The organism is Polyangium sp. y55x31 (assembly GCF_029946505.1).
Taxonomy (GTDB): Bacteria; Myxococcota_A; Polyangia; order Polyangiales; family Polyangiaceae; genus Polyangium.
This window is the reverse complement of record NZ_JARZHG010000008.1, coordinates 114,506-171,714: the sequence shown is the minus strand read 5'-3', so window position 1 is coordinate 171,714 and position 57,209 is coordinate 114,506. Positions and strand designations below refer to the sequence as shown.

Below are 57,209 nucleotides of genomic sequence, written 5' to 3'. Positions count from 1 at the left end.
GGCGCCCGTGCCGGGCGTGCTCGAGGAGATCCTCGCCGCCGCGCCGAAGTCGACGGCTCTGCCGACGGGGCCCGACGGAGGGACGCTCGTCGGTACGGAGACGGGCGTCCGCGACGAGACGCGCGTCGAGGCGGAAGGCCCGGGCGGCAGCTTCGACGCATCCGCGTCGCGCCTCGCCAAACGAATCCAGATCCATGAAGGCAGCCCCGACGTGCACGAGGGAATCCCTTCGTCGGCCGTCGAGCGCGCGGCGCGGGCACAGCTCTATTACCCGCTCGTCACGCGTTGCCGCGGCGCTGATGGCAAGATCCTACCGCCCGACACGATCGTGCTTCGTTTCAAAATCGACGTGGACGGCTACATCGTGCCCTCGTCGATCAGCGCGAGCGGCACCGAGGCGCGCTACGAGGCCGCGGCAAACTGCATGCAACGCGAGCTCTCGGCCGCGGCGTTCCGGGCGCCCGCGGCCGCGCGGGGCGTGGCCACCTGGGTGAACGCGACGGTCCCGTCTGTCGATTGACGCTTTGTCGCGGAACTTGCTCCCACGTCGGGGCGCTCGCGGTTCGGCTTGCACGACCGGCGCGCCGAGCCCAGCCTGGCTCGATGCCTCGCGGCGGAGGCAAGGGAGGGGAGCGCGGAATGCGGTCCATGTTCGTGGGCCGCATTGCTTGTCCATTCGGCTTGCGTGGTCTTTTCGAGCCTTTGCTTCCGTCCGTGAATTACGGGGATGGAGTATAAGGGCCGAGCGCCGCCGCGATGTGCTGAGGGTACGAGGGGTGAGCGGAGACCGACGGTGGACCTGAGCGACCAGTCCCAGACCCTGGTGATCATCGGCAACGGGATGGTCGGCTGGAAGCTCTGCCAGCGAATGGTGGAGTACGGGTACAGCGCGAACGACGAGCTCCGCATCGTCGTGTTCGGCGAGGAAGCGCATCCGGCCTACGATCGCGTCCATCTCACGGAGTACTTCGCCGGCCGCCCGCTCTCGACGTTCTCGCTCTCGCCCGAGGGCTGGTACGAGCAAAACGGGATCGAGCTCTTCCTCGGCGACCCGATCGTCGAGGTCGATCGCGAGCAGAGCGTGGTGCGCTCGCGCTCGGGCCTGCGCGTCGAGTACAACCGCCTCGTCTTCGCCACCGGGTCGCGCCCGTTCGTCCCGCCGATCGAGGGCGCCGACCTGCCGGGCGTCTTCGTCTACCGCACGCTCGACGACGTCGCCGACATCGAGGAGTACGCCTGCGATTTCGCGCCGATGAAGAGCGCCGCCGTGATCGGCGGGGGCCTGCTCGGGCTGGAGGCGGCGAAGGCGGTCTACGACCTCGAGCTCGACGTGCACGTCGTCGAGGTGTCGTCCTACCTCATGCCGCGGCAGCTCGACGCCGACGGCGGCGCGGTCCTGCGCGACAAGGTCGAGCGGATGGGCGTGAAGGTCCGATGCGGCAAGAAGCTCGTCCGCATCGAGGAGGTCGCGCTCGATCCGCCCGGCGGCGCCTACGGATCCGTCGGCTCGTACCGAACGGGGGCCCTGCGCGCCGTCGACACGGGCGACGCCGTCGGCCCCTCGATGGGCCTGCGCCTGCACTTCGACGACGGCGAGACGCTCATCGTGGGCATGGTGATCTTCGCGGCCGGCGTGCGCCCGCGCGGCGAGCTCGCGAAAGCGGCGGGCCTGCAGATGGCCGGCGACGGCGGGATCGTGGTCGACGATGGGCTGCAGGCCATCGACCGCAAGACGCGCATGCCCGACGAGCAGATCTTCGCCGTCGGCGAGTGCGCGTCGCACCGGGGGACGAGCTACGGCCTCGTTTTGCCGGGCTACCAGATGGTCGACGTGCTCGCGGCGAACCTGCTCGGCGCCGAGCGCAAGTTCGAGGGCGCCGACACCTCGGCGAAGCTCAAGCTGATGGGCGTGACCGTCGCGGCGCTCGGCGAGCACGACGGCGATCAGCGGCTCGGCGGCAACGCGCTCGTGTTCAACGGCGGCGGCGTCTACCGCAAGCTCGTGATCCGCGATGGACGGCTCATCGGCGCGGTGACCGTGGGCGAGTGGGAGAACCTCGACCGCATCCGCGAGCTGCTCAAGTCGCCGCTGCCGCTCTCGTTCTGGGACATGCGCAGGTTCCGCGGCACGGGCAACCTGTGGCCGAAGTCCGAGTCCTCGCCCGTCACGGAGTGGCCGAACGAGGCGATCGTCTGCGGCTGCGTGCGGGTGACGCGCGGCGCGCTCGCGCTGGCCATCGAGGGCGGGTGTCAGACGGTCGAGGCGCTCGGGACGAAGACGGGCGCGGGCACGCTCTGCGGCTCGTGCAAGCCGCTGCTCGCGGAGCTCCTCGGCCAGGACGGACCCGTGAGCGTCTTCGAGCCGATGCCCCCGTCGTGGCGCGAGGGGCCGCGCAGCCGTCGCGGCGACGGCGGGCCCCGCTCGCGGCGCGGGGAGGGGCCGCGCAGCCGTCGCGGCGGCGAGCTCTCGCCCTCGTCGCGGCTCGAATCGTCGAAACGCACGAGCGTCCTACCGCCCTCGTCGCTCGCCACGGTGTCGTCGTCGTCGTTCGACAGCGACGCGCCGCGCTCGCGCCGCGACGGCAATCCGTCGTCGCTCGAGACCCTCGCGGGGATCGAGATCGCGCCGCCCTCGGTCCGCGAGATCGCGCCGGCCTCGCATCGCTTCTCGATCACCATCACCGATCGGCCGCCCGAGCTCCCGGGCGCGCAGGGCCTCGGCCGCCTCCGCGCGCCGCCCGTCGCCGTCGTGTCCGTCGAAGACGACGCGGACATCGAGCCGGCGCCGATGTCCGTACGGGGCCGGATGATCCACGCGCCGACCGAGGACGACGGCGACGCGGGCCCCGTGTCGGTACGCAGCGCGACCCTCTCCGAGCGTGTCGCCGTGGACCTGCCGCCGCCGAGCACGCTCCGCTCGTCGATCCCGCCGCCTTCGTCGGTGGAGCCGATCCTCGCGTCGAACCTCGGCGCCGCTTCCTTCGTGGCGCCCGAGGTGCCGGAGGAAGCGCCCGTCGCGCGTCGCGGCGTCGCGCTCGCTTCGGAGACGCCGCCGGCCGGCACCGCGATCGCGCCGCGCGCGGAAGCCACGCTCGTGGAGACCCCGGCGCGCGAGCCCGCGAAGACGCCGCCGACGGGCACCGAGATCGCGCCGCGCTCGGCGCGCCTCTCGCTCGACCCGGCCCCGCGGGACGACGCCGCGCCGACGCCGCCCACGGGCATGCCCGTCGTCCCGCGATCGGTGCGTTCCTTGGAGGTCCAAGCGCCTGCCTCGGTCCGCGCGTCTTCGCTCACGCCGCCTTCGGGCATCGCGATCACGCCGCGCACTCCGCGCCGCACAGAGGCCCCGCCGGCGGGCATCGCGCTCATCGGGCTCGGCGGCGAGGCGCTCCCGCCTGCGCTCCCCGAGACCCCCGCGACGGGCCTCGTCCTCGGCCTGGCCGCGCGCGTCACCGCCGAGGGCCCGATCCGCAGGTCGACCCCGCCTGCGGGCTCGGTGCGCGTCGCCTCCCTCGTGCCGCCGTCCTCTTCCTCTTCCCGCGCGATCCCGCCCTCGTCCGCGCCGCCGGCCTCATCGCGCCCGATCTCCAGCGGGGCCATCTCCAGCGGGGCCATCTCCAGCGGCGTCATCCTCCCGCCCTCGGACGTGGCCATCATCACGGCCGACGAGCCCCTGCCGAGGCTCGCCCCCTTGCCCATCATCGAGTCGACCCTCTTCTCGGCCTCGGAAGCGCCGCCGCCTTCCTCGGCGCGTCGGCTCTCGGCGATGGAGGGGCTCATCGACATGGAGGAGCGCAAGGAGAGCTCCTCGACCCGCTACTCGCGCATCTCCCTCCTCGCGAGCGTCGACGAGGGCGAGATCGCCGACGTCCTCACGCCGAGCGTCACGCCGGGCGTCGCCTCCGTGGATCGGGCGCCGATGTCCCGGCGGAGCTGGGTGCCTCCGAAGCGCCTCAGCATCCCGCCGGGCGCGCTCCAGACCCCCTCGGTGCCGCCCGTGCGGCCCTCGATCCAGGCTCCGATCCAGGCTCCGCCGGAGCGCGGTCGCAAGATTCTCCTCGTTGCGTCGGTCGTCGCTTTATCCTGGGTCCTGGTGCTGGTCCTCGCCCCCTCGCTCACCCCCTCGCGTTCCGTCCGGACGGGTGTCCTCCTGGACGCGCTCCTGCGTCCGGGGATCGCCAAGCAGGTGAGCGGATATGCCCTCGTCGGGCTCGCGGTGGCGAGCCTCGGCGTGTCGCTGCGCAAGCGCTGGAAGCGGTTCCGGTCCGCGGACGTGCCCGTCTGGCGCACGGTCCACGCGGTCCTCGGCGCGGCGACCATGCTCCTGTTTTTCCTGCACACGGGCCTCTCCGTGGGGACCCGGATCAACCTCATCCTGGCGATCGACTTCCTTGCCGTGGTGATCCTCGGGGCGCTCGCGGGGGGCGTCTTCGCCGTGAGCTCTCGGTGGAGCCCCCTCGCGGCGCGGGACCGTCGTTTGCGGGCTTCCTTCGTTCACCTCCTCCTGACCTGGCCGCTGCCGATCCTCGTCGCCCTCCATGTACTTGCCGTGTACTACTACTGAGAGGCGGGCCTCCCGATGAGCACGCGTACCTCGATTTTGGCCTGGCTCCTGCTCACGGGGCTCGTGGGCGGCTTCGGGGCCTTCCGGTTCACCTCGCGGGACCAGACGCTCTATTTGCCCGATCAGACGTCGCACGGGCATCATCAAATCGAAATGGCGTGTGCGTCCTGCCATACCCCGTTCGGCGGCGTGAAAGACGACGCTTGCACGAATTGCCATGGCGAGCAGCGCACCGCGGCCGACTCGCATCCGGCCTCGAAGTTCAACGACCCGCGCAACGCCGGCAACCTCGAAAAGATCGACGCGCGCCGCTGCGTCACCTGCCACGTCGAGCACTGGCCCGAGGGCACGCACCGCGAGGGCCACACGATGCCCGTGGATTTCTGCGTCACGTGCCACGCCGACGTCGGCACCGAGCGGCCGAGCCACGCGGGGATGTCGTTCAACACGTGCAGCGACGCGGGCTGCCACAACTACCACGACAACCGCGCGCTCTGGGAAGACTACCTGAAGAAGCACATCGGCGAGCCCGTCATGCTCGCGTCGGCGAAGGTCTTGCCGCGTGGGGTCGCGATGGTCGCGAAGGGCCCGAAGTCGCTCGCGGCGAAGGATCAGGACGCGCCGCGCACGGTCGCGTTCTCGGCGGCGCTCGTCTCCGAGTGGGAGGAGTCGGCGCACGCGCGCGCGGGCATCAACTGCTCCGGTTGTCACAACGGAACGCAGGGCGCCGCCTGGGTGAACAAACCGCCGCTCACGCTCTGCGCGGGCTGCCATGCCGAACAAAACAAGGGGTTTGGCCTGGGGAAGCACGGAATGCGCGTCGCCGCGGGCCTCGGCCCGATGAGCCCGGGCCTCGCGCGCTTGCCCATGCGGGCCGAGGCCAAGGACCTCGAGGTCGGCTGTGAGAGCTGTCACGGCGGGCACTCGGTGAACGCCCGCAAGGCGGCCGTGGACTCTTGCCTTGGATGCCACGACGACGAACACAGCCGGTCGTACCAGCGGTCGCCGCACTTCAAGCTGTGGGAGGCCGAGATAAACCGCACGGCTCCGCCCGGGACGGGTGTATCGTGTGCAACGTGCCACATGCCACGGGAGAAGTCGTCGAGCAGCGCTGCTGTCGTGGTGCAGCACAATCAGAACGACAATCTGAGGCCGAGCGAGAAGATGGTCCGCAACGTCTGCGCGAGCTGCCACGGCGTGGGCTTCTCGCTCGACGCGGTCGCGGACCCGGAGCTCGTCCGGCACAACTTCGCCGGTCGCCCGAAGAAACACGTGGCGAGCGTGGACATGGTCGAGAAGCGCGCAGCGCAGGGGAAGCGCTGAGCAAGGAGAAGACGACGTGAAGATGGGACACTCGAAGGCGGGCGCGATGCTGTGCGGCGTCGTGGCCCTCGCCGGCGTGACGGCGTTCGGCTGCGGTAACCAGGGTGGTGGCGGCGGCGCGGCGGGCGGCATCCAGCCCCAGCAGATGGCGGACGCGCTCTACGCCGTCATCTCGGCCGATCGCGCGACCTACGCGAGCCAGGTCGTCGATCGCCTCGTGAAGGAGAACGCGATCAAGGCGACCGAGCGGTTCAAGGAGGAGAAGACGCTCCCGCTCCCGGCGCAGATGCTGCGCATGGGGTCCGAGCACGCGCAGAAGTCGAACTCGAGCTTCTCCTACGCGCTCCTCTCGCAGTGGCCGATCAACCAGCAGAACAAGGCGAAGACGGAGGCCGAGAAGACGGGCCTCAAGTTCGTCGCGGACAACCCGGGCAAGAACTACTACACGGAGGAGAAAATCGCGGACAAGACCTATTTCACCGCGGTTTATCCCGACAAGGCCGTCGCCGCCGCGTGCGCGAATTGCCACAACGAGCACGCCGACAGCCCGCGCAAGGACTTCAAGGAAGGCGAAATCATGGGTGGTGTCGTGATTCGCATTCCCCTGAACAAGTAACGCCTCGGTCGGGGGGGCCGAGCGGGGGGTTTTACTTGTCGGTTTGCGCCGGCGCCGGCGACGAAGGCGCGGCAGGCGCGGGGGAGGGCGTCGCCTCGGGGGATTGCGGCGCGTCGGGGGACGCAGACGTATCCGCGGGCGGCGGCGGAGGCGCGGGCAGGGCCTTGGGCGGCTCGGCGAAGAAGGGGTCGGGCGCGGACGCGAGCCGGAGGAGCGTGGGCGTCTTCGTGGAGACCTCGGCCGTGTAGGCCTCGGCGCCCTCGGTGGTCTCGCCGGCGTTCAGCGTGGTGGTCACGCGGTAGAGGCCCGGGCGCGGGAACGTTCCGCGCGGGCAAACCTCGTGGAGCAGGATCGTGAACGACGTCGAGGCGCCCGGCTTCAAGGTCCGGAACGCGTCGCGCGGCAGCCCGCGCGGCGGATCGCCGAGGCAACTCTTCGTGTGCCCGTAAGGCCCGTCGACGCGGAACGAGAACATCCACGGACGGAGCGCCACGAAGATCGGCCGGAGCCCCGCGTTTTTCGCGGTCACCGTCAGCGACACCCCGTTCGGCGCGGCGACGTCCTTGAACGAGTCGGCCGTGATTTCGAGCCTCCCGGCGCGCTCGTCGACGATCGGCGCGGGCGCGGCCGGCTTGCCGTCCGCAGGCTTCGTCCCGTTCGTGTTCCCGTTCGCGGCCTGCGGCGGCGGCGGAGGCGGCGGCGGCAGGCTCTCGCCGAGCACGATCGCGGGCGCGAGGATCTGCGGCTGGGGCGCGACCGTCGGCTCGCGCTCGGTGCTCTCGGCGGCGAAGGGCGGCTCGGGCGGCTTCTTCGTGGCCTTCTTCGGCGGATCCCAGCCGAGGCGCGCGTGCAAGGTGACGCCCGGCCGGAGCGCGTCCGCGGCCTTGCCGAAGCAGAAGAGCCGCGGATCGAAGGGCTCGACGTACGACTGCCCCGGCCCGAGCAGGAGCGCGCGGCTCTCGGGGAAGCTCGACGGCTTGAGCGCCTTCGGCAGCTCGCACGTGACGGGCTTCTTCTCGCCTTCGATCTCGATCTCGAACCGGAGCAGCCGCACGTCGGCAGGCACGCGCAAGGGGACCGCTCCCTCGTTGTCGATCCGCATCGTCCACGGCCCCGTCATCGTCGGCGCGACGATCCACAGGCGCGCTTGCGCGGGTGGGAGCGGCGGCGGCTCGGGCGCCTTCTGGGCCTTCGCGGGTAAGGCCTTCGGCGCCGCGTGGGCGCTCGGCGAGACGAGGCTCGAGAGGCAGAACAGCGAGGCGAGGAGGGAAGCGCGCGAGGATCGCATCAACGGGAGCTCCGGCGTCGGTCGAGAGGCGGCTTTCCGCTTTCCTTCCGAGGGCGTCAACCTTAGCGTACAAATGAGCGCCCGCATGCGAGGTCTGTACGCCATCGTGGACACCGCCGCGCTCGACCGGCGCGGAATCGACGTCGTCGCTTTCGCCGAGGCGGTGCTCGAAGCCCGCCCCGCTGCGATCCAGCTCCGCGACAAAACCTCGGGCGTGCGGCGCACGCTCGCGCTGCTCGCCGAGCTCACGAAGCTCGCCGCGCGCGCCTCCGTCCCGCTCTACGCGAACGATCGGCCCGACCTCGCGCTGCTCACGGGCTGCCCGGGGATCCATGTAGGTCAAACGGATCTGCCCGTGCCGCTCGTGCGCGCGCTCGCGGCGCGGGCGGGAGCGTCGTTCGTGGTGGGCCTCTCGACGTACGACGAGGCCGAGATCGACGCCGCCGTCGCCGAAGGCGCAGACTACCTCGGCATCGGGCCGGTCTTTGGGACACAAAACAAAGACGACGCCGAGCCGCCGATCGGCCTGCCGCGCCTCGCGGCCCTCGCGAAACACGCGCGCTCGCTCGGGTATGCACGTCCGCTCGTGGCGATCGGCGGCATCACGCTGGAGAACGCGGCCGCGGTGGGCGCGGTCGTCGACGCCGCGGCGGTCATCGGCGCGCTCCTGCCGATCGCGAGCGGGGACGCGGGGCTCGCCGAGGCGACGGGTCGGGCGCGTACGCTGCACGAGGCGATCGTCCGCGCGACGCCCCGAACGGAGGACGCATGAGCCTCGTCGCCATCGCCGTCACGGCCGCCGTGGCCGCGTCCCTCGGCTACCTCGCGAGCCGGCGCCGCGAGAGCGCGCGCGAGCTCGACGCTCCGGACGCGACGAAGGCCCTCGACGACAAGAAAAAGCCTCGCGCGCTCAAGCCACCCGCGCCCGCCGATCCGCTCGCGGGGCTCGCGTTCGCGCTCGGCGACGTCGTCTCCGCGGAGGGCGACGAGCGCTGGCTCGCGGGCGCGATCGTCGCGCGGGAGCAGGCGCTCGCCGCGGTGATCTTCGTGGCGCCCGAGGGCCTCGCGCACCACGCCGTGGCGCTCTTCCCGGCGGAGGCGCGCGCCGTCCTTTGGCTCAGCCCGGCTGCCGTGGACACGCCGCCCGAGCCGCCCGGGACGCTGGAGATCCGGGGCATGGCGATGCAGCGCCGGAGCCGCTTGCCCGTGACGTTCGAGCGCCTCGGCCAGGGCGCGCCCACGGTCGGCCCGTCGGGCATCCTCGCCATGTACGAGGCCGGCGGCCGCGAGGTCGCGATCGTGGTCACGAGCGAAGGCAAGGCGCTCGCGTGGGCCGGTCGTCGTCTCGATGAAGGCGAGTACGACCGCATGGGCCGCGGCGACGACTAGTCAGGGCATCGCATCGCGCAGCTCGGACACGAGCTGGATGATCGACAGGTTCGGCGAAGCGTTGCGCTCGAGGTAGCCGATCGTGCGGAGCACGAACTCGTAGCGCCGGGCGTCGATCACGGACGCGCGCGGATCTGTCGCGGCACGACCACGCGCCGAGCGGGCGAGGGCTGCGCCGAGGGCGCGCAGGTCATCGCGCAGCCGCTCCTTGTCCTTCGTGTCGAGCGCTTCCGCGAGCGCCACGGCCGGCCCGAGGTCCGGCGCCGCCACGGCCGAGAGCATCGACGTGACGAACTCGTCGCGCGCCGCCGTGCGCTCGGCGTCGGCGAGATCGAGCGCCGCGGCTGCGCTGCCTGCGGCGAGCTCGATCGCGAGATCCTGCTGCCCCGCCGGCATCCCCTTCGCCTCCAGGATCTTGTGCAGCATGGCGTCCGAGAGCGGCCCGAAGCGGATCTTCAGCGTGCGCGATCGGATCGTGTCGAGCATGCGATCCGGCCGCGACGTGAGCAGCACGAAGTGCGTCCCTTGCCGCGGCTCTTCCAGCGTCTTGAGGAGCGCGTTCGCGGCTTGCACCGTGATCTCCTCGGCCCTTCGGATGATGAAGATCCGCGCGCGGCCCTCGTGGGGCGCGTAGGAGGCGTGGGGCAGCACGATGCGGCGCACCTGCTCCACCGAGATCCCTTGCACCTCCTCGGAGCTCTTGCCGAGCGTCGCCGGCGGGTAGAGACCACGCTCGACGAGGATCACGTCCGGGTGTTTCGGCACCTCGGGCCGCTCGGCTCCGAGCGTCACCGCGCGCTGGCAGGCGTCGCATCGCCCGCAGCCGAGCTTGTCGCCGCCGGTGCAGACGAGCGCCTGCGCCAGCGCGAAGGCGGCCATCTCCTTGCCCACGCCGTCGGGCCCCTCGAAGCGGTAGGCGTGGTGGACGCGCCCGCTCTCGAGGGCCCGCACGAGGGTCCGGACGGCCTCGTCCTGGCCGAGGATGCGCGAAAACGGCACGCGCGACTGCCTAGCACGGAGCCCTGCCGCGTTGAAGTGCGCGCTGTGCGGCGCGCGTGAATGTGGAAGGACCACCAAACAACCAAGATCCACCGATCATGAGGATTCCGAAGGGAGGAGTCATGCGCTGCTCGTCTCGTGCTGCCTTGCTTGGCGCGCTCGTGGTTCTCGCGGGGGGCGTCTCGCCTCGCCGCGCCGAAGCCGACACCTGGCCGGTCTCGCGCCACGACGCCGCGCGCACCGGCGCCTCGACGGGATCCGTGCCGGTGATCGAGCCCGTCGTCACGTGGCGCGCGTACATGGGCGGCCGCCCGACGGGCCGCGTCGCGCGCTTCGGCCTCGGGAATTCCTCGCAATTCGTCGTGGCCGTCGGCGGGCGCTTCGTCGCCAAGCACGGCGTCTCGCAGGCGACGCTCTGGAAGAGCGACATCCTCGGCCTCGGCGCGGTCGAGGCCTTCACCGATCTCGACGGTGATGGCAAGAGCGAGGTCGTGGTCCGCACCGAGACGCGCGCGCACGTCCTCGACGGCGCGACGGGTCAGGTCCTCTGGAGCTCGCCGCTCGGCGAGTTCCGCGCGCCCGCGGCCGTCCGCGTGACCGATCTCGACGGCAATGGTTTGCCCGACGTCTACATCGACGAATGCACGGCTTGCGCGACGCCCGGCACCATGACGGCCGGCGCTTTCTCGTTCGCCGGCGGGTTTGGCGCGGCGAACGCGCTCTGGATGCGCCCGGCGAACGTGTCGCCGCCGCCCTCGCACACCGGCTCGGACACGATCGTCGACCTCGACGACGACGGTTTGCCCGAGATCGTGCTCACCTCGCCGTCCGAGATCGTGATCGTGAGCGGCAAGGACGGCCAGACCGTGACGACGCTCGGGCTCCCGGGCGGCGCCGAGGACAAACCTTTCTCGCAGGCGTACGCGCTCGCGGCCGAGATCGACGGTTTGCCCGGCAAGGAGCTCGTCGTCGTGCAGCCGCACGGCCAGGTCGCGGCGAAGGTCGGTCCGCCGGGGATCACGGTGTTCAAGTTCGATCCGCAGACGAAGGCCGGATCGCTGCTCTTCCAGCGAAAGACCGCCGGATACGACGCTGAAATGGTCGCGCTCGCCGACGTCGCCAAGGACCTCGACGGCGACGGGATCGACGAGCTCGTCTTCTCGCACCGCGCGTCCTCCGCGTCCCCGTTCACCACGGAGATCCTGAAGGGCGCGGCGGGCACGACCGCCGCCGTGCTCCCGGGCGCGCGCTTCGAAGGCGCGGCCGATCTCGACGCGACGGCCGGCGCGGAGCTCGTCACCGCGGCCGCTGCGGGCCTTTCCGTCCACCGTTTCAACGGCAATGCCCTCACGGCCCTGGCCGGCCCGCTCGCCGACGTCCGCGCCCATTCGATGCCCGACCCGGCTCGCTGGCAAAGGGGCCCGCTCGATCACCGCCTCGCCGTGCTCCCGCGGCCCGGACAAACCCAGGCGCTGCTCGTCGGCAGGCCCAAATCCGAGCTGCCCTACGCTTCCCTGGAGAATCCGCACACGTTCCGGGACATCCAGGCCTTCGCGTTCGATGCCTCGGGCCCGAAGAAGGTCGGCGAGCATGTCCCGCTCGTCGGCGACGTCACCGGCGTCTTCGGGGCTGATTTCTCCACGCGGCCCTATCCGCAGGTCGCCGTCGGCACGACCGCGGGCACGATTGTCGTGCTGGGACAAACCTTGCAAGGGACGAACGGCATCGTGTTCTGGGGCGGCAAGGCCACGGGCGCGCTCGTCGGCGGCGGCTTGCAGCCGAGCGGGGGCGCGGTGGGCGGCCCGCTCGTCGGGAGCGACGACCTCGGGCCGTTCGTGGTCCTTCCGGGCTCGCCGCTCGGCCTCTACATCGGCGACGCGCGTTCCGCCTCGCTCATCGTCCCCCCGCTGCCGCGTTTCATCCAGCCCGGCATGGTCGCCGCGAGCATCGTGGACCTCGATTCGCTCGGAAAGGCCGTGGTCGGCGTGGAGGGCACGGCCCTCGTGGCGCGGCGCTCGCAGGACGGCACGTCGCTCGGCGCCGTCGACCTTGGCCCGGGCGCGCCCCACGGCACGCCCTTGCCGCTCCGCGTGCAGGGCGAAAGCGTCCCGTTCATCGGCCTCGACTGGCGCATCGAGGGCGTGCAGATCGTCCAGTCCGCGGTCGATTTCACCACCGGCAGCCTCGTTTGGCAGGGCGAACCCTTGCCCTTCGGCGGCTTCTTCGGATCGAGCGTCGGCGACCTCGACGGCGACGGCACGGACGCGTGGTACTCGATGAACGACGGCCTGAACGCGCGTGACGCCGCGACGGGCCAGGTCACCACGACGCCGGGCAATTACATGTGGTATTCGCTCCCCATGCTCGCCTCGTTCCAGGGCGGGCCCGAGCCCGAGCTTTTGCTCCAGGCGGGCGCGTCCTCGCCGCGGCTCCTCCAGGCGGACCTCGGCACCGCGTGGCAATCCGAGTGCCCCGAGCAGGTCAATGGAATGGCCGGCGCGCGCGCTGTTTGCGGCAATGCCGCGCGGTTCGTCACGCCCGCCGTCCTCTCGCCCACGCTGCGCGCCTTCGACGGCGCGACCGGCGCGCTCCTCGGCGCCCGCACGCTCGCCGGCGGCAGCATCTTCCCGACCGTGGACGCGGCCATCGCCGCGGGCAAACGCCCCGGCGTGCTCTCGAATGCGACCTCCATCGCCTCCCTCGGCCCGGGCGGCCCTGCCATTCTCGCGGGCTCGACGGACGGATACCTGTATGCCCTCGACGCCTGCACGCTCGATCTTCGCTGGTCGAAGTTCCTCGGCGGCTCGGTCGCCGAGCCCGTCGTGGGCGACACCGACGGCGACGGCGCGGACGAGATCATGGTGGGCGTCGCGGACGGCTACATCCACCACATCGACGTCCCCGGCTGCCTCGCGCCAAGCTGGGTCTCGTTTGGCGAGACGGACGACGGCCCGTCCGAGGCGCCCCACGTCGTCAAGCCCGGCGACGCGATCAAGGTCGCGTTCGCGCCGGTCGCCGAGGCGAAGAGCTACGAATACGCGCTCGTCGGCCCGGATGACCAGGCCCTCTGGTCCCCGGCGTATCGGCCCGCCTCGGAAAGTTCGATTTCGATCGATCTCGAGGGCGTGCTCGCCGATCGCCCGTACCGCGTGGCCGTGCGCGCGATCGGCCCGAACGGCGCGAGCCCGGACGTCTTTTCGAGGCCCGTCGTCGTCGAGGACGGCAATGCCCCGACGATCGACGTCGCGACGACGGCCAACGGCACGGCCATGGACGTCGGGTTCAAAGCGACGGACGACCTCGCGCTCGACCATTGGCTCGTTCGGATGGACGAGGCGGGCGCGCCGGAGGATACGTCCCTCGTCGCCGGGGAAGGCCTCTTCGACGGCCCTGCGGGCGAGGCTGCGCTTTCGATCACGCCGCCGCCCACGCTTTTCGGCAAGAAGATCGTCGTGCGCGTTTCGGTGCTCGACTCCGCGGGCAACCCGGCGCTGGCCGCGATCAACGCGTCCGTTGATGACAAAGGCCACTTCACGCAGATCGATCCGCCCGTGATCGTGAACCCGGATCCGCCGGCCCAGCCCTCTCCGTCCGAGCCCACCACGTTCGGCGGCTGCGGCGCTTCGGGCCGGACGCCCGGCGCATCCGCCCTCGTGGTGGCGCTCGGGCTCGGCCTCGGCGGTCTCGTCCGTCGCGCGCGTCGCGCCTCGAACGAGCGCCGCTGACGGGCCCATCCTCGCATCCGTGCGCCCCGCCCCTGCGCAGGCGCTTCCCATCCGAATTCGTGGAACAGCGAGAGTCGAAAGGGATGCGGGGACAATGCTCCCCGCCCATTCCACGAGACTCCCGCGTCGGCCGAGCCCGCCGTGTGGCACGACGATGGCAGTGCCTCGTTCGCATGAACCGGATCTCGAACGCTCTCTCGACCGGGTTTTCCGCGGCTCTCGCGGTTTCGGCGCTGGTCCTCCCGGTGAACGAGGCGAACGCCTTTCCCTGGTCTGGATTCGAGTGGACCTTGAAGGACAGCGGCGACACGCCGGTCGGCCCGGGCCCGAACCCGTTCTCGGGGGCCAACGTGTTCGTCGACGAGCAAAACCGCCTGCACATGCTCATCGAGGACGAGGACGGCGACGGCGTGTGGTCATGCGCCGAAATCATCTCCACGCGCGCCGTCGGCTTCGGCACGTACACGATGACCCTGGACACGCCGATCCGGCAAGTCCACAACCAGGCGGTCCTCGGTTTCTTCACCTGGAGCGACCAGGGCAGCACGAATACGGAGATCGACGTGGAGATCGCGCGGTTCCGCGGCACGGCCGCGAACGATCCGAGGCTCGTGCATTCGGTGCAGCCGCGCAGCTCGCATTACGCGGTCCCCACCACCTGGGCCGGCGCGTCGCTCCACCAGTTCGTCTGGACGAACACACGCGTCAATTTCACGAGCCGCCCCCTCGCCGGCGCGGCGAATCCCATCACCTCCCGCATCAACAATCCGCCGCGGCCGCTTTCCACGACGAACCTCCGCATCAACTTCTGGCTGCGCGCCGGCACGGCGCCTGCCGGGGCCACGAGCCCGCTCGAGGTCATCATCCGGAGCGTGACCTACACCCCGTCCTGACGTCCCCGGCCTCGATTGTGAAGAAGTTCGTGCCTGCCCGGCGTGCGTTGACAGCCGGCGCGGGGAGCCGCAAGCTCCTGTCACGGCGCGAGGCATGAGGCCCGCGCTCGAAACACCCGCCGGGCGCGCTGAGCCCCGGCGAGGAGGAATGAACATGCATCCTGCATTCGTGGCGTGGTGGCGCGCGGGCCGAGGCGGCTCGTGTGGCCCCGAGGGTTGGTCCGGCGATCGTCGTGCGTGGTTCGGGGGCGGCTGCGGCCCCGGGAGAGGCGGCCGCCATGGGCACGGCGGCGGCCATGGACACGGCGGCGGCGACGACCTGCCCGGCGGCTCCGACTTCGACGGAGCGGGCGGCGGCAACTTCGGCGTGCGCCGGCCGCTGCGATTCCTGGCCCATCGGCTGGAGCTCGACGACGGGCAAATCGCGGAGCTCGCGACGATCCTGGACGAGCTGAAAATCGAGCGGGCGCAAGCCGCGGTGGATCATCGGCGCTCGACGAGCGCGTTCGCCGACGCGGTCCTCGGCGACAAGATCGATGATACGCGGCTCGATGAGATCCGCGCGGATCGGGTGAAGAGCGCCGAGCGGCTGCAGGCGTCGGTGGTGCGCGCGATCGGGCGCATTCACGCGATCCTGTCGGCCGAGCAGCGGAAGAAGCTCGCCTATCTCCTGCGAACGGGCGCCCTCGCGATCTGATGTTGCCCCGTGTGGGGGGCTCCGGCCCCCCACACGCCTTGTCATGACACGCGCGGCGCTGGTAAAGGGTTTTCATGAGCAAACCCGTCATCGCCGTCGTCGGCGCGGGCCCCGGCGTGGGCCTCGCCGTGGCTCGCCGATTCACCCGTGAAGGCTTCACCGCGGCCCTGATCGCGCGCCGCCCCGAAGCCCTCGACGAATACGTCTCCGAGCTTCGGCGCGCGGGCGCCGAGGCCCATGGATTCGCCGCAGACGCCGCGGACGAGGGCTCGCTCCGGAACGCCTTCGCCACCCTCAAAGAGCGCCTCGGCGCGCCCTCGGTCCTCGTTTACAACGCCGCGGTCCTGAAGCAGGGCCGGCCGTCCGAGCTCGCCGTCGAGGACCTCCTCTCCGACTTCCGCATCAATGTCGGCGGCGCCATCGTGGCCGCGCAGGCCGTCCTGCCCGACATGCGCGCCCAAAAGAAGGGCACGATTCTCCTCACGGGCGGCGGCCTCGCGCTCACGCCGTTCCCCGCGTATGCCTCCCTCGCCATCGGCAAGGCCGCCATTCGCAACCTCACGTTCAGCCTCGGCGCGGAGGTCGAGCCCGACGGGATCCAGGTCGCCACGGTGACGATCTGCGGCTTCGTCAAGCCCGGCACCCATTTCGATCCCGACCGCATCGCCGATGCCTACTGGACCCTGCACACGCAGGAGCCCGGCAAGCGCGAACGCGAGATCGTTTACAGGTAAAGCTTCCCCGGCGAGCGGCTCAACGGCCGAGATATCGCGTCTCGCCCACGTCGAGGATCCAGAGTTTGTCCTCGGCGCCGCCTTCGGCCTGCCACGCCGCGCGCGCCCGCTCGGGCGGCTCGCCGATCGGCTCGTCCGTCAGCTTGAACGTCCCCCAATGCATGGCCACGAAATGCTTTGCCCCGAGCATTTTCGCGGCCGACGCCGCCTCCTCGGGCCCCATGTGCTGCGGTTCCATGAACCAGCGCGGCTCGTACGCGCCGATCGGGAGCATCGCCCAGTCGATCGGCCCCGCCCGCCGGCCAATCTCCTCGAACGTGTCCCAGTACGCGGTATCGCCCGAATGATACGCCGCGCCCTCGGGCCCGCGGATCACGTATCCACCCCAGAGCGCGTCATTCCGATCCCAGGGAAAATGCATCGACCAGTGCCGCGCCGGCACGAGCGTGATTTCGAGCGAATCGATCCCCGTCGTCTCCCACCAGTCGAGCTCCACGATCTTCGCCGAGGCGCCCGCCGCCTTCAAAAAGCGCGCATTGCCGAGCGGCGCCACGTACGTCGGCCGATCGCCGAGCCTTTCGATGCTCCACGGATCGAGGTGATCCCGGTGGTTGTGCGTGATCACGACGATGTCGATCGGCGGCAACGCCTGCCACGCGATCCCCGGCGCGACGAGCCGCTTGATCGGGCCGATCCGCTCGCCGAGGACCGGATCGAAGAGGATGTTCTTCTTGCCGAGCGTGAGCAGAAAGCTCGCGTGCCCGATCCAGCAGAGGCTCGGCTCGGGGCTCTTCACGAGGTCCGCGTCGTGCGGGCGGGTCGGCGTGACGAACCCGCCCGGATCCTTGATCTTCTTGCCTTTCAGCGGATCGAGGACCCGCCAGCGGAAGAGGTCGGCCGGGCCGCGGCGAGGCTGGGTGGCGAGGTGATCGAATCGACCCACGGGACCTCCTCTTTCTCGTTTCGCGTTAGCTCACGATACGCAGGCTCTTGCCGACGAGGACCTCGTTGTGGCTGCCGACGCGGTAGCCGGCGAGGTCGAGCGTGACGTACTTGAAGCCGTGCTCCTTGCCCGCCGCGACGATGGCGTCGCGGATCTCCGGCTCGGCCGCGCGCCCGAGCTCGGCGAGCGCGAGCTCGATCCGCGCGAGCTCGCCGTGGTAGCGCACGCGCACCTGCCGGAAGCCGAGCCGCTTCAGCGAGGCCTCGAAGCCGCCGATCTGCGAGAGCCGCTCGCGCGTGACGCTCGTGCCGTACGGGATGCGGCTCGACAGGCAGGCGGCCGCGGGCTTGTCCCAGATGGGCAGCCCCATCGTCGCCGCGCCCGCCCGGACGTCGGCCTTCGTGAAGCCGAGCTCGACGAGCGGGCTCACCACGCCGGCGAGCCGCGCCGCTTCGAGCCCCGGCCGGTAATCGCCGAGATCGTCGACGTTCGTCCCGTTCAGGATCGCGGCGAGGCCCCACTCGACCCGCTTCTGCGCGGCGATGCGATAAAGCTCGCTCTTGCAGTGGAAGCAGCGGTCGGGGTTGTTCGCGACGTAGCCGGGATCCTCGATCTCGTTCGACGTGACCAGCCGATGATCGGCGCCGATCGAGCGGGCGACCGCGATGGCGTCCTCGTGTTCGCCCGGCGCGAGGCTCGGCGAGACGGCCGTCATCCCGACGGCGCGAGGCCCGAGGGCTGCGTGGGCGGCCGCGAGCACGAACGCGCTGTCGACGCCGCCGGAGTAACAGACGAGGACCGATCCGAGCTCGATGAGCTTCGCGCGCAGGCGAGCGAGCTTGTCCTCGATGGCAGGTGCTTCGGCCATGGGCTGAGGATGTAACACGCCGTCAGTCCCCGGGAGGGGAGGCGGCCTGCTTTTCGTCGGTCTTCTCCGGGGCTGCGGCGGGCGCGGGCTCGTTCGCCTTTCCGCCGTCCGCCTTCGTCTCCTCGGGTTTGGCCTCGCCCGAGGGCGTCTTCGGTGTGTACTCGAACACCTGCAGGTTTGGTTCGAGCAGCTTGAAGATGCCCTTCTGCACGTCGTCGCCCATCTGGCCGGTGATCACTGCGATCCAGTGCGGGTGCGTGTTCGCGGCCTGTTCGAGGCGGTTCCACATGCGGGGCCGGAGGCTCACGCGCGCGCCGCGCTTGCCGAAGTCGACCTGAAACTCCTTCCAGCCGTTCTTGTCCGTGGTGACCTCGGTGGGGAGTCGGTTGATCTTGATGGTGACCTCGAGCTTGCCGACGAGCGCCATACGAGCCTCCACGCCCAAGGGACGGTGCCCAAATCGGAGCCGGAACACAAGTCGGGCTCGTCTCGCACCGAGTTACTTGCGGGAGAAGGCCGGAATGGGTGACGCTTGGGGCCTCTCATGAACCGCACCTCGCTTGGAAGGTCCGTCGCGCTCGCCGCGACGCTGGGGGCGATCGCCGCGCTCGTCGGCTGCTCGGACAACCGCCTGCCGCCCGTGCCCGTGCCGAAGGCGGAGCAGAAGAGCCAGCTTCCGCGCTGGTACCCCGAGAAGGCCTGGACCGCGAAGGAAGGCCAGAGCCAGATCTACATCGAGGGCAAGGTCGTCTTCGAGACGGGCAGCGCCACGATCCGCAAGTTCGGCGAGAGCGAGAAGGTGCTGAAGACGCTGCTCGCGTTCATCAACGAGCACCCCGAGGTCACGCGGCTGCGGATCGAGGGGCATACGGACGACATGGGCGCCGACGACAAGAACGCGGAGCTCAGCGCCCGGCGCGCGCTCAGCGTGTGCAACTGGCTCGTCGACAACGGCATAAGTCACCTGCGGCTGCTCGCCGTGGGCTTCGGCGAGACGAAGCCGATCGCGCCGAACGAGCTTGAAATGGGCCGCGCCGAGAACCGCCGCACCGAGTTCCACGTCGCCGAGGTCGACGGCAAGCCTTTCCTCGGCAAGGACCCGACGGCGGGCGGCATGGTGCTCGACGTGCCGAGCCTCGAAGAGCGCAAGGCCGAGGAAGAGGCGCGCAAGAAGCCGGTCATCGCCGTCGTGCCCACCCTGAACTTCAAGCCCACGGGCAACGAAGTGAAGAAGGTCGAGGGCAAGCAGATCTCGCTCGACCCGACGCAGAAGAAGCCCGAGCAGAAGAAGTAGATCGGGCTCGGCGCCTAGGGCCCGAGGTGCCGCGTGGCCGGGTTCGGCGTGCGGTACTGATCGAGCATCGCGAGCGTCTCGTGCAGCGACTGCCAGTAGTCGAGCACGTTGCCCTTGGGCGTCGCGTATTCGAGGAAGAGGTTGTCGTCGGTGGAGACGATCGGCTTGCCTTCCGTCTCGGCGACGAACCGATCGAGCTCCTCGCCGGATGCCACGAGCTCGTCGAGCAGGCCTGGCAGCGTGCCTTTGCCGAGCGTCTCGCGGATCGCGGGCACGGTGGCCAGGCGATCGAGCTCGGCGCGTGAGGCGACGAGGGGCCGCGCGCTCGCCACGAGGATGCCCTGCGAGCCGCCGACGAAGAGCGCGACGTGTGGGAAGACGACGCGCAGCGTGCGCACGATGGCGGCGAGCTCGCGCCTGCGGATGTGGTGGAGCTGCACCCACTGCTGGAGGATGCCGCCGTCGGCGAGGCGCGCTCGTACGAGCTCGTAGAATTCGCGGCTGTAGAGGCTCGCGGCGCCCGCGAACCACACGCTCGTGAGCTCCATCGTGACGAGGTCGTATCCGCCGGGCGAGACGAGCAGGTGGTTCCGGCCGTCTTCGAGCGAGAGCACGGTGCGCGGATCGTCGAGCGAGTTTCGCGCCGGTCCCGAGAAATACTTCCGCGACGCGTCCACGATGGCGGGCGAGATCTCGGCGACCTCGATGCGCTCCCACGGATAGGCGGCGATCGTGCCGAGCGTCGTGCCCGTGCCGAGGCCGATGACGAGCACGCGCTTCTCCGTGCCGCGGAGGAACATCGAGGGGAAGTGCGCGAACCTTCGCTGCGCGGCCATCTCGGGGCCGTTGTCGCCCTGGAATTTGCCGTTCGTGTAGAGCGTGAGCACCTCCGCGCGCCGCGCCACCGTGGTCACGCCGCCGTGCACGTCCTCGCGCACCATCTCGATGCGATCGGGCGGCGGGCCCGCGGAGAAGTACACGTTCGCGCCGTTCGTCATGCGCGCCATGTCCCAGCGCGGGAGCACGAGCGCGATGACGATCGCGGCGGCGGGTAGGCCGAAGCGCGACACGGCCGAGCCCTTCTCGCCGGCGGCCACGCGTGACGCGAGCACCGAGGCGATCGCGAGAGCCGCGACCACGCCGAGGAGCGTGCCCTGCGAGCCGAGCGCCGGGAGGATGAAGTATCCCGTGATGATCGAGCCGAAGATCGTGCCGACCGTGTTCACCACGGTCAGACGACCGACACGCGCGCCGACGTCGGGCATCGAGGCGACGCGGTGGAGCAGGAGCGGAAACGTCGTGCCGAGGAAGACCGTTGGGACTGCAAGGATCAGGAGCGCGGCGAGGGCGCGGACGAGCTCGCGGCCGGCCCAGGAGTGCACGTGTTTGCCTGCGAAGAGGAAGAGCCGCGGGAGCTCGGCCCAGAGCGGCATCGTGACCGCGAGCGAGATCGCGGCGGCGCCGAGGCCGAGGGCGAGCGCGCGAGCGCCGCGCTTTTCGGCGAGGGCAGGGGAGCGCGCCGCGCCGATCGCCAGGCACACGAGGAAGACCGCGAGCATCAGGCCGAATGCGTACGCGCTGTTGCCGATGAGCAGCGCGAGCAGGTGCGTCTCGACGACCTCGGCCGCGAACACGATGAAGCCCGAGGCGAACGCGAACGCGAGCGCCGTTCCTTCGTGGTACGGACCGTGATCCTGGGCGGTGGGCGCCGGGGTTTTCGGGGTCTCGTCGGTTGCCTCGTTCGTCCCTTTTGCCGCGGGCGCCGGGCTCTCCGCGGGCGCGCGCCGGCCCGCGACGATCGCGGTCAGGCCGATCGTCACGTTCGCGAGCGCCGCAGCCCAGATCGTGCCGCGCACGCCGAGCGCGGGCAGGACGAGGTACGCGCTCGTCAGCGCGCCGATCGCGCCGCCGGCCGTGTTGATGGCGTAGAGAAGCGACAGCCTGCGCCGGCTGCGCTCGCCGACCTCGCCGGCGACGACGCGCGACAGGATCGGCAGCGTCGCGCCCATCGCCACGGTCGGAACGATGACCACGAGCGCGGTCAGCGCGCCGCGCGCCGCCGTGAGGATCGCGAGCGAGCCCGGCGCCTTCTGCGCGACGTGGACGTACGCCTTGGTGAGGGCTTCGAGCGCGGCGGGCGAGGCGGCGACGACGAGGCCGACGATGATCTCCAGCACCCCGTAGGCCACGAGCGGGCGGGCGATGCGTGCGGCGCGCTTGCCGCCGAGGTGCGCGCCGAGCGCCATGCCTCCCATGAATGCGGCGAGCACCGTGCTCACGGCGTACGCGGTCGCGCCGAAGACGTAGCCGAGCAGCTTGCCGAACGCGACCTCGTAGAGGAGCCCGGTCGAGCCGGAGACGAGGAAGAGCGTCACGACGAGGGAAAACCGAGGTCGCACGCCGCGGACGATAGTCGAAGGGGCCGAGATCGCACGGCGCGAAAAAGGCCATCGGCGCTGATCCCGGCGCGCGTGGCCCGCGGTATCCTCGGAGCCTGATGCGTGGCCCTGTGATGAAGATCGAGGACATCGCCGTTCGTTACGGCGATTGCTGGTCCATCCGTTCGGCCACGATCACCCTCGAACCCGGCGTGATCCACGCGATCCTCGGGGAAAACGGGGCGGGCAAGTCGACGCTGCTCAAGGCGGCGATCGGGGTCGCCCCGCGCGTGGCGGGCACGGTGCGGATCGAGGGAGGCGCGGGCACCATTGGAATGGTGCACCAGCACTTCATGCTGGTCTCCGCGTTCACGGCGCTCGAGAACCTCGTCCTCGGAAACGAGCCCACGGGCTCGTTCGGGCGTCTCGACCTTGCGAAGGCGCGACGCGAGGCCGAGGCGCTCATGGAAAAGACGGGGCTTCGGGTGAACCTCGACGCGCGCACCTCGGATCTCGCGGTGGGCGAGCGGCAGCGGCTGGAGATCCTGCGCGTGCTCTACCGCGGCGCGCGCGCGATCCTGCTCGACGAGCCGACCGCGGTGCTCTCGCCGCTCGAAGCGGAGGAGCTCTACACGACGCTCGGCGCGCTCGCCGAGGAAGGCGCGACGATCGCGGTCGTCACGCACCGCATGGACGAGGTCATCCGCTTCGCCGGCCACGTGACGATCATGCGGCGCGGCAGGACCGTGCTCTCGCGGCCGATCGCAGCGGAGGAGCGCAGCGATCCGAAGCGGCTGGAGGACGTGCTCACGCGAGCGATCATGGGCGGAGAGCCGCCGCCCGAGACGAGCCCGCCCGCGCTCGCGGAGGATGCGAAGGTCGAGCTCTCGATCGAGGACCTCGTGCTCGTCGACGCCGGGGGCGAACGTGTGCTCGACGGCCTCAACCTCACGGTGAAAAAGGGCGAAATCGTGGGGATCGCGGGCATCGAGGGCAACGGGCAGCGTGAGCTCGTGCGCGCCGTCGCGGGCCTCGAGCCCGGCGTCGCGGGATCGATCGTCCTCGGCGGGGCGCGCTTGCCAGCCGTTCGATCCACGGAGGATCTTCGCAAGCGGCGCCGCGCGATCGCCGTGGTCCACGAGGATCGTCACGCGGAGGGGCTCATGCTCGACGCGTCCGTGGGCGACAACCTCGTGCTCGGCGAGCTCGGCGAGATCGAGGGCCCGAGCGCGGAAGCTGCGCTGATTTCACGGCGGATCGAGCGGTTCGGCGTGATCCCGCCCGAGCCGGCGCGTCGTGCCGGGGACCTCTCCGGCGGCAACCAGCAGAAGGTCGTCGTGGCGCGCGCGCTCGATCGTATCGAGGCGAGCCCCGAGCGTGCGCTCGTCGTCCTCGGACAACCGACCCGCGGCGTCGACGTCGGCGCGGCGGCGACGATCCACGGCGCGATCGTCAAGGCCGCGGAAAAGGGCCTCGCCGTGCTCGTGGTGAGCGCGGACCTCGGCGAGCTCCGGCGCCTCTCGCATCGCATCCTCGTCATCCACCGCGGCCGCATCGTGGCCGAGCTCCCGCCCACGACCTCCGACGACGTCATCGGCCGGGCCATGCTCGGCATGGAGGACGCGTGAACGACAAACGCGCCCGCGCCCTGCTCCCGATCGTCCTCGCGATCGCGGGGGGCATCCTGCTCTTCAACTTGATCGCGTTCGCCTTCGGACAGGCGCCGGCCTCGGCGCTGCGCCTCGCGTTCGAGGGCACGTGGGGCACGCCGTACGGCCTCGGGCAGGTCCTCTTCAAGGCCACGCCGCTGCTCTTCACGGGCCTCGCGTTCGAGGTCGCGCTCCGCGCGGGCCTGTTCAACATCGGCGCCGAGGGACAACTCGCGCTCGCGAGCCTCGTGGGCGCGCTCGTCGCAGCGAAGCTACCCGCCTCGCTGCCCATGCCGATCGCCCTGCCGATCGTGCTCGCCTCCGCTGCCGCGGTCGGCGCGCTCGTCGCGTTCATCCCGGCGATCCTGCGCGCGCGCCGCGGCGTACACGAGATCATCACGGCGATCATGGTGAACCGCATCGTGGACGCGATCCTCCCGTGGACGTTCTCCACGGTACTCGGCTCCACCTCGCTCCGCACTGCGGACATCGCCCCCGGCGCCGCGCTCCCGCGCCTCGATCGTGTCGTCCCCTCGTTCGCGGGCAGCGCCGCGAGCTTCGCCTTTCCTCTCGCCGTCGTGATCGTCTTCGCCGCGATGTCGGCGCTCGATCGCACCAGGCCGGGTCGCGAGATCCGCTGGGTCGGCCTCCGCCCCGAGGCTTGCCGCGCCGAGGGCATCGACGTCGAGCGGCGCATGCTCCTCGCGATGCTCCTCTCCGGCGCGCTCGCCGCGCTCGCCGTCTCCTCCACGGCGCTCGGGTACAAGGGCTACTATGAGCTCGGCCTCGGCGCGGGCGCGGGGTGGAGCGGCATCGCGGTCGCGATGCTCGGCCGCGGCAAGGCGATCGGCATCGTGCTCGCCGCGATCTTCCTCGGCACGCTGGAGCAAGCCGGCCTCGCGGTGAACGCGCGTGTCCCGAAGGAGGCGATGGACGTCCTCGAAGCGACGCTCATCGTCCTCGTCGCCGTCGCGAGCCGCGTCGCCTCCAGAACCACGGGTGTCGTGCAGAGCGCCGACCCCGAGCCCGAACCTCCCTGCGACAAACCCGCCCCCACGCCTGCCTCCGAGGAGGCCCGCTCGTGAGCTCGATCTTCTCCCTCACCATGCTCGCCGAGTCGATCCGCATCGCCGTGCCTTATGCGTGCGCGGCGATCGGCGGCGTGTGGGCCGAGCGCGCGGGCGTCATCCAGATCGGCCTCGAAGGCATCCTGCTCACGGGCGCGTTCACCGCGGTCGCCGTCACGCACGCCACGCACAGCCCCACGCTCGGCCTCGTCGCGGCGATCGGCGCGGGCATCACGCTCTCGCTCGGCCACGGCCAGCTCACCGAGCGCGCCCGTGTCCACGCCGTCATCAGCGGCATCGCCTTGAACCTGCTCGCGCTCGCCGCGACCCGCATGGGCCTGCGCGCCCTCTACGACAGCGCCTCGAACTCGCCTGGCATCGAGGCGTTCCGGTTCGGCCCCACGGGCGCGACGGGCGGCGCGATGCTCCTGCGTGTCCTCGCCGATCCGGTCTTCTTCTGCGCCCTCGCCGCCGTCGCCGCGACCCCGTTCGTCCTACGAAACACCCGCTTCGGCTTGCGCGTCCGTGCCGCGGGGGAAAACCCCGTCGCGGCCGCGAGCGTGGGCATCTCCGTCACGCGTGTCCGCCTCGCCGCGCTCGCCGTCTCCGGCGCGATCTGCGCGCTCGGCGGCGCGCACCTCGCGTATGACCAGCAGCGCTTCGAGTCCGGCATGTCCGCGGGGCGCGGCTTCATCGCGCTCGCGGCCGTCGTCGTCTCGGGCTGGCGCGCGGGCCGCGCCGCGCTCGCGTGCCTCGTGTTCGGCGTGCTCGAAGCGCTGCAGATCGTGCTGCAGGACGAGGTCCGCAAGACGGCCATCGGTGATCTGATCCAGACGTTGCCCTACGTCGCGACGTTGCTCGTGCTCGCGCTCGCGCCGCGCCGCGCGGGCGCGCCGGAGGGGCTCGGCAAGCACGCGGCGCCGTGAACGAGCCTCAAGAAGGCCGCTTCACCACGTCGACAAAACTCTCCACCGTCCGCCCATCCGCCACCCCGATCACCCGTGTCTCCCGCGACGGCCCCGTCGCTCGCACCACCTCGTCGAGCGGCACGCCCCACGCGCGCGCCAGCGCCTCCAGCACCGCGCCTGCCAGCGTCTGCAACACCGCGCGCCATGGCTCGCTCCGCGGCGCTTCCTCGCTCGGCCACAACGTCGGATCACGCGCGTCGTCGAGGATCGCCGGCAAGTGCATCCGCACCACCAGCACGTTCGGCGCGAGCGTGATCTTCGACCGCCACCACGGACCACGCCCGCTCTGGTGATCCCGCACGAGGAGCACCTCGTTCGGCACCGCGTCCCATGCCGCGATCGCCTGCTCCGACAGCCATCCCTTTGCGCCCTCCGCGATCGGCAGCGCCCCCAGCCGACCGCCGCACGCACGCACGACCTGCGCGCACACCATCTGCTCTGCCGGCTCCTTCACGAGCGCCGGCAAGAGCGCGGCTTGCTCCGACGCCCACCGCGCGAGCTCCTGCCGCTCCACCACCGGCACCACCGTTGCTTGCCGCGTCGCACCGGGTCGACCCACGAGCACCCCCGAGATCCCGCGCATCGAGCACGCGCGCAGGCCCCCCACGGCCACCACGCCCGCGTACGTCGGGTGAATGCAGGCGCGGCCCACTGTGTCGCCCGACGAGGTCACGAGTGGCCTGAGGTTCTGCGCCATCTCCGGGATCTCGCGGGGCCAGAGCCTTTCGAACGGCTCGGGCTCCGGGCTCCACGTCCGACCGAGCAGCTCGTAGCCGTCGATCGTCATCCAGTCCGACGCCGGCACCACGCGCGTCCGCTTGCCGTGCGCGTCCTCCACGTCGAGGTGCACGTCGAGCGCGGGGCAGAGCCATGCGCAGAGCTCCTCCAGCGTCCAGCAGCGATCGTGCCCTCGCCGATAGAAGATCCCGTTCGGCGCGTCCGGCGGCGCGCGCAGCCACACCCGCACGCGTGTCCCCGCGTCGCTCATCACCTCGCCTTCGCCGGCCGCGCGCAGGATCGGGCGCGTCGTCCCGCCCGCGTAGAGCTCGAGCACGCTCGTCTCCTTGCGCCCCCGCTCCGACGTGCGTGTCGTGACCCGGGCCCTTTGACCCCAAAGGAACACGGCGAAGGGCCCGAGCCCACCGCCGCCGCGGCGGAAGCCCTTCGCCAGGAGCCCCGGCGGATCACGGCGCAGGAGCAGCGACGACCAGTATTCGCTCGCCGTGTCCCGCAGCGGCGCCGAAAGCACCTCTGCGGCCATCCCCGTGCCCGTGTCCTCGATCTCGAGCCAGTGCCCTTCCTCGTCCTCGCCGAGCCGCACCGTGATCGTGCCCCAGTCGCTCGGCCACTCCTCCAGCATGCGCCGCGCGCGCACCGCGCTCGCCGCGTTTTGCACGAGCTCGCGCAGCGGCATCGACGCGTCGCTCTCGTCGAGCCGCGTCGCCCCGAGCCGCTCCACGAGCGACGGGATGTCCGTCACGTGCACGCGCGTGTCCACCGGCGTCCATCCCTCGACGGGAAGGAAATCCGCGAGCCGGCTCGGATCCTCGACGCCCGCCACGCCACGCGCCGCGAGCCTCGGACGACCTGCCTCCGCGAGCAACGTGTCCACGATCCGGAGCTCGCGATCCACCGCGACGAGCGTGTCCATCCCGAGCCAGAACGCGGGCGCTTCCTCCACCGTGAAGGGACTGTCCGCGAGGAAGATGAGCCGGCTGTTCGCCACGTACGGCTCGCGCAGTTTTTCCTGGAGAACCCAGTGCTCCCGCCGCGCCCCCGCGGGCCTCCGCGCCGCGCGCCAGAAGTGCGGCGCGCGCGAAAAATCGATCCGCGACACGTCCGCGATGCGGAGCAGGCACGCGAGCTTGAACGCGTCCACCGTCCAGCCCGAGGGCATCCCGGCAAGCGGCGCGATCGTCTCGTGGAAATGCTCCGGCAGCTCCGTCGCGAGCCACAGGTGGCTCCGCGCGATACGCCCGATCGTCGGCCCGTACGCCTGTCTGAGCTCCGCCGGCTCGACCAGGTGATGCTCCTGCCCGCGCGCGTCCCCGTACGGCGCGAGCGCGAGCCGCTCCGCGTGCCGCGCGTAGAGCGTGCGGAGCGTCTCCGTGATCGCCTCTTGCTCGATGTCGGCCGGCGGCTGCTGGACCTCCGCCGTCGTCGGCGCGCGCCCGAGCTTGCGCACCAGCATGCCCACGACCGCGTCGAGCCACGTGCGCTCGCCCTTCAGCGCGTCCGTCCCTTCGTGCATCGTCGCCAGCGCGAGCGCGAGGTCGTGCACCACGAGCGACGACGCGAGCACGAACGCCTCGGGCGGCGTGAGCGGGAAGCTCGGCCCCGCCACCGCGTCCGCGCTGATCCACAGATCGTCGGTGTGCAAAAGATCCGAGATGCTCGGCTCGTCGGTGCGCGCCTCGACCATCTCGTTCGCGATGGCCGTGGCGCGCCCGCGGATGCGCGAGAGCGCGTCGCGCAAGGTCCCGCGCGGACCTTTGGCGTCGTCGGCGTCGCGGGGCGCGAGCGTGCTTTCCCAGAGCGTGGTCGTCTCGAGGTGCGCCATCGCTCCGAGCGTATTCCGACTCTGCCCGCGAGGGGGAGGGGGATCGCCCGTGATTACGGCGCGGGCGAGCGCGGCTCCTGCGTGGCGGCCTTCTCCGGCGCTTCCCGCGGGAATCGCTCCTTGTGCGTCGCGAGCATCCGTTCGGCGATCGCGACCACGTCGCCTACGTCCTTGCCGTATCCATCGGCGCGGATCTCCTCGGCGAACGAGGGCGTCGTCACGGCGCCGCCGATCATCACCACGTGCGGCAGCCCCTGGCCTCTCACGGCGTCGATGACGTCCTTCATGCGCATCATCGTCGTCGTCATGAGCGCGGACAGACCGATGATCTGCGCCTTGTGCTCGCGCGCGGCGGCAAGGATGTCCTCGAGCGGCACGTTGCGGCCGAGATCGTGCACGTCGAAGCCGAAGTTGCGGAGCATCAGCCCCACGATGTTCTTGCCGATGTCGTGGATGTCGCCCTTCACCGTGGCGAGGATGACCGTGCCCTTCTTCTCGACGTTGCCCGAGGCTTCGAGCAGCGGCATCAGCACGGCGACGCCGGCCTTCATCGCGTCGGCGCTGGCGATGAGGTGCGGGATGAACTTCTTGCCCGAGCCGAACAGATCACCGAGGTGCCGGATCGCCGGCGTGAGCACGTTCAGGAAGATGTCGAAGGGATCGAGCCCCTCGGCGAGCCCGCGCTTCACGAGCCCGGGCACGCCGTCCTTGTCGCCCTCGACGACCGCGTCCCAGAGCAGATCACGCGTGCTCTTCGCCTTGCTCCCGCCGGCCTCGCCTTTCGGCTCGTCGCCGCCCGGCGTTGCCACGTTGAGGAGCTGGCCCGCCTTCGCCGCGTCGAGCATCGCCTGATCACGCTTGCGCTGCGCTTCGAGCGGCACGGCCATGTCGATGTAGCGCCGGCAGCCCGCGTCCCGTCCTGCGAACAGGCTCGCCGCGGCCACGGTCTCCTTCAGCAGCGGATCGACCGCGTTGCAGATCGCGCTGTCGAGCCCCGCCGCGATCGCCTGCGCGAGGAACGTGTTGTGCACGGTCTTCCGGAGCGGGATGCCGAACGAGACGTTCGACAACCCCAGCGTCGTCGCGCACCCGAGCTCGTTCGTGATGATGCGGATCGTCTCGATCGTCTGCGCCGCCGCGACGGGCGCCGCGCTCACCGGGATCGAGATGCAGTCGAAGACCACCCACTCCTTGGGGATCCCGTACTCCTCGCACATCCGCAGGATCTTCTCGGCGTTGCGCACCCGATCGATCGCGCGCTCGGGGATCTCGCTCTCGGCGCACATGCCGATCACCGCGCAGCCGTAGCGCTTGATGATCGGGAGCAAAAACTCCGCCTTCTCGCGCACCGGATCGACGCTGTTCACGAGCGGCCGGCCCGGGAACGCCCGGATGCCGCGTTCGAGCGCCTGCACGTTCGCCGAGTCCACGACGAGCGGCAGATCCGACACGTTTTGCACCGCGAGCACGGCCTTCTCCAGCATCGCCGCCTCGTCCACGAGCGGAACGCCGACGTTCACGTCGAGCGCCATCGCTCCGCCCTCGGCCTGCGCTCGCGCGTCTTGCACGATGAGATCCGTCCGGCCCTCGCGGATCGCCTGCGAAAACACCTTCCGCCCCGTCGGGTTGATCCGCTCGCCGATCGTCACGAACGGCGCGCCCTTGCCGATCCGGAGGCTCCGGCTCCGCGACGTGATCCACGTCCCCGGCAGGCGGCTCGTCGCGGCGTGGGGCTTGTGGCCGACCTCGGTGGCGATCATGCGGATGTACTCGGGCGTCGTGCCGCAGCAGCCGCCCACGATCGCCGCCCCGCGATCCACGAACTGCCGCGCGAACGGCGCCATCTGATCGGCCGTCTGCGGGAAGACCGTGCGGCCGTGCCGCATCACCGGCAGGCCCGCGTTCGGCTGCACCGAGAGCGGCAGCGACGTCGCGCGCGCCATGCGCCCCACGACCTCCAGCATGTCCTCCGGGCCGACCGAGCAGTTCACGCCGATCACGTCGGCGCCGCAGGCCTCGAGCACGATCGCCGCCGTCTCCGGATCCGTGCCCGTGTCCGTCAATCCGCGCACCGTGTACGTCATGTGCGCGATCACCGGGACTGTCCGCGACACGTCGCGCACGCCGATGAGCGCCGCCTTCATCTCGACGAGATCGAACATCGTCTCGATCGCGATCACGTCGACGCCCGCGTCCACGAGCGCCCGTGCTTGCTCCGCGAAGATCTCGACCGCCTCTTCGAACGGCAGCTCTCCGCCCGGCTGCAGCGTCGTCCCGCTCGGGCCGATGTCGCCCGCGACGAGCGTGCGTTTGTCTCCGATCGCGCGCCGCGCGTTTTGCACGGCCGCTGCGTTGATCTCGCGCACGCGATCCGACGCGCCGTACTCGCCGAGCCGGAGCCGCGAGGCCCCGAACGTGTTCGTCAGGACGATGTCCGCCCCGGCGTTCACGTACTCGCGGTGCACGGCGACGATCGCGTCCGGCTCCTCCACGTTCCAGAGGTCCGGCGCGTATCCATCGGGAAGCCCGCGCGCCTGCAAGAACGCGCCCATCGAGCCATCGAGGATCAGCACCTCGCTCCGCAGCCGCCTCGCGAATTCCTGACGATTCACGCGGTCTCCTTAGCTCGATTTCGAGCCGGTGACGACCGGATCCCCCTCGTTTTCCAGCGCTCCCCCGTCCTCCCGCGGCACGAACGCCACCACCGTCGTCACGGATTTCCGGGGCCAGAGGCTCATCGCCTCGTTGGCCGTCACGCCGATCCGCGAAGCCTCCACGAACTGGCAAAGCGCGCCTTGCGCCTCGATCGGATAACCCACGTACCCCGGCCGATACCGAGCCGACCGCGCGAGCCCGGCCCGCGCGAGATCCGACGCGATCCGCGCCTCCACGACCCGCGACGCTCGGTCCACGAAGAACGTCCCGAGCGCGTCGAGGAACCACGCCTCGGCCGGCTCGCCGCGCCGCGCGAGCTCATCCAGTGCCTCGTCCCATCGCTCCCCGAGCGTGACCGCCAGGAACGCGACCTCCCGCGCGCCTGCGAACCGCTTCGCGAGCGCGGACGAACGCAGGAGCCCCGGCGGCGCCCCGCACGTCACGACCTCGTCCTCGCGGATCTCCAAGGCCTCCGCCGTTCGAAACACCCCTTCGAACGAGGCCATCCCGAGCGCGCGATCGAGCGCGAGCCGGATCGCCTCCCGCACCCCGCGCTCCTCGATGTCGGTGATCCGCGTCGCGTGCGGCACCCGCAGGGCGCGCAGCACCGCGCGCTCGTCCGGCACCGGGAGCCCGCTTCGCACCGTGATCACGCCGCGACGTAGCAGCCGCATGGCCTTTTGTTCCGTAGCGTCATCTACCACTGGCAAGTGCGTGGGAGGTTGCCTATCTTAGGGAGCGTCTGGGAGCCGGCCTCAGCGCGGCCTCTGCGACGCAACAACCGGCGTCCATGGCTCCTCGGACGAGGCGACGAGGAGGACTATGTCTATCAGCATCACGCAAAAGGCGGCCGAGAAGGTTGTCGAGATTGCGACGGCCGAGGACCTCATGGGGCAGGGCCTGCGTCTGCGTGTCATCGGCGGCGGTTGCGCCGGCTTCTCCTACGATCTCTACTTCGAGGACAAGCCGACCGACCTCGACGAGACCTTCGAGGACAAGGGCATCAAGCTCTACGTGGATCCCCTGAGCTATCAGTACCTCGAAGGCACGGAGATCGATTACGTGGAAGGTCTCCACGGCTCGGGTTTCAAGTTCTCGAACCCGAACGTGAAGAGCACCTGCGGCTGCGGCTCTTCGTTCTCCGCCTAGCACGCCCGATCGCCCGCCCGAGGCGCTCTCCCCGCGCCTCGCCGCTCGCTCTCTCGCGGACGGCAAGAGGCGCGAAAATCCCTTCAAATCCGGTTTTCTGCGTTCTTCGGTCCCTCGGGGAACGCGTCCGCGCGGCCGTTCCGGTCGCACAGCGTGCAGCCACGCCGCACCCAGGGTCCTTTCTCTCTGGGGCCATGTCACCCCGTGAGCCAGGGGCGTGCCACACGCGGGCCATCTTCGAACGAATCGCGGGCGGCGTGAGTCATGCAGGGAGTCGGTCCGTCGGGGCCGACGTCCTCGAAGGCCCCTCGAAACGGCGTCCACGGCGGGTAGGCCCGAGCGACTACGCGGTGCGTCCCACGGGAACCGCACCTTTCATGAGAATGAGGGAAGACGTGCAGACCTCTCGAGACCAAAGCAGCGCGGTTTCTCGGTATATCGCGCATGTACGTCAAATTCCGGAGCTCTCGCGCGAGGAGGAGGTCGAGCTCGCCCGTGCTTTCCGGGATCGGGGAGACGAGCGCGCGGCCGCCCGGCTGGCACTCGCCAACCTGCGGCATGTCGTATCCATCGCGATCAGCTATCGGCGTTATGGCATTCCTCTCGCCGATCTCATCGCCGAGGGGAACTTCGGGATCGTACACGCGATCCGCAAGTACGACCCGGATCGCGGCAATCGGTTCGTCACGTATGCGGCATACTGGATCCGTGCGTACATCCTGAACCACGTGATCCATTCGTGGAGCCTCGTCGGCGTCGGATCCGGCCCGCTCCGGTCGAAGATGTTCTTCCGTCTCCGCCGCGAGCGCGCGCGCATCGCAGGGCTCGTGGGCGAGGGCGAAGCAGGAGACAAGCTGCTCGCCGAGAAGTTCGGCGCGCCCGCAGAAAAGGTGGTCGAGATGGCCCGCCGGCTCGAAGCCCGGGACGTCTCGCTCGATACGAAGGTCTTCGAGGACGGAGCACGCTCGCTCGTCGATACGCTCGTCGCCGAGGACCAGGATCAAGAGGAGCGATTCTCGCGCGCCGAGGAGGGAGCGCTGCTGCGCGAGCGGCTCGAGCAGGCGGTGCAGAACCTCGATCCACGTGAGCGATACATCGTGGAGACGCGCATGATGGCCGATCCGGAGGAGGAGCTCTCGCTCGCCGAGATTGGCAGGCGCCTCGGCGTTTCGCGCGAGCGCGCGCGGCAGCTCGAGGCCCGCGCCAAGCGCAAGCTGCGCGATAGGCTGCATCCGCTCGCGGCGTGAGTCGCGGCAGCGGCAGCGGCAGCGGCAGCAGCAGCAGCAGCAGCAGCGGCAGCAGCAGCGGCAGCGGCAGCGGCAGCAGCAGCAGCGGCAGCAGCAGCGGCAGCAGCGGCAGCAGCGGCAGCGGCAGCTGAAGCAGAAGCTGAAGCTGCCGCTGAAGCAGAAGCTGAAGCTGCCGCTGAAGCTGCCGCTGAAGCTGAAGCCGAAGCTTTGTCCTTTCCTCTCGCCCGGGGAAGTCGATTGTGCCCGCGTGCTCGGAAGGCGAAAGGCCAAGCCGTGCTCGCCGTGCTCGCCGTGCTCGCTTCGCTGCGCGCGGCTGCGCGCGGCTCCGCGCGGTGCGAGGCTTCGCCTCGCAGCCTTTCGCCTTCCTCCGCGCGCGGGCCGGGGTCCGGGGTCCCCGGTCGGGGATACGGAGGAAATGATGGCGCTCAGGATTTATGGCGTGACGATCGAGTTGCTCAGGATGCTGCGGCCCTTGATGCAGCGGATCGGTGCGAAGGATCCAAACCTGGAAGATCAGCTTCGGCGCGCGGCGACAAGTATTCCGTTGAACCTGAGCGAGGGCGCATATTCACAGGGAAGGAACGAGCGGGCTCGGTGGCATACGGCCATGGGGTCGGCTGCAGAGGTCCGCGCGTGCCTTGATGTGGCAGAAGCGCTCGGGTACGTGGATGAGGTGGACGAGGGGCTGCGCAAAAAGCTGGAGCAAATCATCGCTACCCTGCACCTGCTCACGCGACGGTAATGGTTCGGGCGGGCCGTCCTCCCCCAGGACGGCCCGCCTGAACGGCCTGGCTCTCAGCGCCCATTGCACCGCCCATCGCGCCATTGGCGGCCGATCGTGGGTTCTCCCGGGACGAACCAATTCCGCATTTGGGGGATTGTCTTCCCCCCCGACTCCGACCACCGACCGGTTGCCGACAAGCACGGCGAGCATGCCTTCGACCTCTCGGCACCGCGTTCACGGTCCACCCATCAAACTTCGCCTGGCCGCCCCGCCCCTTCAGCGCCCCCGCGCGCCCTCCTTCGCCGCCGCCCCGAGGTGCTCCTTGGCCTCGACGAGCGCCGCGATCGCGAACTCACGCTGGCCACGCGCCGCGAGCGCCCCGCCGCTGTACAAACGGCGCGGCAAGAAGAAGGCCGACGAGCCGAACGGTGGTGGGCCGCAGGGCAGCTAGCCCTACGCGAGGATCGTCGTGTCGGCGAACTGCGACGCGGATGCGAGCGCGTCGTGTTGCGCGCGGTCCAGCCCGTTTTCCGAGAGCGACAACAACGCGAGGTGGGTGAGGTGGGAGGCCGCCGCGAGGGCGCGTACGCCGTCGTCCCCGAGCCGGGTGCGCGACAGGTCGAGCACCACGAGGCCCGCGAGATGTGGCGCCTCGGCGAGGAGACGGACCCCCTCGTCGCCCAGGTCGTTCCCTGCGAGCTCGAGCGTCGAGAGCTGCGTCAGGTGCGTCGCCGACGCGAGCGCCTGCGCGCTCTCCTCGCTGAGCTGGTTGTACTGCAGACCGAGCTTCTGTAGCGAAGCGAGCTGCGTTGCAGCGAGAAGCGCTCGCGCGCCCTCGTCGTGGAGCTCGTTGTCTGTGAGATCGAGCTCCGTGAGCCGCGCGAGGTGTCGCGCCTCGGCGAGGGCCTGCGCGCCGTCGGGCCCAAGGGCGTTGACGCGCAGGATGAGCTGCTCCAATCGCGCCAAGTGGCTCGCGCGCGCGAGGGCACGCACACCATCGGGTCCCACCTCATTGCACGCAAGATTGAGTCGGGTCAGCGCGGCAAAGGTCGGCGCGGAGACGATCGCGCGCGTACCCTCGGAGCCGAGCTGCGTGCCGCCGAGCTCGAGCACCCGCAGGTGTTCGAGCTGCGTGGCCTCCGCGAGCGCCTTGCCGCCAGCGCTCCCCAGCGAATTGCCGTTGAGCCCGAGGTGACGGAGCTGCGCAAAGGACCGCTCCGCGGCGACGGCGCGAACGCCCTCGGCGTCGATGGCGTTATCGCCGAGGTCGAGGCGTCGAAGCGACGCGAACTGCGGTGCGCTCGCCAGCGCGCGCAGCCCTTCCGAGCGGATGCCGCAGTACCAGAGCTTCAATTCTTCGAGGCGGCTCCGCGGCGTGGCCTGCGCGAGCGCCAGCGCGCCTTCCGGTCCGAACTTGTTCAGCGATAGATCCAGATGCCGCAGCGATGCGAGATCCGGGGACGCTGCGAGCGCACGCACGCCCTCGCTCGTCATCTTCACGTCGGTCAGAGACAGCGCTTCGAGCTGCGTCAGACCGTCTGCGGCTGCGATGGCGCGCACGCCGTCGTCGCCGAAGGGATTGTTGTCGAGCGTGAGGGACCGAAGCCGCGCGCGCATCGGAGACGACACCAGCGCCTGCACGTCCTCCGCGGCGAGATCGCATCGCTCGAGGGTCAGGCCCTCGAGCGCCGTGAAGGAGCCGCCTGCTGCCAGGCGCTTCACCCAGTCGTAGCGCAGGTCCATCTGCGTCAGCGCGAGACTCCGTAGTCGGGAAAGCGAGCTCGCGTGCCCGAGCAGCATCTCGCTGACGTCGCGCGACAAGTCGTGGCCGCCGCCGTGGATCGTGAGCGAGCGAAGATGTCGCATCGCGGGATGCGACAGCGCGTCGGCGAGGTTCGCAGGGTCCTGACCCAGCAGCCTCAGGTCTTGGATCGGCGCGCCGCGCTCCCACGCGTCCGCCACCTCGAGCACCCGCTCCGCAGTCAGCGCCACCAGATCGACGAAGCCCCGTCGAAATACGCACTCGGACCTGCGCAGTCCGAGCGGCGCACGCCAGGTGCCGCCGTGCGCCGCGAGTAGCTCGCGCTCACGCCGCTCCCAGCGCGCGCGTTCGGGATGCGACGACCAGGGATCGAGGCGCCCGAGCGCGCACTGCACTTCGATGAACTCTCCTCGCGGATCTCCTTCCGACCGGAGCCGCGCGGCGTGCGCGAGGCGCGTGGTGTCGTTGGTGTCGTCGGCACGGATCGCGGCGAGTTCTGCAGCGGTAAGCATGGGTGTAGCCCATGCGGAGCGATATACTCGGCCGTGCTCGTTTGCCACCGCGCCGCGTAGGCACTGCTGCGAACGCAGTTCGCCAAAACGCGCCACGAGGGCTCGTGCCACAGCTCACTGAGCCAGACGCGGGCCAGAACGACGACATCTCGACTTCCGGATCGGTGGGCGTTATCTTCGCCGTGTCGCAGCGGAGCAGGTGGTCGCCGGCGGGTTTCCGCGGGAGGAAAGTCCGAGCTCCGCAGGGCAGGGTGCCGGGTAACGCCCGGTGAGGGTGACCTCGAGGAGAGTGCAACAGAGAAGAAACCGCCGGCTCGAAAGTGCCCTCGTGGTGCTCGTCCAGTCGGTAAGGGTGAAACGGTGGGGTAAGAGCCCACCGCGCCTCCGGTAACGGGGGTGGCAAGGCAAACCCCACCCGGTGCAAGGCCGCGTAGGGAGGCGATGGGATCGAAAGGTCCCGAGAGGACGGCCCGTCCGATGCCTCCGGGTTGGCTGCTCGAGGCACGCAGCAATGCGTGCCCTAGAGGAATGATCGCCGACGCCCCGGGGGTGACCCCGGAGCGAGACAGAACTCGGCTTATGAGCCGCTGCGACCGAGGGGCTCCGATCGAAAGACCGGGGCCTCTCGTTTTTTTTGTGTGTTCGTCGACGCGGGCAAACGGCCGCCGGACGACGTCTGCCATTCCAAGCAGGCTCTGCCGCAAACGTTTTTCGTGGAACGACAGGGACGTCCTCGCCTCGCCTGGCGTGCCCTACGCTCTATGTTAGGTTGCGGCATCTGGTCCGTTTCCCCTCGCCGATGCAGCAAATCGTAACCACCGACGTACCCCCCACGCGTTCCACGTTTGCCGCGATCCGGCCCTGGCTCTTGTCGATCGCCTTGGCGATCGTCACGGTTGCGATCGCCGCAATGCTGATCCGGCCGCTCGGCGGCCTCTTCATGATGGGGCCGATCGCGCTCGTCGCGCTGCTCGCGCTCTTCGAGGGGTTTTTCCCGAGCCTCGTATCGCTCGCCTTGTCCACGGTCGGTTTTGCATTTCTTTTCCAGTCCACGGCGGCGGCGGGCGAATCTCATCCAGGGCTCGTCTTCAGGCTCGCCACCTTTTTCGTGACGGGCGTGGTCGTGATCCTGGTCATGGATTCGGAGCGCCGGGCGCGGCGGCGCGCGCAGGCCGAGCGGCTCCTCGCCGAGCGCTCCCGGCTGGAGGCCGAGCGAGCCGCCGCGGCGGCCCGGGCCTCGCTCGCGGCGCTCCACGAGAGCGAAGAGCGCCATCGCGCCCTCGCCGAGGCCCTGCGGGAGGCCGACCGCCGCAAAGACGAGTTTCTCGCCATTCTCTCCCACGAGCTCCGAAACCCCTTGGCCCCGGTCCGCAACAGCCTTTACGTGCTCGGCCGCGCGGCGCCGGGGAGCGAGCAGGCGAAGCGCGCCGAGCGCGTGATCGAGCGGCAGATCGTACACATGACGCGGCTCATCGACGATCTGCTCGACGTGACGCGTATCTCGCGCGGCAAGATCCACCTCCAGCACGGGCCGATCGAGCTCTGCGATCTCGTCCATCGCGCCGCCGAGGATCTCCGCTCGGTCTTCGAGCAGGGCGGGGTGACGCTCGGCGTGGAGCTGCCGGACGAGCCCGTATGGGTGAACGGCGACGGGACGCGGCTCGCGCAGGTCGTGGGCAATTTGCTGCACAATGCGTCCAAATTCACGGACCGCGGCGGGCGGGTGCTCGTCTCGGTATCGCTCGCGGCGCGAGGCCGCGCCTGCATTCGCGTGAGCGATACGGGCATGGGCATCGCGCCGGAGATCCTGGCGAGCCTCTTCAGTCCGTTCATGCAGGCCGACCGGACGATCACGCGGAGCCGTGGCGGGCTCGGCCTCGGGCTCTCCCTGGTCAAGGGGCTGGTCGAGCTGCACGGCGGCGACGTGCGCGCCGAGAGCGACGGGCCGGGCCACGGCGCCACGTTCACGATCGAGCTGCCCGTGCGCGAGCCAGCGGCCCCGAACGGCGCGGCGAGCGTGAGAGGCGAACCACACCGCTGCAGTCGCATCCTGGTCATCGAGGACAACCCCGACGCCGCGACGAGCCTCGCGGAGGCGCTCTCGCTCGGGCGGCGGAGCGTGCAGGTGGAGGTCGCGCATTCGGGCCCCGAGGGGATCGAGAAGGCGCGGAGCTTCGAGCCGGAGGTGATCCTCTGCGATCTCGGTTTGCCCGGGATGAACGGCTACGAGGTCGCGCGGGCGCTCCGCGCGGATCCGGCGCATCGCGACAAGGTCCTGATCGCGCTCACGGGGTACGCCTCGCCCGAGGATCGGAAGCTCTCGCGCGCGGCGGGCTTCGATCGGCACCTGGCAAAACCGCTCGACTTCAAAATGCTGGAGCGGCTCCTCGCGGAGGTGTGTGATCCCGCCGGGCGCGCCTCCGCGGCGTGAGGATCACTCGGCCGCTTCCGCGGCGTCGCCGGAGGGGCGTGAGAGGCGCACGGCGCAGAACTTGAATTCGGGGATCTTTCCGAACGGGTCGATCGCGTCGATCGTGAGCACGTTGGCCGCGGCCTCGCGGAAGTGGAACGCGATGAAGACGCTGCCGACGCCGACCTTCGTGCTCGATCGCGCGACGAGCTCGATCGAGCCGCGGCGCGAGGTGACGCGGACGCGTTCGCCCGGACGAACCCCGAGGCGGGCGAGATCCTCGGGGTGCACCTCGACGAAGGCTTCGGGGGCGATGGCGTCGAGCGCGTAGGAGCGCCGGGTCATGGTGCCCGTGTGCCAGTGTTCGAGCAGGCGGCCGGTGTTGAGGACGAACGGATATTCGGCGTCGGGCGTCTCGCGGGCCGGCATGTATTCGCAGGGCACGAGCTTTCCGCGGCCGTCGGGGGTCGGGAAGGCGTCGCCGAAGAGGATCTGGACGCCGTCCTTGGCCGAACGATCCGGCGAGGGCCAGAGGCGGCCCGCCGTGCCGAGGACGTCGTAATCGAGGTTCTGGTAGGCGTCCGTGAGCGAGGTGAACTCGTCGAAGATGTCGGAGACCCGCGTATAGGGCATCGGATAACCCATGCGATTCGAGATCTCGCAGACGATCTGCCAGTCGAGCCGCGCCTCGCCCGGCGGCTTCAGGGCGGGACGGCCGATCTGGACGCGGCGATCCGTGTTCGTGTACGTGCCGAGTTTTTCGAGGTAACTCGTGGCCGGGAGGATCACGTCGGCGAACTCGGCCGTCTCCGTGAGGAAGATGTCCTGCACGACGAGGAAATCGAGCTTCGCGAGGGCTTTTTTGACCTTGTTGACGTTGGGATCCGAGAGGAACGGGTTCTCCCCCATGCAATAGAGGGCCTTGAGCTTGCCTTCGAGCGCGGCGGTCGTGATTTCGGTGACCGTGAGGCCCGGCTTGGGATCGAGCGGGACGCCCCAGGCTTTCTCGAATTTGGCGCGGATGGCCGGGTCGGCGACGCGCTGGTAATCGGGGTACATCATGGGGATGAGGCCGGCGTCGCTCGCGCCCTGGACGTTGTTTTGCCCGCGCAAGGGGTGCAGGCCCGTGCCGGGCCGGCCGACGTTGCCCGTGACGAGGCAAAGCGAGATGAGGCAACGCGCGTTGTCCGTGCCGTGCGTGTGCTGCGAGATGCCCATGCCCCAGAACGTGATCGCCGCGCGCGCAGAGCCGTACGCCCGCGCGATCTCGCGGATGAGATCGGGGGCGACGCCGCAGATCTCGCTCGCGACCTCGGGGCTGTAGCGCGCCACGGTCTCCTTCAGGGCCTCGAAGCCGGTCGTGTGTTCTTCGACGTAATCGGCGCGGTACAGGCCCTCGGCGAGGAGGACGTGGAGGATGCCATTGTAGAAGGCGACGTCCGTGCCGTGGCGGATGCGGGCATATCGCCAGGCGTATTGCGCGACGTCGGGGCGGCGCGGGTCGACGACGATGAGCTTCGTGCCGCGGGCCGCGGCTTGCTTGAAGAAGGACGAGGCGACCGGGTGGTTCGCCGTGGTATTCGTGCCCGCGAGCAGCGCGACGTCGGCCTCGGCGATGCCGGCGAACGTGTTCGTGACGGCGCCCGAGCCGATCGTCTCGAGCAGCGCGGCCACGCTCGACGCGTGGCAGAGCCGCGTGCAATGGTCGACGTTGTTCGTGCCGAAGACGGCGCGCACGAGCTTCTGGAAGACGTACGCCTCCTCGATCGAGCATTTCGCCGAGCCGAAGCCGGCCATCGCCGCGGGGCCGTGCGTGTCCCGCGCCTCGCGGAGGCGGCTCGCCACGAGGTCGAGCGCCTCGTCCCAGCTCGCCTCGCGGAATGCGGGCAGGACGTCCTCGTACCGCACGAGGTGCCCTTTCCGGCGCCCGGCGCGCGCCTCTTCGGGCGCGTCCGAGAGCGGGCCTTTCGGATACCGCACGCGAAGGAGCGGCTTCTGGAGCCGCTGCGGGTGCATGGCGTAATCGTAGCCATACCGCCCCTTCACGCAGAGCCGCTCGTGGTTCGCCTCGCCGTCGCGGCCGTCGACGTACACGATGCGGTTCGTCTCCTCGTCGACGTTGTACGTGAGCGCGCAGCCGACGCCGCAATAAGGACAAACGCTCTCGACCTGTTTCAAATGCACGCGCGGCGCGAGCGGCGCGCTCACGGGCTTGTTGACGAGCGCGCCCGTGGGACAAACCGCCATGCATTCGCCGCACGAGACGCACGTGCTCTCGCCCATGGGGCGATCGAGGTCGAAGCCGATCCGCGCGCCATACCCCTTGCCCGTCCGGCCGATGACGTCGTTGTGCTGGATCTCGTCGCAGCCGCGGACGCACCGATCGCAGAGGATGCAGGCGTCGTGGTGGACGGAGATGACCTTCGAGGATCCATCCTCGCCGCGGCCTTTTCCATGGGGCAGGCGCGTTCCATCGGCGCCGTAGCGGCGGGCGAGCGCGTAGAGCTCGTTTCCCCCGGTGGTGCTCTCCTTGGGACAAACCTCGGGCTGGTCGCTCATGAGCAGCTCGAGCAGGACCTTGCGCTGGCGCTCCACGCGCGGCGACGTGGTCGCGACGTTCATGTTCGGCTCACAAGGCCGCACGCAAGAAGCCGCGAGCGTCCTGCCGCCGACGTCGACGACACAAAGGCGACAGACGCCGACGGGGCGGAGGCGCTCGTCGTGGCAGAGGACCGGGATGTCGATGCCGAGCGCCTTTGCCGCGTCCCAGATCGTGGTGCCCTCGGGGACGGTGACGCTCTTTCCGTCGATCGTGAGCGTGACGGTGCGCGGGGACGTGGCCGTATCCGGTGCCGCGGGCGCTTGCATGCGGCGGATTGTGGCACGAGGAGGCCCGGACAGAAGCCGGGGAAATGCATCGGCTCGCCGCGTCATTCGCGCGCGGGCCGCGTCAAGCAGAGCAGAGCGGACGAACGGCGGCGGCCGTCATTCGCAGCCCATTCCGTCGGGAGCGGGAAGGCCGCAGGTGGACAGCCAGTCGAGCAGGATCTGTTTGTCGGCCGCGGGGAGCGTGGCCATGAGGGGCATGAAGCCGCTCTCGACGACCTCGGCCATACGCACGAAGCGGGGTTTCGTCGTCATGCCATGGGGCAGGCGGGTGTCCTCGTACGTGAGCAGCGAGTAAGGCGCGCCGTTCAACGGAGGCGATTGGTGGCAGGTGTGGCAGTGCGTCTGGAGGACGGTGAAGACGTCGCAGGGGAAATCGCCGGTTTGCGGCGTATCCTCGCAGGTCGGGCCGGCGTCGCCGCCGCCGCCACCACCGCCCGAGCCGCTCGTCGGGAGGGGAGGGATCGGGGGGCTGCCGGGCGGGACACATTGCCCGCCGAGGCAGCCTTCTTCGAGCTCCGCGGTGCACGCGGGGCCGAGGGCTGCGAGGAGAGGGAGCAAGGCGAGCGGCGCGAGTCGACGGAAAAAGAGAGGCATTGCGGGAGAATAGCGCAACCGGGCGGACGTTGCGCTTCGGCTTTCTCCTGAAAAAAACGGCCGAGCCCCGCGAACGGCACGGGGCTCGGGACACGTGGGGCCTCGCCCGGGGGCGAGGGCCTCCTATCTCACTTGCAGGTGTCGGACATCGCGATCGTGTGCGGGCAATGCGTCGCCGCGGTCGTCGCGTCGCTCGCCGCCACCGAGAGGTGATAGAGGCGGCACTCGGTCGTATTGCCGGCCGTGAAGTTCGACGCGTTGTAGTTCATGCCCGCGGCCGTCCACGCCATGCACGACGTCATGCATTCGCCCTCCTGCGGCCACTCGGTCGGGCAGGTCTTCACCGCGAGCGAGCAGAACGCCTGGCAAAGCGAGCCGCAGGCCATGCCGCCGCTCGGGCCGGCGTGCGGGCAGTGCATCGCCGGATCACCCGTCGCCGCGCTCGTGTGATAAATGCGACACTGCATCGTGTTGCCGGCCGCGTCGCCGTCCTTGCCGTCGGCCGGCAGGCCCGCGCAGCTCCCCATGCAGCTCGCCTTGTCGGCATACTGCTGATTGTCGCCCGTGCAGTTCGCCGCGATGTCCGTGCAGTATTTGTCGCAATCGACCGCGGCGCTGCCGCCCGAGCCGCCCATGCCGCCCGAGCCGCCCATACCGCCGGCCGCGCCGGAGCCGCCCGAACCGCCGGAGCCGCCGCTGTTCTCATCGCCGCAACCCGTGGCCGCGATGAGCGAGGTGGAAGCCAGCAAAGCGCCCAGGAAAACAAGTCCATGTTTGGTCATGTAAAGCACTCTCTCCGTTTCCGACCGGAACGTTAAGCCTGGGGCGTTCCCCGTGCGAAATTCGCTCGCAAAGCGGAGCACGTCCCTGGCGAAAGAGGTCGGAGTCACTGCATACGTGCGGCGGTGCGCGGCGGTTCCATGCCTGATCCGCGCGCAAATCCCCGGTGGCAGTGATTTTGCTCACGCTCCCCGTGGGCCGCGATTTCCGGTCCACGCTCGCGCCATGAGGTCGACACCCGATACGCGTCGATTGTCTGCGATTTTCTGAATGCCCGATCAGGAGCAGTCGGTAGAATCTGTAAAGAATGGAGCCTGGCCCTAGGGAGGCTCATTCCGCTGCGGGAACGGTGACTGCGCACTGGCTCTACCGTATCCGCGCCGCACACAGGCGCCTGCCCGCGCGCTACCGAAATGCAATCGCTGCCGGTCGCATGGCAAGAGCTGCTCGCCCGATCTTCGTCTCCCGACCGTCCAGGGTCTTCGTCTTTCGTCCAGATCGTTCGCCGAACGCCAATGGCGGAGCCTCGGCGTCTGGTCCGGCGATTGCTCCAATCTTGCAACATGTCGACGCGGTCCTCGCCCAGCAGGAACGTTCTCTGCACGAAGAGCGAAGGCACGAGCGACGCGGCACCTGCCTCGTCGAAAGCGGGCAGCGGCATCCGTCGCGCGGTCATCCCCGAGCCCCTGCCCCCGCCGAGCGACGCGCTCGCCGCGGCGCTGACGTTCCTCGAGGGCGTCGCCTCGCGGCGGATGTGCAAGGAAGAGCTGCGCTCGTGGATCGATCGGAACCTCGTGCACACGGGCCACATGGCCCGTCCCTGGCGCATCCAGGAGCCGCTCTTCGGCGCCTTGCCCGCCGACAAGCATTGCAGCGCGTTCCTGCCCGAGATCCCGCCGACGGACGAGACGGCCGCGATCCTGGTCCGCACGCGCGCGCGCGTGGTCGGGCACCTGCGCGGGCTGCTCCAGTCGCCGGTCGACGACCGCTTTCTCTCGGCCGCGATCTTCGCCGGCCGGGTCCGTCGGGTCGTCGTGGGCGATACGATGCAGTGGGTGCCGCGCCCGCGCAGCCACGACATCCTGAGCGACATCGTGACGAGCCTGTTCGTCTCGGACATCCTCGGCCGTCGGGAGTTTTACGCGCAAAACCTGTGCATTTGTGACACGTGCGGCCGCGTGCGTTTTGATCCCGAGCCGCCTCAGCGCACGAAGTGCTTCTTCTGCTAGGCCGGCCGCGTGGCCGCGTCCGCCCGTGACGTTCCCTCGCCCACGAACAAGGCATTGCCAAGCGCGCTTCTTCTGGGCGAAGTAGGGGCATGATCGATCTGCGCTCGGATACCGTGACGAGGCCCACGGCCGCGATGCGGGAGGCCATGGCCCGGGCCGAGGTGGGCGACGACGTGTACGGGGAGGACCCGACGATCGAGCGCCTGGAGAGGCTCACGGCCGAGATCACCGGCAAAGGCGCGGCGCTGTTCGTTCCGAGCGGGACGATGAGCAACCAGATCGCCCTGCTCTGCCACACGCAACGCGGCGACGAGGTGATCATCGGCGAGGGCGCGCACTGCGCGTTCTACGAGTCGGGCGCGGGCGCGGCCTGGTCCGGGGTGCAGTTCGAGATCGCCGGGCGCGGCGGGCTGTTCAGGCCGGACGAGCTGAAAGCGGTCATCAAGCCGCCCTACGACTACCACCCGCGGCCGCGTGTCGTTGCGCTGGAGAACACGCACAACCGGGCGGGCGGTCGGGTGTTCCCGCAGCACGACGTGCTTTCGATCGCCGAGGTCGCGCGGGCGCACGGGCTCGCGATGCACCTCGACGGGGCGCGCGTGTGGAACGCGTCGGTCGCGTCGGGGCTCTCGGTCGCGGAGCTGTGTGCGCCGTTCGACACGGTGAGTGTTTGCTTCTCAAAGGGTCTCGGCGCGCCGGTGGGGTCGGCGATCTGCGGGGACGCGGAGACGATCCGGCGCGCGCGTCGGTTCCGGAAGATGCTCGGCGGCGGCATGCGGCAGGCCGGCGTGCTGGCCGCGGGCGCGCTTCACGCGCTCGAACATCATCGCGCGCGGCTCGGGGAGGACCATGCCGCCGCGCGCGTGATCGGCGCGGCGATCCGCGAGGTGTCCGGAGCGTCCGTGCCCGAGGTGGAGACGAACATCGTGCAGGTGGATCTGCCCGTGGCGGCCGACGCGCTCGTGGCGGCTGCGCGCGCGCGAGGCGTGCTCGTCGGCGCTTCGGGCGCGCGGCGCGTGCGCGTGGTGACGCACCTCGATCTGCCGGCCGCGCGTGTCTCCGAGGCCGCCGCCGCGCTCGCGGATGCGACGCGCGAGGTCGTCACGCGAAAGGCGACGGCCACGTGAGCGCGCGTCGCGCCTTCGGGTTTGTCCTCGCGTGGTGGCTCGTGGGGTGCGGGCCGAGCCTCGGCGACGCGTACGAGCGCTCGTTTGCCGCGGGACAGAGGGCGTATCACGCAGGCCGCTACGAGGATGCCGCGAAGAGCTACGAAGAGGCCGCGCGTGCCGCCGAGCGCGTGAAGGATCGCGACGAGGCCCTCTTCCTCGTGGCGCGCATGCACGAGCGGCGCGGCGCGCACGCCGAGGCGAAGGCCGCGCTCCAGAAGCTCGCCGAGACCTCGCCCGACGGACCACGCGCGGGCCGTGCCGCATTCGAGCTCGCCGATCTCGAGATCGAGCACGGCGACGTGGAGCGTGGCTACGCGATGCTCTTCGACACGGCGGCGAAACACACGAAGCACGGCCTCGCGCGCCGAGCGGTGAAGCGCATCGCTACGCACGAGCGCGAGCGTGGCGGCGACGAGGCGGTGATCGCGTGGGCAAAAGGGCCGGCGCGCGTCCTTCGCAACACGGACCTCGAAGAGAACGTCGACTACGAAGCGGCGCTCGCGCTCGAACGGCTCGGGCGTCTCGCGGAGGCACGTGATGCGCTCGTCGCGCTCTCGCGCGCGCATCCGTACCCGTTCGGGACGCTGACGGACGACGCGCTCTGGCACGCGTCGCTGATCGAAGAGAAGCTCGGGCGCTACGACGCGGCGATCGAGCAACTCCGCGCACTGCTCGCGGCGCGCGAGTCCTCGCACCTCACGGGCAGCTACGAGCGTCCGCGCTACTCACCGGCGCAGATGCGCATCGCGGAGCTCTACCGCGATGGACTGCACGATCACCGCGCCGCGCGCCGCGAGTTCCACAAGCTCTACGCCGATCATCCGACGTCCGTCCTGCGCGACGACGCGCTCTGGGCCGAGGCGCGGCTCGCGCGCGAGGACGGCGACGCAGGCGAGGCTTGTGGCCTCGCCGAACGTTTACGCAAGGACTTTTCCGACTCGCGGTACGCGCGCTGCGCGCACCTCGTCTGCGACGAGATCAGGCCCGCGCCGAACGAAAAGCCGTGCGCGGGCTACATCGAGCGAGAGGCGAGCGGACAGAAGGACGAGGATCCGGCGGCGGATCCCGGGGACGACTGACGACGGGCGTCAGTCCTCCTCGTCGTCCTCTTCCTCGAGCTCCTCGTCGTCCTCGTCGTCGAGGTCGTCGTCGTCGAGGTCGTCGTCGTCCTCGACCTCCTCCTCGTCCTCTTCTTCACGCTGCTCGTACTTGAGATCGATGCCCATCTCGCCGAGCTGCGTTTCCAGGAGCTCGAAGAGCTCGTCGACGTCGTCGCCGCTCCACTCGTCGAGGACGTCGGTCAAAAATTCGAAGAAATCACCGCTGTCGAGCCGGCGCTCGATCTCTTCGACCTGCTCCTCGCTGAACGCCTCGAGGACGTCTTCGCGCAGGGCCTCTGTGTCGCCTTCGTCGATCGCGTCCGCAGCGGAGAGGCGGATCTGCTTTACCGCACGCTTGTCGAGGTGGATCTCCATGAGCGTGGCTCCGTTTAGGCGACCAACCATGGCGACGTCAAGCGTGCCGATGATCGGCGGAAAGGTTTCCGAGACGTTGGCGCAGGCGCGCGCCGCGTCAAGGCGAGAGCCCCCGGAGACCACCATGACCAGGCACGTCCCGCCCCTCGCGTCGGGTGGTGCCTTCCCGGGCCTCGCCCGGAGCGGAAAGGGCAGGGGACGCGAGACCCCGTCTCCATCGGGCCCCCGGCGCGCGCGGCGGGTTGCGGGCTCCCGCGCAGACGCGTAGCGTGAGCGCCGGTGAGCGCGCGACGGCCCTTCGGTCTGCTCCTCTGCGCCTCTCTGCTCGCCGCCTCCGGTCCGGCGCGTGGTGAGCCGAGCGCCTCGCTGCCTCCGGCAAACGAGCCTTTGCGTGTCCTCGGGGGCGTCCGTCCACCACCGCTCCACGTCGAGTACTTTCAGTACGGCGTGGCGATCGTGGCCGAGACGAACCTCGACGCCGGCGCGGTCTGCGCGCCCGAAGGTGGAAAGGCCGCGCCATGCATCCTGGGCGGAGCCGGGGGCCTCGCGATCCGCGGCGGGTATCGATCCGCCGGGCCCTGGTACATCGGCGGCGCCTACCAGTTCGCGAAGATGGACTCGAGCAATCTCTACCGGCTCGGGATCTTCCAGCAGCTCCGCTTCGAGATGCGCTACCTGCCCGACTTCGGGACTCGCGCCGCGCCCTACGCATCCTGGGGGATCGGGGCGCTCGCGTATGGGAACGAGTGGGGCGTCGAGACGGGCGGCGGGCTGCTCTTCGGGGGCCTCGGCGTCGAAATCGAGCTTTCCCGGGTGGCGATCCTGGGCTTCGGTCTGGTGTATCGGCCGATGCTCATCGCGGGGTGGACCGATACGGCGGGGGCCGTCCGTGCCACGGGTGTGGCGCACTTTCTGGGCGCCGAGTTCCAGTTCGAGCTCCGCAGCGAGATCGGGCGCAGGTAGGTCGGAGCGGGCCGCGGGGCGCGGTTTTCGTGTCGAGCTTGCGCTCGGGCACTTGACTCGAAAGCGCCTCCGCGGTCCTCTCGCGGCTGTGATCTGCGACGTCTGCGGTCGTGAGAACGAGGGCAACCTGACGTTTTGCCTGGATTGCGGCAGGCGCCTCCGGACCCAGGGGCGCGGTGTGCCGCCCACGCCGCCTCACGGCATCGAGCGCGTCGATCGCGCGGCCGTCGCCGAGGTCCGAAGCACGGACGAGAGCCCGAGCTCCGCGCCCGCGATCGCCTCGAACCCCGCTCCCTCGGCGAACCCGACATCCGGCAGCCCGACATCCGGCAGTCCGACGTCTGGCAGTCCGACGTCTGGCAGTCCGACGTCTGGCAGCCCGACGTCCGGGAGTCCGACGTCCAACAGCTCGGCTTCCTCTCCGAAGCCCTCGGCGCCGCGATCCCGACCCGAAGCGCCCGCGCTCCAGTTCACCGTTTCTTTCGGCGCCGACGCGATCTCGACGTGCCCGAGCTGCCGCTCGTCGAATCCGCCCGGCTATCGCTTCTGCGTGACGTGCGGCGCATCGCTCGGTCGTCCCGCCGCCGCAGCAGCATCGAGCGAGGCGGCGGTCGTGCGTCGTGCGCCGGAGCCCGAGCCCGAGCCCGAGCCGATCTCCGCGCCCGTGGCCGCGCCGCCTTCGCCGCTTCCCGCGGCACCTGCCGCGCCGCAGCCCGCGCCCGCGTCGGTCACGCCGACACCGACGGCTCGGCCTGCGCTTCCCCGTTCGGTCGTCGTGCCGAACCCCGAGAGCGCGCCGGCCACGATCCCCGACGATACGGGCGACAAGATCATCGGCGCGCCCGTCGTGGGCATCGCGACGGCCCGGACCGGACCACCACGGCTCGTCCGTTGTGCTCGTTGCCACGGTCATTCCGCCGAGGGCATGCGCTTCTGCAAGTACTGCGGCGCGCCGCTCGACGAGGGGGAGAAGGCCGCTCGCACGGAGACCGAGCCCACGTTCGCCGAGCCCGTGACCGCGGGACGCAGGGACGAGCGGCTCGCGACCGCCTTCGTCGCGCCCGCGCCCGCCTTGCCTTCGGCGACCCCGAGCGGCCGCCTCCAGACGGGCCGGCTCGTCGTGATCGTGGAGGATGGCAGCGAAGGCAAGTCGTTTCCGCTCGTGGACCGCCAGGTCGACGTCGGCCGGACCGAGGGGGACATCCTCCTGCCGGACGATCTGTACGTCTCCCCGCGGCATGCCCGCCTCCTGCCCCAGGGTGGTCACTGGATCCTCCGGAATCTTCATTCCACGAACGGGGTCTACCGGCGCATCCGGGAACCGCACGCGCTGAAAGACGGCGACTTGCTCCTCCTGGGCCTCGAAGTGTTACAGTTCGAAACCGTGAACGACGCGGAGCGAGGGCTCGGGCACGCAACCCAGCATGGGACCCTGTTGTTCGGGTCTCCCTCGACCCCGCGGCGCGCACGGCTCTGTCAGCGGACGGTCGAGGGGGTCACCCGCGACGTGTACCATCTGTTCCGGGATGAAACGGTGATCGGTCGAGAGGTGGGAGACATCGTGTTCACAGCCGATCCGTTCCTGTCGAGGCGGCACGCCGTTCTTCGCAGGAGCTCGATGAGCGGCGAGTTCACGATCACGGATCTGGACTCGTCGAACGGCACGTACGTCGCGATCCGCTCGGACGTCACCCTCGACAACGGCGACTACCTACGCATCGGCCAGCACCTGTTCCGGGTGGACCTCTCGTAGTGAGCCCATGAGCGAACAAGCCTCCCGAGAGACGCAGCCCGACTCGAACCGCCCCGCGGACAGCGCCGAAGGTCTACCCAGCGAGCGCAAGCTGAAGAAGTCCGCCCCGATCAAGCTACGCTTGTTCGGCCGCACGGACGTGGGTCAGGTGCGCGAGCACAACGAGGACAACTTCATCGTCGCGGACCTGACCAAGGCGAGCCGCGGCTTGATGGAGACCGATCGAAACCAGATCGTCGGCGAGCGCGGCGTGCTGCTCGGCGTCTGCGACGGCATGGGCGGCGCGGCCGCCGGCGAGGTCGCGAGCCAGCTCGCGGTCGACATCATCTTCCAGAAGATGATCTCGGGCGAGCCGCCGAAGGATCACGACGAGATCGCGGCCAGGCTCGTGCACTCGATCGAGTCGGCGGGCCTGCGCATCTTCAGCGAGGCGAAGCTCGACCGCACGCGGCGCGGCATGGGCACGACGTCCACCGTGGCGGCGCTCGTCGACGATCACCTCTTCATCGGCCAGGTCGGCGACAGCCGCGCGTACATCCTGCGCGGCGACAGGCTCGTGCAGGTCACGCGTGATCAGTCGCTCGTGAACCAGCTCATCGAGGCCGGTCAGCTCACCGAGGAAGAGGCCGAGACCTTCGAGCACAACAACATCATCCTGCAGGCGCTCGGCACCTCGGACAGCGTCCAGGTGGACCTCACGTTCGTCGAGCTCAAGCGCGGCGACACGCTGCTGCTCTGCTCCGACGGCCTCTCGGGCATGGTGCGCAACGAGGAGATCCGCGAGGTCCTGCGGACGATCGACGATCCCCTCGAGGTCTGTAAGACCCTGACCGATCGCGCGAACCAGGCGGGCGGTCACGACAACATCACGGTCGTCGTGTCGAAGTTCGAGGGCGAGGCGCTGCCCGAGCCCACGGAAGAGGACATCTCGGGGCTGCGCTACCGCAAGTACCAGCTCCCCGAGCCCATGCCGCCGAGCTCGCTCACGGCCCCCGATCCGAGCCGCCGTGTCAAGGAGCTCGATCAGCCGAAGATCTCGGTGCCGCTCACGCCGCTGCCCTCGACGTCCTCGTCCGAGGGGCACCGCCGGGAGAGCGACTCCGAGCGGCGGGAAGATCCCTCGAAGGACGGAGAGGGTCCATCTTCGTACGGGCCGCGTTCGCACGGCTCGGACGATCCGATTCAGATCCCGACCGACGGCGCGCCGCAGTGGCTCATCGTGATGATGATCGCGAGCGCGCTCGCGTGTATCACGATCGCCGGGTACTACCTGCTCAAGCCCTAGCGTTCGCCTTCGCAAGCGCTGGCGGAGCCCGGCCGCCAAAAATATACTCGCGGGATGCCGAGCGAGGTGCCGCGCGAGGCGATGGACGCGGACGGTCGTGTGGACGTCGCGACCGCGCAGCGCATCGTGGAGAACGCTGTCGCGCGCGCCACGAGCGGGCCCGACAAGAGTGCGAGCATCATCGAGGCGAAGGTCGCCGAGGCGACGCGGCGAGGCGCGCGGCTGAACGCGCTGCTCGCGTTCGGCGTGGCCGTGACGCTGGTCGCGCTCGTGGTGGCGGGCTTCGTCGTGTACCGATCGCAGCGCGCGGCGGCGATCCTGACGGCCGAGGCGGGGCTCGATGCGCGCCCGGTGGCCGCGCCCGTGGGCACGCTGCCGACGAAGGTGCTCTCGGGGCGCGAGATCTACGAGCAGAACAAGGGCGCGCTCTACGTGCTCGCGTACACGCAGAACCGCCGCATCAGCGGCTGCTGCAGCGCGTTCGCGATCGACAAGACGCAGCTCGTGACGAACGCCCACTGCGTCACGTCGTGCGGAGCCCGCGGCGGAAAGCCCGTCGTCGTGCAGAACGAGTCCGCTGGGAAGGTCGAGCTCGAGGTCGTCGTGCAGCGCGCGCACCCGAGCTACAACGCGAACTCGAAGCGCGCGGACACGCCCGACGTCGCGTTGCTGCGCGTGAAGGGGACGTTGCCCGTGGCCGTCACGCTGGCGAGTGATACGGAGCTCCGCGCGCTCGGCCCTGGCGACGATGTGTACGTGCTCGGCTTTCCCGGGCGCGTGATGGATCCGGTGAGCCCGTCGGCGACGTTCCTGAGCGGGCACCTCGGCCGGCTGATGGGCTTCGACGAGCAGGCCACGTCGGCGGACAAGGCCACGGTGATCCTGCACGACGCGGTCACGCGCGGCGGCAACAGCGGCAGCCCCATCTTCAACCAGTACGGCCACGTCATAGGTGTCCATGCGGCTCACGTGGACGACGAAGAAAACATCTCCATCGACGGGCAGAAGACGACGATCGTGCAAGCCTCTCCGTACCGCATCGGCATGCGGATCGATCTCGTCCGCGGGGTACCCACGCCTTGAACCTCCGGATCGTGCACATCGCAGGGCAGAGGGCCGGAACGTCGCAGATCTTCGAACGCGACGTCGTGCGACTCGGCCGCTCGCCGGACAACGACGTCGTCTTCGACGCGAACCACGACCGCGAGGCGAGCGGCCATCACGCGGAGCTGCGTCGCGAGGGCGGCACCTGGTACGTCGTGGATCTCGGCAGCCGCAACGGAACGTTCGCCAATGGGCAGCGGATCCAGCAGCGCTGCCCGCTCGCGCCGGGGATGGAGGTGAGCTTCGGCGCGAAGGGGCCGCGGATCCGGGTCGAGCTCGCGCCCGCCGCTGCGCCGCCGCCGATGCCGCCGATGCCGCCGATGCCAGTGATGCCGCAGCCGATGTCGGCGATGCCGCAACCGATGCCGCCGATGGCGCCCGCCGTCGCGTCGCCACGCATGCCGATCGCGCAGGCCGTGCAGCCGGCGCCGCCCGCGGGCGCGCGCGTCGGGCAACGGACGATCGCGATGATGATCTCGCAGGCCGTCGCTGCGGCGAGCGGGCGCCACAAGTTCGGGCGGACGGCGGAGCTCAACGCGATCGTCGAGGAGAAGGTCACGGCGGCGACGGCGTCGCAGCGGAGGACGGCGTACGCGCTCGGCGCACTGCTCGTCGTCGCGCTCCTCTCGCTCGGCGGGCTCATCTTCTGGAGCACGCGCTCGCAGGACGAGATCCAGCGCCTGCGCGAGGATCTCGCGCAGATGCCGCCCGAGGATCCGCGTCGCAAGGAGATCGAGGGACGGCTCGGCAACCTGCACCCGTCGAACGCGAGCTTCGGCCGAAACCTCTACGACCGCTCGAAGAAGGGCATCTTCATGCTCGCCTCGAAGGGCGAGGGCTTCTGCACGGCGTTCGCCGTGAAGCCCTCGACGCTCGCGACGAGCGCGCACTGCATCCAGGAGGCGAAGGCGAAGGGCTCGGTGGTCGCGCTGGAGAACGAGGGGCGCGGGCAGGCGCGCTTCGACGTGATCGAGATGCGCACGCATCCCGGCTATCGCCCGACCGATCAGGAGAGCATCACGCCCGACGTCGGCGTCTTGACCATCCGCGGCCGCTCAGCCGTCGTGCTGGAGATCGCGACGAAGCAAGAGCTCGCGGTGATGGGCGCGGGGGACGACGTCTACCTCATCGGCTTCCCCGGCCGCCTGATGGACGCCACGAACCCCGCCGCGACCTTCCTCGCCGCGCACATCGGCCGCGTCACGGGCGCATCCGGCCGGCCCGCGGCATACCAGGACGCCTGGCTCGTGCAGCACGACGCTGCGACGACACGCGGCTCGAACGGCAGCCCCGTCTGGAGCGGCCAGGGCAAGGTGATCGCGGTGAACTCGGGCGGCTACCTCGAAGAGGGCGAAGAGAAGATTGCAGGCCGGAAGACGGAGGTCGTGAAGGCCTCGCCGTACAAGTTCGGCATGCGGATCGATCTCGTCGAGGCGCTCCTCAAGTAGTCACGATGCTCAGGCTGGCGATCCGCAGGCTGCTGCTCATTCTTCCGACGCTGATCGGAGTCTCGATCGTCACGTTCCTGTTTCTCTCGTACGTCCCCGATCCGACGGACGATCCGGCGCTCTCCGTCTCGACGTCCGAGCGAGCACGCCTACGCCGCGAGCGGTTCCTCGACCTGCCGCGCTTCGTGAACTTCGGGACGCGTGACGTCCGCGCGCGGTCCGCCGAAGCGATGCGCGCGATCGTCGACGGCGATGGGGAGCAGAAAAAAGCAGAGGGGCGCGAAGAGCTCGCGCGGCTCGGGGGCGCTGCGTTGCCGCACGTCCTGCCCGCGCTCGACTCGCTCGCGCCCGGGCCCCGCGCGGAGGTCGCGCTCGCGCTCGCGCCCGTGGGCGAGCGGATGGGCTTCGCGAGCGAACGGCTCGCGGATCCGGCGCGCGCGGTGGCGTTCTGGACGCGGTTCTGGGACGACCGCGGCATCGAGTTTCGCCGCGCGTCCGTGCGCAGCGCGGTCCGTAGGCTCTCGCGGTACGGCAGCACCTCGCGCGCGGCCGAGCTGCGCGAGCTCGACACGTTCGTGCTGGAGGACGTGCTCGGCGCGCTCGAACATCCGACCGACAACGCCTCGTTCGAGCGGGCCCGGGCCCTCGTCGACATCGCCGCGCACGTCACGGGCAGGAGCGATCGCATCGCGCCCGGCGACGACTACGAAACGGCCCGCGCCTGCGTCGAGCGGTGGGGCTCGTTCTGGATGGTCTACAAGAACGACTTCGTGACGCTCGACGGCCCCTCGCGGTTCGCGGCCATCGTGCTGGAAACACGCTACGGCAAGTGGGCGCTCGGCGCCGTCACGCGGCGGCTCGGCGTGGGCATCGACGGCGTGCCCGTCCTCGACGGCATTTTCCGACGCGCGCCCGTCACGCTGACGCTCGTCTTCGGCTCGATCGCGCTCGCGTACGCGGCGGCCGTGCCGCTCGGTCTCTTCGGGGCTGCGTCGCGCGGGCGGCGTCGCGACGGGATCATCGCGGCCATCGTGCTGGTGCTCTACGCGATCCCCACGGCGTTTTTCGCGATCCTGGCGGCGCGTGGCTACCAGGGGCACGGTCTCTTCTTGCCGACGGTCGTCCTCGCGCTCGGCCTCGTGGCCGCGCCGGCGCGTCAGGCGCGCGCGGGCCTCGCGTCGGCGTTTGCCCAGGACCACGTGCGCGCATCGCTCGCGCGGGGGGCGAGCCGCGCGCGTGCGCTCATGCGCCACGCGCTCCCCGGCGCGATCCTCCCGGTCGTCACGCTCGCCACGCTCGAAGCCCCGATGGCCCTCGGCGGCGCGTTCGTCGTCGAGCGTGTCTTCGGCCTCGAAGGCCTCGGCGCGGCCACGATCGTCGCCGTGCAGTCGCGCGACACGAGCTGGCTCATGGCCGTCTCGATCTTCATGGCCGCGACCGCGACGCTCGGGGTCATCATGACCGACCTCGTGTACACCGCGCTCGATCCTCGGCTCGCGCAGAGCATCCTGCGCCAGAGGCCGCGCACATGAGCCACCGCGCGATCGCGCTCCGGCGTGTCGCCTACAGCCGCCGCGCGGGCCTCGGCGCCGCGCTGCTCGGCTTGCTCGTGCTCGTCGGCGTCTTCGCCGAGTTCCTCGCCGCGCCCGCGCCGCTCCTCGCCGTCGGGCCACGCGGCGTCGAGGTCCTTCCGGCGATCGTGCACGCCGAGCGGTACGAGCGCCTCTCCGAGGACGAGATCACGCGCTCGTACGCGGACAGCTTCACCGTCTGGCCGCTCGTGCGATCCGGCCCGAAGGCGTCGAGCGCGGCGGGCCCCTTCGCGCCCTCGTCCCGCGCGCACCCGCTCGGCACTGACGAGAAGGGCCGCGACCTCTTCGCCCGCCTCGTCTACGGCGCGCGCACCGCGCTTGGCCTCTCGCTCGCCGCCGTCCTCGTGAGCGCGCTCCTCGGCGTCCTCCTCGGCGGCCTCTCGGGCATCCGCGGCGGCACCTCGCGCGACGCGCTCGTGCGCCTCGTCGAGACCGTCGACACCTTCCCCGCCATCCTCGTCGTCGCGCTCGTGCGCGCCATCGAGCACGAGCCTTCGGCGCTCTCGCTCGTGCTCGCGGTGGCCTTCGTGCGCTGGGCCGAGGTCGCGCGCCTCGTGCATGCCGAGACCTTGCGTGGCGCCTCGGAGGATTACGCCCTCGCCGCGCGAGCCCTCGGCGCCTCGCGTGCTCGCATCTTCCTGCGCCACGTGCTCCCGAACGCGCTCGGCCCCGTCACGGTGAGCTCGGTGTTCGGCGTGGCGTCCGTCGTCCTCCTCGAAGCGGCGATCTCGTTCCTCGAGATGGGAGCGCCGACATCGGCGGCGTCCTGGGGCGAAACACTCGCGCAGGGCGCGCGAAATCCCGCGGCGCTGCGCCTGCTGGTCTTGCCCGTCTTCTTGCTCCTCGTGACCGTGGGCGGCTCGTACCTCGTCGCCGATGCGCTGCGCGACGCGATGGACCCGCGCTCCGCGCGAAAGCGACGGGACGAAACGTACGGTTCGTTCGGACCTCCCACCGACGAGCCGCACGCGTCCCGATGACGATACGTCACCATCCGTGATGGGCTTGCAACGCGTCGTGAACCCGACGTACGTTGAAAAAAGCCCGGTCTCCTTGGAAGGCTTGGGCTCGGCCCGGCGTGCTGACCAACCTCGCCGGGCCTCTTTTCATTTCAGCCGCAAGGATCTCGCCGGCCGAGGTTTTACGCGCACGGCGTCATGACTCGACGGAGATGAGATCCACGGCGAAGCACCGCAGCGCGTGCAGGCTGCGGCGCTGCCAGTGCATCTCGGCGTTCGAGACGAGCCGGATCTTGTACTGCTTGCTCGGATCGAGATCGGCGACGTCGCTGATCCAGGTCACGAAGCTCTTGAAGCAGGACGAGTTCATGAACTCGAGGTGGCGGAAATCCACCTGCACGTCGGCGGCGCCGATCCGCAAAGCCTCGCCGTGCACGCGCGGCAAGAGCGAATCCAGGCTGTCCTTCGCTGCCATGTCCGCGTTGCCCGAGAGGCAAAGGACGAGCGAGCGGCCCTCCGCGCGCACGTTCGCCGAGAAGTCGCGGAGCGAGACCGAGAGGTCCGAGGCCGCGCTCACGCGCTCCTCCGCGCGGCGACGGTCGTCTGCGCCAGGATCGTGACCCTGTCGTCCTCGATGGTGTGGCTCATCGTCATCTCTCCTTCGGCCCGCACGCGCACGAGACCGAGCCCCGAGCCCACCTTGCGCTTGGCGCTGCGCGCCATCGCGATCTGATAGTAGGCGAAGGGATCGTCGTGCCGGCTCATCTCCTCGAAGATAGTGGCGAGCGCGGCGATGTGCTCGGCGTTCGCACGGTTCACGAGCCGGATCGAGACCGTGCTCGACGTCTCTCCGGGCTCGAACGTGATGGAAAGAAATGTCACGCCGTCGCTCGCGTACTTGACGGCGTTCTCCAGGAGCTCGTGGGTCGCGAGCGCCATCCGCGACACGGTGTCGCGGTCCTCGATCATCCGCTCGTAAAAATCGGAAACGAACCTCCGAACGATGGAGATGAGCTCGACGTTGGGCCGGAACGTCAGCTCGAACGCGGTCGGGGTCTCGGTCATCGTTCCTCTGCGGATCGGCGGCCCAATCTATCTCAGCCTCCGGCGCGCGTCTCGTTCGCCCGGTACCGCACGACGACGAGCGTCACGTCGTCCTCTTGCCCCTTGCCACGCGAGAAGCGCTCCACGTCGTCGAGGATCACGTCGCGGATCCGCTCCACGGGTTCCCCCGCGAGCGCCTCGATCTGCGCCGTGAGTCGGTCCATTCCGTACATTTCGCCCGACGTGCTCCGCGCCTCCGTGACGCCGTCCGTGTAGAGCACCATCACGTCGCCGTCTTCCAGCACGAGCTCGTCGTCCTGCACCGTGCGAGCGACGTCGCGCATCGCGCCGACCCAGGGCCCGAGCGTGGGGATCGCCTCGATTTTTCCCGTGCTCGCACGCAGGAGAAGGATGTCCTCGTGCGCGCCGGCGAACACAACGCGGCCGCTCCGGTGGTAGCGCATCACCGTGAGCGTCACGTGCTCGTCGTTGCGCAGGCGGTTGCGGATGT

The 57,209-nt window shown here is 70.1% G+C and carries 48 protein-coding genes and 1 other RNA gene (2 of these 49 running past the window's edge); 30 read left to right on the top strand and 19 right to left on the bottom strand.

What is annotated here, in order from left to right:
* The 4 genes from QHF84_RS17335 to QHF84_RS17320 all read left to right on the top strand — a co-directional run.
* Positions 1 to 520: the 3' portion of a hypothetical protein gene (locus QHF84_RS17335; protein WP_281314416.1), read on the top strand. Its footprint begins 191 nt before the window's first position; only the last 520 of its 711 coding nucleotides appear in the window; its start codon lies beyond the left edge, outside the window; the stop codon is at positions 518 to 520.
* A gap of 273 nt (positions 521 to 793) precedes the next feature.
* Positions 794 to 4,564 carry an FAD-dependent oxidoreductase gene (locus tag QHF84_RS17330; protein ID WP_281314415.1) on the top strand — a complete coding sequence of 1,257 codons (3,771 nt, stop codon included), beginning with the start codon at positions 794 to 796 and terminating at the stop codon, positions 4,562 to 4,564.
* Positions 4,565 to 4,579: 15 nt separating this feature from the next.
* A complete protein-coding gene (locus tag QHF84_RS17325) occupies positions 4,580 to 5,887 on the top strand; it encodes a cytochrome c3 family protein (RefSeq protein ID WP_281314414.1) in 1,308 nt (435 codons plus the stop codon).
* Between the two features lie 22 nt (positions 5,888 to 5,909).
* On the top strand, positions 5,910 to 6,503 hold the full coding sequence (locus tag QHF84_RS17320; RefSeq protein ID WP_281314550.1) for a DUF3365 domain-containing protein: 594 nt from the start codon (positions 5,910 to 5,912) through the stop codon (positions 6,501 to 6,503).
* Between the two features lie 31 nt (positions 6,504 to 6,534).
* On the opposite strand, the gene QHF84_RS17315 is transcribed toward QHF84_RS17320, so the two are convergent.
* Complete coding sequence (locus QHF84_RS17315) at positions 6,535 to 7,791, bottom strand: hypothetical protein (RefSeq protein ID WP_281314413.1); 1,257 nt, start codon at positions 7,789 to 7,791, stop codon at positions 6,535 to 6,537.
* Positions 7,792 to 7,876: 85 nt separating this feature from the next.
* Here QHF84_RS17315 and QHF84_RS17310 point away from each other — a divergent pair, with 85 nt between their 5' ends.
* Both QHF84_RS17310 and QHF84_RS17305 read left to right on the top strand, forming a co-directional pair.
* Entirely contained in the window at positions 7,877 to 8,563 is a 687-nt protein-coding gene (locus QHF84_RS17310; RefSeq protein ID WP_281314412.1) for a thiamine phosphate synthase, read from the top strand.
* The gene (locus QHF84_RS17305) at positions 8,560 to 9,180 is read left to right on the top strand and encodes a hypothetical protein (protein WP_281314411.1); all 621 of its coding nucleotides are present in this window, start codon (positions 8,560 to 8,562) and stop codon (positions 9,178 to 9,180) included. Before QHF84_RS17310 ends, QHF84_RS17305 begins: the two co-directional genes overlap by 4 nt.
* On the opposite strand, the gene QHF84_RS17300 is transcribed toward QHF84_RS17305, so the two are convergent.
* Entirely contained in the window at positions 9,181 to 10,179 is a 999-nt protein-coding gene (locus QHF84_RS17300; RefSeq protein ID WP_281314410.1) for a DNA polymerase III subunit delta', read from the bottom strand. It abuts the gene before it with no gap.
* Between the two features lie 122 nt (positions 10,180 to 10,301).
* On the opposite strand from QHF84_RS17300, the gene QHF84_RS17295 reads away from it, so the two are divergent.
* The 4 genes from QHF84_RS17295 to QHF84_RS17280 all read left to right on the top strand — a co-directional run bounded on the left by QHF84_RS17295 (position 10,302) and on the right by QHF84_RS17280 (position 16,228).
* Positions 10,302 to 13,904, top strand: coding sequence for a VCBS repeat-containing protein (locus tag QHF84_RS17295; RefSeq protein ID WP_281314409.1), 3,603 nt, complete (start codon positions 10,302 to 10,304; stop codon positions 13,902 to 13,904).
* 173 nt (positions 13,905 to 14,077) lie between these two features.
* The gene (locus QHF84_RS17290; RefSeq protein ID WP_281314408.1) at positions 14,078 to 14,797 is read left to right on the top strand and encodes a hypothetical protein; all 720 of its coding nucleotides are present in this window, start codon (positions 14,078 to 14,080) and stop codon (positions 14,795 to 14,797) included.
* 154 nt (positions 14,798 to 14,951) lie between these two features.
* Positions 14,952 to 15,494 (top strand): Spy/CpxP family protein refolding chaperone, encoded by a 543-nt coding sequence (locus QHF84_RS17285; protein ID WP_281314407.1) that lies wholly within the window; start codon positions 14,952 to 14,954, stop codon positions 15,492 to 15,494.
* Between the two features lie 74 nt (positions 15,495 to 15,568).
* Positions 15,569 to 16,228 (top strand): SDR family NAD(P)-dependent oxidoreductase, encoded by a 660-nt coding sequence (locus QHF84_RS17280; protein ID WP_281314406.1) that lies wholly within the window; start codon positions 15,569 to 15,571, stop codon positions 16,226 to 16,228.
* A 19-nt stretch (positions 16,229 to 16,247) separates the two neighbouring features.
* Here QHF84_RS17280 and QHF84_RS17275 read toward each other — a convergent pair whose 3' ends face one another.
* From QHF84_RS17275 to QHF84_RS17265, 3 genes are read right to left on the bottom strand one after another with little or no spacing between them, the layout of a single operon-like run.
* Positions 16,248 to 17,171: an MBL fold metallo-hydrolase gene (locus QHF84_RS17275; RefSeq protein ID WP_281314405.1), complete on the bottom strand. Its 924-nt coding sequence runs from the start codon at positions 17,169 to 17,171 to the stop codon at positions 16,248 to 16,250.
* Between the two features lie 25 nt (positions 17,172 to 17,196).
* Positions 17,197 to 18,039, bottom strand: a complete 843-nt coding sequence (larE, locus tag QHF84_RS17270) for an ATP-dependent sacrificial sulfur transferase LarE (RefSeq protein ID WP_281314404.1) — start codon at positions 18,037 to 18,039, stop codon at positions 17,197 to 17,199.
* 22 nt (positions 18,040 to 18,061) lie between these two features.
* Positions 18,062 to 18,466 carry a hypothetical protein gene (locus QHF84_RS17265; RefSeq protein ID WP_281314403.1) on the bottom strand — a complete coding sequence of 135 codons (405 nt, stop codon included), beginning with the start codon at positions 18,464 to 18,466 and terminating at the stop codon, positions 18,062 to 18,064.
* 117 nt (positions 18,467 to 18,583) lie between these two features.
* On the opposite strand from QHF84_RS17265, the gene QHF84_RS17260 reads away from it, so the two are divergent.
* Positions 18,584 to 19,333: an OmpA family protein gene (locus tag QHF84_RS17260; protein WP_281314402.1), complete on the top strand. Its 750-nt coding sequence runs from the start codon at positions 18,584 to 18,586 to the stop codon at positions 19,331 to 19,333.
* A 14-nt stretch (positions 19,334 to 19,347) separates the two neighbouring features.
* Here QHF84_RS17260 and QHF84_RS17255 read toward each other — a convergent pair whose 3' ends face one another.
* A complete protein-coding gene (locus tag QHF84_RS17255) occupies positions 19,348 to 21,732 on the bottom strand; it encodes a fused MFS/spermidine synthase (protein ID WP_281314401.1) in 2,385 nt (794 codons plus the stop codon).
* A 98-nt stretch (positions 21,733 to 21,830) separates the two neighbouring features.
* Here QHF84_RS17255 and QHF84_RS17250 point away from each other — a divergent pair, with 98 nt between their 5' ends.
* Genes QHF84_RS17250 through QHF84_RS17240 form a run of 3 tightly spaced genes read left to right on the top strand, consistent with a single transcriptional unit; the run spans position 21,831 to position 25,353 of the window.
* A complete protein-coding gene (locus tag QHF84_RS17250) occupies positions 21,831 to 23,339 on the top strand; it encodes an ATP-binding cassette domain-containing protein (protein WP_281314400.1) in 1,509 nt (502 codons plus the stop codon).
* Positions 23,336 to 24,445, top strand: a complete 1,110-nt coding sequence (locus QHF84_RS17245; protein ID WP_281314399.1) for an ABC transporter permease — start codon at positions 23,336 to 23,338, stop codon at positions 24,443 to 24,445. Before QHF84_RS17250 ends, QHF84_RS17245 begins: the two co-directional genes overlap by 4 nt.
* Positions 24,442 to 25,353: an ABC transporter permease gene (locus QHF84_RS17240; RefSeq protein WP_281314398.1), complete on the top strand. Its 912-nt coding sequence runs from the start codon at positions 24,442 to 24,444 to the stop codon at positions 25,351 to 25,353. Before QHF84_RS17245 ends, QHF84_RS17240 begins: the two co-directional genes overlap by 4 nt.
* 7 nt (positions 25,354 to 25,360) lie before the next feature.
* Here the strand turns inward: QHF84_RS17240 and QHF84_RS17235 are convergent, their stop codons facing one another.
* From QHF84_RS17235 to QHF84_RS17225, 3 genes are read right to left on the bottom strand one after another with little or no spacing between them, the layout of a single operon-like run.
* Positions 25,361 to 27,955, bottom strand: coding sequence for a hypothetical protein (locus QHF84_RS17235; RefSeq protein WP_281314397.1), 2,595 nt, complete (start codon positions 27,953 to 27,955; stop codon positions 25,361 to 25,363).
* Positions 27,956 to 28,008: 53 nt separating this feature from the next.
* Positions 28,009 to 30,567, bottom strand: coding sequence for a homocysteine S-methyltransferase family protein (locus QHF84_RS17230; RefSeq protein ID WP_281314396.1), 2,559 nt, complete (start codon positions 30,565 to 30,567; stop codon positions 28,009 to 28,011).
* Positions 30,568 to 30,576: 9 nt separating this feature from the next.
* Positions 30,577 to 31,284 (bottom strand): hypothetical protein, encoded by a 708-nt coding sequence (locus QHF84_RS17225; protein WP_281314395.1) that lies wholly within the window; start codon positions 31,282 to 31,284, stop codon positions 30,577 to 30,579.
* 148 nt (positions 31,285 to 31,432) lie between these two features.
* Between QHF84_RS17225 and erpA the strand changes: the two genes are divergently transcribed.
* The 4 genes from erpA to QHF84_RS17205 all read left to right on the top strand — a co-directional run bounded on the left by erpA (position 31,433) and on the right by QHF84_RS17205 (position 33,748).
* Positions 31,433 to 31,759: an iron-sulfur cluster insertion protein ErpA gene (erpA, locus tag QHF84_RS17220; protein ID WP_281314394.1), complete on the top strand. Its 327-nt coding sequence runs from the start codon at positions 31,433 to 31,435 to the stop codon at positions 31,757 to 31,759.
* A 395-nt stretch (positions 31,760 to 32,154) separates the two neighbouring features.
* Positions 32,155 to 33,006 (top strand): RNA polymerase factor sigma-32, encoded by an 852-nt coding sequence (locus QHF84_RS17215; protein WP_136931464.1) that lies wholly within the window; start codon positions 32,155 to 32,157, stop codon positions 33,004 to 33,006.
* Complete coding sequence (locus QHF84_RS17210) at positions 33,003 to 33,137, top strand: hypothetical protein (RefSeq protein WP_281314393.1); 135 nt, start codon at positions 33,003 to 33,005, stop codon at positions 33,135 to 33,137. Before QHF84_RS17215 ends, QHF84_RS17210 begins: the two co-directional genes overlap by 4 nt.
* A 284-nt stretch (positions 33,138 to 33,421) precedes the next feature.
* Positions 33,422 to 33,748, top strand: coding sequence for a four helix bundle protein (locus QHF84_RS17205; RefSeq protein ID WP_281314392.1), 327 nt, complete (start codon positions 33,422 to 33,424; stop codon positions 33,746 to 33,748).
* 258 nt (positions 33,749 to 34,006) lie between these two features.
* Here QHF84_RS17205 and QHF84_RS17200 read toward each other — a convergent pair whose 3' ends face one another.
* Positions 34,007 to 34,135 (bottom strand): hypothetical protein, encoded by a 129-nt coding sequence (locus tag QHF84_RS17200; RefSeq protein WP_281314391.1) that lies wholly within the window; start codon positions 34,133 to 34,135, stop codon positions 34,007 to 34,009.
* A gap of 48 nt (positions 34,136 to 34,183) precedes the next feature.
* On the bottom strand, positions 34,184 to 36,004 hold the full coding sequence (locus tag QHF84_RS17195) for a hypothetical protein (protein ID WP_281314390.1): 1,821 nt from the start codon (positions 36,002 to 36,004) through the stop codon (positions 34,184 to 34,186).
* Positions 36,005 to 36,191: 187 nt separating this feature from the next.
* Here QHF84_RS17195 and rnpB point away from each other — a divergent pair.
* Positions 36,192 to 36,599, top strand: an RNA gene (rnpB, locus tag QHF84_RS17190) — RNase P RNA component class A.
* Positions 36,600 to 36,803: 204 nt separating this feature from the next.
* Positions 36,804 to 38,435: an ATP-binding protein gene (locus QHF84_RS17185; protein WP_281314389.1), complete on the top strand. Its 1,632-nt coding sequence runs from the start codon at positions 36,804 to 36,806 to the stop codon at positions 38,433 to 38,435.
* A gap of 3 nt (positions 38,436 to 38,438) precedes the next feature.
* Here QHF84_RS17185 and fdhF read toward each other — a convergent pair whose 3' ends face one another.
* The 3 genes from fdhF to QHF84_RS17170 all read right to left on the bottom strand — a co-directional run bounded on the left by fdhF (position 38,439) and on the right by QHF84_RS17170 (position 42,679).
* Positions 38,439 to 41,282, bottom strand: coding sequence for a formate dehydrogenase subunit alpha (fdhF, locus tag QHF84_RS17180; RefSeq protein ID WP_281314388.1), 2,844 nt, complete (start codon positions 41,280 to 41,282; stop codon positions 38,439 to 38,441).
* Between the two features lie 117 nt (positions 41,283 to 41,399).
* Positions 41,400 to 41,897 carry a hypothetical protein gene (locus QHF84_RS17175; protein WP_281314387.1) on the bottom strand — a complete coding sequence of 166 codons (498 nt, stop codon included), beginning with the start codon at positions 41,895 to 41,897 and terminating at the stop codon, positions 41,400 to 41,402.
* A 128-nt stretch (positions 41,898 to 42,025) separates the two neighbouring features.
* A complete protein-coding gene (locus QHF84_RS17170) occupies positions 42,026 to 42,679 on the bottom strand; it encodes a hypothetical protein (RefSeq protein WP_281314386.1) in 654 nt (217 codons plus the stop codon).
* A gap of 561 nt (positions 42,680 to 43,240) precedes the next feature.
* Between QHF84_RS17170 and QHF84_RS17165 the strand changes: the two genes are divergently transcribed.
* The 3 genes from QHF84_RS17165 (at position 43,241) to QHF84_RS17155 (ending at position 46,154) form a co-directional block, all read left to right on the top strand.
* Positions 43,241 to 43,906: a hypothetical protein gene (locus QHF84_RS17165; RefSeq protein ID WP_281314385.1), complete on the top strand. Its 666-nt coding sequence runs from the start codon at positions 43,241 to 43,243 to the stop codon at positions 43,904 to 43,906.
* 89 nt (positions 43,907 to 43,995) lie between these two features.
* The gene (gene ltaE, locus QHF84_RS17160; RefSeq protein ID WP_281314384.1) at positions 43,996 to 45,033 is read left to right on the top strand and encodes a low-specificity L-threonine aldolase; all 1,038 of its coding nucleotides are present in this window, start codon (positions 43,996 to 43,998) and stop codon (positions 45,031 to 45,033) included.
* A complete protein-coding gene (locus tag QHF84_RS17155) occupies positions 45,030 to 46,154 on the top strand; it encodes a tetratricopeptide repeat protein (RefSeq protein ID WP_281314383.1) in 1,125 nt (374 codons plus the stop codon). Before ltaE ends, QHF84_RS17155 begins: the two co-directional genes overlap by 4 nt.
* Positions 46,155 to 46,163: 9 nt before the next feature.
* On the opposite strand, the gene QHF84_RS17150 is transcribed toward QHF84_RS17155, so the two are convergent.
* The gene (locus QHF84_RS17150) at positions 46,164 to 46,580 is read right to left on the bottom strand and encodes a hypothetical protein (protein ID WP_281314382.1); all 417 of its coding nucleotides are present in this window, start codon (positions 46,578 to 46,580) and stop codon (positions 46,164 to 46,166) included.
* 249 nt (positions 46,581 to 46,829) lie between these two features.
* Here QHF84_RS17150 and QHF84_RS17145 point away from each other — a divergent pair, with 249 nt between their 5' ends.
* The gene (locus QHF84_RS17145; RefSeq protein WP_281314381.1) at positions 46,830 to 47,513 is read left to right on the top strand and encodes a hypothetical protein; all 684 of its coding nucleotides are present in this window, start codon (positions 46,830 to 46,832) and stop codon (positions 47,511 to 47,513) included.
* A 195-nt stretch (positions 47,514 to 47,708) separates the two neighbouring features.
* On the opposite strand, the gene QHF84_RS17140 is transcribed toward QHF84_RS17145, so the two are convergent.
* A complete protein-coding gene (locus tag QHF84_RS17140; protein WP_281314380.1) occupies positions 47,709 to 47,918 on the bottom strand; it encodes a hypothetical protein in 210 nt (69 codons plus the stop codon).
* 145 nt (positions 47,919 to 48,063) lie between these two features.
* On the opposite strand from QHF84_RS17140, the gene QHF84_RS17135 reads away from it, so the two are divergent.
* Genes QHF84_RS17135 through QHF84_RS17110 form a run of 6 tightly spaced genes read left to right on the top strand, consistent with a single transcriptional unit; the run spans position 48,064 to position 55,675 of the window.
* Complete coding sequence (locus tag QHF84_RS17135) at positions 48,064 to 49,266, top strand: FHA domain-containing protein (RefSeq protein ID WP_281314379.1); 1,203 nt, start codon at positions 48,064 to 48,066, stop codon at positions 49,264 to 49,266.
* A gap of 7 nt (positions 49,267 to 49,273) precedes the next feature.
* Positions 49,274 to 50,551, top strand: coding sequence for a Stp1/IreP family PP2C-type Ser/Thr phosphatase (locus QHF84_RS17130; RefSeq protein WP_281314378.1), 1,278 nt, complete (start codon positions 49,274 to 49,276; stop codon positions 50,549 to 50,551).
* Between the two features lie 54 nt (positions 50,552 to 50,605).
* Positions 50,606 to 51,634 carry a serine protease gene (locus QHF84_RS17125; protein WP_281314377.1) on the top strand — a complete coding sequence of 343 codons (1,029 nt, stop codon included), beginning with the start codon at positions 50,606 to 50,608 and terminating at the stop codon, positions 51,632 to 51,634.
* Positions 51,631 to 53,103 (top strand): FHA domain-containing protein, encoded by a 1,473-nt coding sequence (locus QHF84_RS17120; RefSeq protein ID WP_281314376.1) that lies wholly within the window; start codon positions 51,631 to 51,633, stop codon positions 53,101 to 53,103. Before QHF84_RS17125 ends, QHF84_RS17120 begins: the two co-directional genes overlap by 4 nt.
* Before the next feature lie 5 nt (positions 53,104 to 53,108).
* Complete coding sequence (locus QHF84_RS17115; RefSeq protein ID WP_281314375.1) at positions 53,109 to 54,635, top strand: ABC transporter permease; 1,527 nt, start codon at positions 53,109 to 53,111, stop codon at positions 54,633 to 54,635.
* On the top strand, positions 54,632 to 55,675 hold the full coding sequence (locus QHF84_RS17110) for an ABC transporter permease (RefSeq protein ID WP_281314374.1): 1,044 nt from the start codon (positions 54,632 to 54,634) through the stop codon (positions 55,673 to 55,675). Before QHF84_RS17115 ends, QHF84_RS17110 begins: the two co-directional genes overlap by 4 nt.
* A 175-nt stretch (positions 55,676 to 55,850) precedes the next feature.
* On the opposite strand, the gene QHF84_RS17105 is transcribed toward QHF84_RS17110, so the two are convergent.
* The 3 genes in view from QHF84_RS17105 to QHF84_RS17095 are tightly spaced (at most 32 nt apart) and all read right to left on the bottom strand, a layout consistent with a single transcriptional unit that may run on beyond the window.
* On the bottom strand, positions 55,851 to 56,231 hold the full coding sequence (locus tag QHF84_RS17105) for a hypothetical protein (RefSeq protein WP_281314373.1): 381 nt from the start codon (positions 56,229 to 56,231) through the stop codon (positions 55,851 to 55,853).
* Positions 56,228 to 56,719 (bottom strand): hypothetical protein, encoded by a 492-nt coding sequence (locus QHF84_RS17100; protein WP_281314372.1) that lies wholly within the window; start codon positions 56,717 to 56,719, stop codon positions 56,228 to 56,230. The genes QHF84_RS17105 and QHF84_RS17100 overlap by 4 nt, the downstream gene beginning before the upstream one ends.
* 32 nt (positions 56,720 to 56,751) lie before the next feature.
* Positions 56,752 to 57,209, bottom strand: the final stretch of a protein-coding gene (locus QHF84_RS17095) for a SpoIIE family protein phosphatase (protein ID WP_281314371.1). Its footprint extends 1,342 nt past the window's final position; only the last 458 of its 1,800 coding nucleotides appear in the window; its start codon lies beyond the right edge, outside the window; the stop codon is at positions 56,752 to 56,754.

Bases quoted from the DNA above. Each gene is read 5' to 3' on its own strand.
- QHF84_RS17280 (WP_281314406.1), top strand. From the start codon at position 15,569: ATGAGCAAACCCGTCATCGCCGTCGTCGGCGCGGGCCCCGGCGTGGGC.
- QHF84_RS17195 (WP_281314390.1), bottom strand. From the start codon at position 36,004: ATGCTTACCGCTGCAGAACTCGCCGCGATCCGTGCCGACGACACCAAC.
- QHF84_RS17290 (WP_281314408.1), top strand. From the start codon at position 14,078: ATGAACCGGATCTCGAACGCTCTCTCGACCGGGTTTTCCGCGGCTCTC.
- QHF84_RS17150 (WP_281314382.1), bottom strand. From the start codon at position 46,580: ATGGTTGGTCGCCTAAACGGAGCCACGCTCATGGAGATCCACCTCGAC.
- QHF84_RS17100 (WP_281314372.1), bottom strand. From the start codon at position 56,719: ATGACCGAGACCCCGACCGCGTTCGAGCTGACGTTCCGGCCCAACGTC.
- QHF84_RS17165 (WP_281314385.1), top strand. From the start codon at position 43,241: ATGTCGACGCGGTCCTCGCCCAGCAGGAACGTTCTCTGCACGAAGAGC.
- QHF84_RS17170 (WP_281314386.1), bottom strand. From the start codon at position 42,679: ATGACCAAACATGGACTTGTTTTCCTGGGCGCTTTGCTGGCTTCCACC.
- QHF84_RS17125 (WP_281314377.1), top strand. From the start codon at position 50,606: ATGCCGAGCGAGGTGCCGCGCGAGGCGATGGACGCGGACGGTCGTGTG.
- QHF84_RS17115 (WP_281314375.1), top strand. From the start codon at position 53,109: ATGCTCAGGCTGGCGATCCGCAGGCTGCTGCTCATTCTTCCGACGCTG.
- QHF84_RS17185 (WP_281314389.1), top strand. From the start codon at position 36,804: ATGCAGCAAATCGTAACCACCGACGTACCCCCCACGCGTTCCACGTTT.
- QHF84_RS17320 (WP_281314550.1), top strand. From the start codon at position 5,910: ATGGGACACTCGAAGGCGGGCGCGATGCTGTGCGGCGTCGTGGCCCTC.
- erpA (WP_281314394.1), top strand. From the start codon at position 31,433: ATGTCTATCAGCATCACGCAAAAGGCGGCCGAGAAGGTTGTCGAGATT.
- QHF84_RS17260 (WP_281314402.1), top strand. From the start codon at position 18,584: ATGAACCGCACCTCGCTTGGAAGGTCCGTCGCGCTCGCCGCGACGCTG.
- QHF84_RS17225 (WP_281314395.1), bottom strand. From the start codon at position 31,284: ATGCGGCTGCTACGTCGCGGCGTGATCACGGTGCGAAGCGGGCTCCCG.
- QHF84_RS17175 (WP_281314387.1), bottom strand. From the start codon at position 41,897: ATGCCTCTCTTTTTCCGTCGACTCGCGCCGCTCGCCTTGCTCCCTCTC.
- larE (WP_281314404.1), bottom strand. From the start codon at position 18,039: ATGGCCGAAGCACCTGCCATCGAGGACAAGCTCGCTCGCCTGCGCGCG.
- QHF84_RS17325 (WP_281314414.1), top strand. From the start codon at position 4,580: ATGAGCACGCGTACCTCGATTTTGGCCTGGCTCCTGCTCACGGGGCTC.
- QHF84_RS17235 (WP_281314397.1), bottom strand. From the start codon at position 27,955: ATGGCGCACCTCGAGACGACCACGCTCTGGGAAAGCACGCTCGCGCCC.
- ltaE (WP_281314384.1), top strand. From the start codon at position 43,996: ATGATCGATCTGCGCTCGGATACCGTGACGAGGCCCACGGCCGCGATG.
- QHF84_RS17295 (WP_281314409.1), top strand. From the start codon at position 10,302: ATGCGCTGCTCGTCTCGTGCTGCCTTGCTTGGCGCGCTCGTGGTTCTC.
- QHF84_RS17285 (WP_281314407.1), top strand. From the start codon at position 14,952: ATGCATCCTGCATTCGTGGCGTGGTGGCGCGCGGGCCGAGGCGGCTCG.
- QHF84_RS17250 (WP_281314400.1), top strand. From the start codon at position 21,831: ATGCGTGGCCCTGTGATGAAGATCGAGGACATCGCCGTTCGTTACGGC.
- QHF84_RS17315 (WP_281314413.1), bottom strand. From the start codon at position 7,791: ATGCGATCCTCGCGCGCTTCCCTCCTCGCCTCGCTGTTCTGCCTCTCG.
- QHF84_RS17130 (WP_281314378.1), top strand. From the start codon at position 49,274: ATGAGCGAACAAGCCTCCCGAGAGACGCAGCCCGACTCGAACCGCCCC.
- QHF84_RS17305 (WP_281314411.1), top strand. From the start codon at position 8,560: ATGAGCCTCGTCGCCATCGCCGTCACGGCCGCCGTGGCCGCGTCCCTC.
- QHF84_RS17205 (WP_281314392.1), top strand. From the start codon at position 33,422: ATGATGGCGCTCAGGATTTATGGCGTGACGATCGAGTTGCTCAGGATG.
- QHF84_RS17265 (WP_281314403.1), bottom strand. From the start codon at position 18,466: ATGGCGCTCGTCGGCAAGCTCGAGGTCACCATCAAGATCAACCGACTC.
- fdhF (WP_281314388.1), bottom strand. From the start codon at position 41,282: ATGCAAGCGCCCGCGGCACCGGATACGGCCACGTCCCCGCGCACCGTC.
- QHF84_RS17310 (WP_281314412.1), top strand. From the start codon at position 7,877: ATGCGAGGTCTGTACGCCATCGTGGACACCGCCGCGCTCGACCGGCGC.
- QHF84_RS17110 (WP_281314374.1), top strand. From the start codon at position 54,632: ATGAGCCACCGCGCGATCGCGCTCCGGCGTGTCGCCTACAGCCGCCGC.